This is a genomic window from Brevibacillus gelatini (assembly GCF_003710935.1).
GTDB classification, from domain to species: domain Bacteria; phylum Bacillota; class Bacilli; order Brevibacillales; family Brevibacillaceae; genus Brevibacillus; species Brevibacillus gelatini.
The window spans coordinates 57,672-115,342 of sequence record NZ_RHHS01000032.1 but is presented as its reverse complement, the minus strand read 5'-3'; the positions used below and the strand labels follow the sequence as shown (position 1 = coordinate 115,342).

At 54.3% G+C, this 57,671-nt stretch carries 54 protein-coding genes, 3 pseudogenes and 1 riboswitch (2 of these 58 cut by a window edge); of the genes and pseudogenes, 20 read left to right on the top strand and 37 right to left on the bottom strand.

From position 1 onward, the window contains the following. The 3 genes in view from EDM57_RS14055 to EDM57_RS14045 are tightly spaced (at most 41 nt apart) and all read left to right on the top strand, a layout consistent with a single transcriptional unit that may run on beyond the window. Positions 1–387, top strand: the 3' portion of a protein-coding gene (locus EDM57_RS14055) for an N-acetyltransferase (RefSeq protein ID WP_122905359.1). Its footprint begins 246 nt before the window's first position; 387 of the gene's 633 nt are visible here — the last part of the coding sequence; its start codon lies beyond the left edge, outside the window; the stop codon is at positions 385–387. A gap of 41 nt (positions 388–428) precedes the next feature. Next, complete coding sequence (locus EDM57_RS14050; protein WP_122905358.1) at positions 429–1,073, top strand: CBS and ACT domain-containing protein; 645 nt, start codon at positions 429–431, stop codon at positions 1,071–1,073. Beyond that, entirely contained in the window at positions 1,070–2,227 is a 1,158-nt protein-coding gene (locus EDM57_RS14045) for an acetoin utilization protein AcuC (RefSeq protein ID WP_122905357.1), read from the top strand. Before EDM57_RS14050 ends, EDM57_RS14045 begins: the two co-directional genes overlap by 4 nt. 110 nt (positions 2,228–2,337) lie before the next feature. Here the strand turns inward: EDM57_RS14045 and EDM57_RS14040 are convergent, their stop codons facing one another. The 4 genes from EDM57_RS14040 to EDM57_RS14025 form a co-directional block, all read right to left on the bottom strand. Further along, entirely contained in the window at positions 2,338–3,273 is a 936-nt protein-coding gene (locus tag EDM57_RS14040; protein WP_122905356.1) for a 5'-methylthioadenosine/adenosylhomocysteine nucleosidase, read from the bottom strand. 36 nt (positions 3,274–3,309) lie between these two features. Continuing rightward, on the bottom strand, positions 3,310–4,320 hold the full coding sequence (ccpA, locus tag EDM57_RS14035; RefSeq protein WP_122905355.1) for a catabolite control protein A: 1,011 nt from the start codon (positions 4,318–4,320) through the stop codon (positions 3,310–3,312). Between the two features lie 115 nt (positions 4,321–4,435). Then, a complete protein-coding gene (locus tag EDM57_RS14030) occupies positions 4,436–4,744 on the bottom strand; it encodes a metal-sensitive transcriptional regulator (protein WP_122905354.1) in 309 nt (102 codons plus the stop codon). 129 nt (positions 4,745–4,873) lie between these two features. Beyond that, the gene (locus EDM57_RS14025; RefSeq protein WP_122905353.1) at positions 4,874–5,971 is read right to left on the bottom strand and encodes a bifunctional 3-deoxy-7-phosphoheptulonate synthase/chorismate mutase; all 1,098 of its coding nucleotides are present in this window, start codon (positions 5,969–5,971) and stop codon (positions 4,874–4,876) included. Between the two features lie 286 nt (positions 5,972–6,257). Between EDM57_RS14025 and EDM57_RS14020 the strand changes: the two genes are divergently transcribed. Then, positions 6,258–8,435 (top strand): cell division protein FtsA, encoded by a 2,178-nt coding sequence (locus EDM57_RS14020; protein ID WP_122905352.1) that lies wholly within the window; start codon positions 6,258–6,260, stop codon positions 8,433–8,435. Positions 8,436–8,534: 99 nt separating this feature from the next. On the opposite strand, the pseudogene EDM57_RS14015 reads toward EDM57_RS14020, so the two are convergent. From EDM57_RS14015 to EDM57_RS13990, 6 genes and pseudogenes are all read right to left on the bottom strand, one after another. After that, positions 8,535–8,808 (bottom strand): annotated as a pseudogene (locus EDM57_RS14015) (integrase core domain-containing protein); the annotation flags it as partial. A gap of 10 nt (positions 8,809–8,818) precedes the next feature. Continuing rightward, the gene (locus EDM57_RS23915) at positions 8,819–8,944 is read right to left on the bottom strand and encodes an NAD(P)H-dependent oxidoreductase (RefSeq protein ID WP_281274238.1); all 126 of its coding nucleotides are present in this window, start codon (positions 8,942–8,944) and stop codon (positions 8,819–8,821) included. 946 nt (positions 8,945–9,890) lie between these two features. Continuing rightward, a pseudogene (locus EDM57_RS14005) lies at positions 9,891–10,067 on the bottom strand (helix-turn-helix domain-containing protein); the annotation flags it as partial. A gap of 112 nt (positions 10,068–10,179) precedes the next feature. Next, positions 10,180–10,506 carry a bacillithiol system redox-active protein YtxJ gene (gene ytxJ, locus EDM57_RS14000; RefSeq protein ID WP_170163450.1) on the bottom strand — a complete coding sequence of 109 codons (327 nt, stop codon included), beginning with the start codon at positions 10,504–10,506 and terminating at the stop codon, positions 10,180–10,182. Between the two features lie 97 nt (positions 10,507–10,603). Then, complete coding sequence (locus tag EDM57_RS13995) at positions 10,604–11,002, bottom strand: hypothetical protein (protein WP_246005809.1); 399 nt, start codon at positions 11,000–11,002, stop codon at positions 10,604–10,606. 172 nt (positions 11,003–11,174) lie between these two features. Then, positions 11,175–11,408, bottom strand: coding sequence for a hypothetical protein (locus tag EDM57_RS13990; RefSeq protein ID WP_122905401.1), 234 nt, complete (start codon positions 11,406–11,408; stop codon positions 11,175–11,177). A 212-nt stretch (positions 11,409–11,620) separates the two neighbouring features. Between EDM57_RS13990 and EDM57_RS23355 the strand changes: the two genes are divergently transcribed. After that, the gene (locus EDM57_RS23355) at positions 11,621–11,713 is read left to right on the top strand and encodes a YjcZ family sporulation protein (protein ID WP_007783189.1); all 93 of its coding nucleotides are present in this window, start codon (positions 11,621–11,623) and stop codon (positions 11,711–11,713) included. A gap of 157 nt (positions 11,714–11,870) precedes the next feature. Then, complete coding sequence (locus tag EDM57_RS13980; protein ID WP_122905348.1) at positions 11,871–12,983, top strand: aminopeptidase; 1,113 nt, start codon at positions 11,871–11,873, stop codon at positions 12,981–12,983. Positions 12,984–13,112: 129 nt separating this feature from the next. On the opposite strand, the gene EDM57_RS13975 is transcribed toward EDM57_RS13980, so the two are convergent. Continuing rightward, on the bottom strand, positions 13,113–13,655 hold the full coding sequence (locus EDM57_RS13975) for a PadR family transcriptional regulator (protein ID WP_122905347.1): 543 nt from the start codon (positions 13,653–13,655) through the stop codon (positions 13,113–13,115). Positions 13,656–13,985: 330 nt separating this feature from the next. Between EDM57_RS13975 and EDM57_RS13970 the strand changes: the two are divergent. Further along, positions 13,986–14,363, top strand: a pseudogene (locus EDM57_RS13970) (trypsin-like peptidase domain-containing protein); the annotation flags it as partial. 79 nt (positions 14,364–14,442) lie between these two features. Here the strand turns inward: EDM57_RS13970 and EDM57_RS13965 are convergent. Beyond that, the gene (locus EDM57_RS13965) at positions 14,443–15,558 is read right to left on the bottom strand and encodes a YheC/YheD family endospore coat-associated protein (RefSeq protein WP_122905346.1); all 1,116 of its coding nucleotides are present in this window, start codon (positions 15,556–15,558) and stop codon (positions 14,443–14,445) included. A 264-nt stretch (positions 15,559–15,822) separates the two neighbouring features. On the opposite strand from EDM57_RS13965, the gene EDM57_RS13960 reads away from it, so the two are divergent. The 3 genes from EDM57_RS13960 (at position 15,823) to EDM57_RS13950 (ending at position 18,010) form a co-directional block, all read left to right on the top strand. Next, on the top strand, positions 15,823–16,143 hold the full coding sequence (locus EDM57_RS13960; protein ID WP_122905345.1) for a winged helix-turn-helix transcriptional regulator: 321 nt from the start codon (positions 15,823–15,825) through the stop codon (positions 16,141–16,143). Between the two features lie 140 nt (positions 16,144–16,283). Then, positions 16,284–17,714 (top strand): recombinase family protein, encoded by a 1,431-nt coding sequence (locus EDM57_RS13955; protein WP_122905344.1) that lies wholly within the window; start codon positions 16,284–16,286, stop codon positions 17,712–17,714. Between the two features lie 17 nt (positions 17,715–17,731). Further along, the gene (locus EDM57_RS13950) at positions 17,732–18,010 is read left to right on the top strand and encodes a S1C family serine protease (protein WP_025843917.1); all 279 of its coding nucleotides are present in this window, start codon (positions 17,732–17,734) and stop codon (positions 18,008–18,010) included. Positions 18,011–18,033: 23 nt separating this feature from the next. On the opposite strand, the gene EDM57_RS23350 is transcribed toward EDM57_RS13950, so the two are convergent. Together EDM57_RS23350 and EDM57_RS13945 are read right to left on the bottom strand one after the other, a co-directional pair. After that, complete coding sequence (locus EDM57_RS23350; protein WP_170163447.1) at positions 18,034–18,180, bottom strand: hypothetical protein; 147 nt, start codon at positions 18,178–18,180, stop codon at positions 18,034–18,036. A 62-nt stretch (positions 18,181–18,242) separates the two neighbouring features. After that, on the bottom strand, positions 18,243–18,524 hold the full coding sequence (locus EDM57_RS13945; protein WP_122905343.1) for a DUF2325 domain-containing protein: 282 nt from the start codon (positions 18,522–18,524) through the stop codon (positions 18,243–18,245). Positions 18,525–18,829: 305 nt separating this feature from the next. On the opposite strand from EDM57_RS13945, the gene EDM57_RS13940 reads away from it, so the two are divergent. Together EDM57_RS13940 and EDM57_RS13935 are read left to right on the top strand one after the other, a co-directional pair. After that, the gene (locus tag EDM57_RS13940; RefSeq protein WP_122905342.1) at positions 18,830–19,435 is read left to right on the top strand and encodes an IMEF encapsulin system ferritin-like cargo protein; all 606 of its coding nucleotides are present in this window, start codon (positions 18,830–18,832) and stop codon (positions 19,433–19,435) included. A gap of 36 nt (positions 19,436–19,471) precedes the next feature. After that, positions 19,472–20,320, top strand: coding sequence for a family 1 encapsulin nanocompartment shell protein (locus EDM57_RS13935; RefSeq protein ID WP_122905341.1), 849 nt, complete (start codon positions 19,472–19,474; stop codon positions 20,318–20,320). 231 nt (positions 20,321–20,551) lie between these two features. Here the strand turns inward: EDM57_RS13935 and EDM57_RS13930 are convergent, their stop codons facing one another. The 5 genes from EDM57_RS13930 to moaC form a co-directional block, all read right to left on the bottom strand. After that, a complete protein-coding gene (locus tag EDM57_RS13930) occupies positions 20,552–21,757 on the bottom strand; it encodes an aminotransferase-like domain-containing protein (protein ID WP_122905340.1) in 1,206 nt (401 codons plus the stop codon). 171 nt (positions 21,758–21,928) lie between these two features. Beyond that, positions 21,929–22,399, bottom strand: a complete 471-nt coding sequence (locus EDM57_RS13925; protein WP_122905339.1) for a hypothetical protein — start codon at positions 22,397–22,399, stop codon at positions 21,929–21,931. Between the two features lie 177 nt (positions 22,400–22,576). Beyond that, the gene (locus EDM57_RS13920; protein ID WP_122905338.1) at positions 22,577–23,758 is read right to left on the bottom strand and encodes a pyridoxal phosphate-dependent aminotransferase; all 1,182 of its coding nucleotides are present in this window, start codon (positions 23,756–23,758) and stop codon (positions 22,577–22,579) included. Between the two features lie 88 nt (positions 23,759–23,846). Next, a riboswitch (SAM riboswitch) is annotated at positions 23,847–23,961 on the bottom strand. 96 nt (positions 23,962–24,057) lie between these two features. Next, entirely contained in the window at positions 24,058–25,353 is a 1,296-nt protein-coding gene (locus EDM57_RS13915; RefSeq protein WP_122905337.1) for an MFS transporter, read from the bottom strand. Positions 25,354–25,356: 3 nt separating this feature from the next. Next, a complete protein-coding gene (moaC, locus tag EDM57_RS13910; RefSeq protein WP_122905336.1) occupies positions 25,357–25,839 on the bottom strand; it encodes a cyclic pyranopterin monophosphate synthase MoaC in 483 nt (160 codons plus the stop codon). 257 nt (positions 25,840–26,096) lie between these two features. On the opposite strand from moaC, the gene EDM57_RS13905 reads away from it, so the two are divergent. The 4 genes from EDM57_RS13905 to EDM57_RS13890 all read left to right on the top strand — a co-directional run bounded on the left by EDM57_RS13905 (position 26,097) and on the right by EDM57_RS13890 (position 29,333). Then, positions 26,097–26,684 carry a methylated-DNA--[protein]-cysteine S-methyltransferase gene (locus tag EDM57_RS13905; RefSeq protein WP_122905335.1) on the top strand — a complete coding sequence of 196 codons (588 nt, stop codon included), beginning with the start codon at positions 26,097–26,099 and terminating at the stop codon, positions 26,682–26,684. Next, positions 26,681–27,499: an SPL family radical SAM protein gene (locus EDM57_RS13900; RefSeq protein WP_122905334.1), complete on the top strand. Its 819-nt coding sequence runs from the start codon at positions 26,681–26,683 to the stop codon at positions 27,497–27,499. The genes EDM57_RS13905 and EDM57_RS13900 overlap by 4 nt, the downstream gene beginning before the upstream one ends. Before the next feature lie 95 nt (positions 27,500–27,594). Then, entirely contained in the window at positions 27,595–28,302 is a 708-nt protein-coding gene (locus EDM57_RS13895) for a molybdenum cofactor biosynthesis protein (RefSeq protein ID WP_122905333.1), read from the top strand. A gap of 5 nt (positions 28,303–28,307) precedes the next feature. Next, positions 28,308–29,333, top strand: coding sequence for a ThiF family adenylyltransferase (locus EDM57_RS13890; RefSeq protein ID WP_122905332.1), 1,026 nt, complete (start codon positions 28,308–28,310; stop codon positions 29,331–29,333). Between the two features lie 38 nt (positions 29,334–29,371). Here the strand turns inward: EDM57_RS13890 and EDM57_RS13885 are convergent, their stop codons facing one another. From EDM57_RS13885 to EDM57_RS13875, 3 genes are read right to left on the bottom strand one after another with little or no spacing between them, the layout of a single operon-like run. After that, entirely contained in the window at positions 29,372–30,487 is a 1,116-nt protein-coding gene (locus EDM57_RS13885; RefSeq protein ID WP_122905331.1) for a sensor histidine kinase, read from the bottom strand. Continuing rightward, a complete protein-coding gene (locus EDM57_RS13880; RefSeq protein ID WP_122905330.1) occupies positions 30,484–31,158 on the bottom strand; it encodes a response regulator transcription factor in 675 nt (224 codons plus the stop codon). The genes EDM57_RS13885 and EDM57_RS13880 overlap by 4 nt, the downstream gene beginning before the upstream one ends. Beyond that, complete coding sequence (locus EDM57_RS13875; protein WP_122905329.1) at positions 31,155–32,927, bottom strand: ABC transporter ATP-binding protein; 1,773 nt, start codon at positions 32,925–32,927, stop codon at positions 31,155–31,157. The genes EDM57_RS13880 and EDM57_RS13875 overlap by 4 nt, the downstream gene beginning before the upstream one ends. Positions 32,928–33,402: 475 nt before the next feature. On the opposite strand from EDM57_RS13875, the gene acnA reads away from it, so the two are divergent. Both acnA and EDM57_RS13865 read left to right on the top strand, forming a co-directional pair. After that, a complete protein-coding gene (gene acnA, locus EDM57_RS13870) occupies positions 33,403–36,132 on the top strand; it encodes an aconitate hydratase AcnA (protein WP_122905328.1) in 2,730 nt (909 codons plus the stop codon). Positions 36,133–36,286: 154 nt separating this feature from the next. Further along, positions 36,287–37,855, top strand: coding sequence for an alkaline phosphatase family protein (locus EDM57_RS13865; protein ID WP_122905327.1), 1,569 nt, complete (start codon positions 36,287–36,289; stop codon positions 37,853–37,855). 6 nt (positions 37,856–37,861) lie between these two features. On the opposite strand, the gene EDM57_RS13860 is transcribed toward EDM57_RS13865, so the two are convergent. Continuing rightward, entirely contained in the window at positions 37,862–38,332 is a 471-nt protein-coding gene (locus EDM57_RS13860; protein WP_122905326.1) for a DUF4188 domain-containing protein, read from the bottom strand. Positions 38,333–38,341: 9 nt separating this feature from the next. Then, the gene (locus EDM57_RS13855) at positions 38,342–38,974 is read right to left on the bottom strand and encodes a TetR/AcrR family transcriptional regulator (protein WP_122905325.1); all 633 of its coding nucleotides are present in this window, start codon (positions 38,972–38,974) and stop codon (positions 38,342–38,344) included. Positions 38,975–39,157: 183 nt separating this feature from the next. On the opposite strand from EDM57_RS13855, the gene EDM57_RS13850 reads away from it, so the two are divergent. Next, positions 39,158–40,291 carry a glycosyltransferase family protein gene (locus EDM57_RS13850; protein WP_122905324.1) on the top strand — a complete coding sequence of 378 codons (1,134 nt, stop codon included), beginning with the start codon at positions 39,158–39,160 and terminating at the stop codon, positions 40,289–40,291. Positions 40,292–40,377: 86 nt separating this feature from the next. Here the strand turns inward: EDM57_RS13850 and EDM57_RS13845 are convergent, their stop codons facing one another. Then, positions 40,378–41,121, bottom strand: coding sequence for an IclR family transcriptional regulator (locus EDM57_RS13845; RefSeq protein WP_122905323.1), 744 nt, complete (start codon positions 41,119–41,121; stop codon positions 40,378–40,380). 233 nt (positions 41,122–41,354) lie between these two features. Between EDM57_RS13845 and EDM57_RS13840 the strand changes: the two genes are divergently transcribed. Continuing rightward, entirely contained in the window at positions 41,355–42,092 is a 738-nt protein-coding gene (locus EDM57_RS13840; RefSeq protein WP_122905322.1) for a YheC/YheD family protein, read from the top strand. Positions 42,093–42,243: 151 nt separating this feature from the next. On the opposite strand, the gene EDM57_RS13835 is transcribed toward EDM57_RS13840, so the two are convergent. The 12 genes from EDM57_RS13835 to lepB all read right to left on the bottom strand — a co-directional run. Further along, a complete protein-coding gene (locus EDM57_RS13835; RefSeq protein WP_122905321.1) occupies positions 42,244–43,068 on the bottom strand; it encodes an aldo/keto reductase in 825 nt (274 codons plus the stop codon). A 135-nt stretch (positions 43,069–43,203) separates the two neighbouring features. Continuing rightward, positions 43,204–43,842, bottom strand: a complete 639-nt coding sequence (locus tag EDM57_RS13830; protein WP_122905320.1) for a pyridoxamine 5'-phosphate oxidase family protein — start codon at positions 43,840–43,842, stop codon at positions 43,204–43,206. A gap of 88 nt (positions 43,843–43,930) precedes the next feature. Then, complete coding sequence (locus tag EDM57_RS13825; RefSeq protein ID WP_122905319.1) at positions 43,931–44,869, bottom strand: GntR family transcriptional regulator; 939 nt, start codon at positions 44,867–44,869, stop codon at positions 43,931–43,933. Positions 44,870–44,981: 112 nt separating this feature from the next. Next, positions 44,982–45,512, bottom strand: coding sequence for a phage tail protein (locus tag EDM57_RS13820; RefSeq protein WP_122905318.1), 531 nt, complete (start codon positions 45,510–45,512; stop codon positions 44,982–44,984). Between the two features lie 21 nt (positions 45,513–45,533). Next, the gene (locus tag EDM57_RS13815; RefSeq protein WP_122905400.1) at positions 45,534–46,031 is read right to left on the bottom strand and encodes a phage tail protein; all 498 of its coding nucleotides are present in this window, start codon (positions 46,029–46,031) and stop codon (positions 45,534–45,536) included. A gap of 35 nt (positions 46,032–46,066) precedes the next feature. Then, on the bottom strand, positions 46,067–46,579 hold the full coding sequence (locus EDM57_RS13810) for a phage tail protein (protein ID WP_122905317.1): 513 nt from the start codon (positions 46,577–46,579) through the stop codon (positions 46,067–46,069). Positions 46,580–46,720: 141 nt separating this feature from the next. Beyond that, a complete protein-coding gene (locus EDM57_RS13805) occupies positions 46,721–51,208 on the bottom strand; it encodes an Ig-like domain-containing protein (RefSeq protein ID WP_122905316.1) in 4,488 nt (1,495 codons plus the stop codon). Between the two features lie 272 nt (positions 51,209–51,480). Continuing rightward, a complete protein-coding gene (locus tag EDM57_RS13800) occupies positions 51,481–52,482 on the bottom strand; it encodes an agmatinase family protein (protein ID WP_122905315.1) in 1,002 nt (333 codons plus the stop codon). Further along, a complete protein-coding gene (hutI, locus tag EDM57_RS13795) occupies positions 52,479–53,753 on the bottom strand; it encodes an imidazolonepropionase (RefSeq protein WP_122905314.1) in 1,275 nt (424 codons plus the stop codon). Before hutI ends, EDM57_RS13800 begins: the two co-directional genes overlap by 4 nt. A 6-nt stretch (positions 53,754–53,759) precedes the next feature. After that, positions 53,760–55,430, bottom strand: coding sequence for a urocanate hydratase (hutU, locus tag EDM57_RS13790; protein ID WP_122905313.1), 1,671 nt, complete (start codon positions 55,428–55,430; stop codon positions 53,760–53,762). Between the two features lie 165 nt (positions 55,431–55,595). Further along, positions 55,596–57,092 carry a helix-turn-helix domain-containing protein gene (locus EDM57_RS13785; RefSeq protein WP_122905399.1) on the bottom strand — a complete coding sequence of 499 codons (1,497 nt, stop codon included), beginning with the start codon at positions 57,090–57,092 and terminating at the stop codon, positions 55,596–55,598. Positions 57,093–57,155: 63 nt separating this feature from the next. After that, a protein-coding gene (lepB, locus tag EDM57_RS13780) for a signal peptidase I (RefSeq protein WP_122905312.1) crosses the window boundary here: on the bottom strand, positions 57,156–57,671 show its 3' portion. It continues 48 nt past the right edge of the window; 516 of the gene's 564 nt are visible here — the last part of the coding sequence; its start codon lies off the right edge, out of view; its stop codon occupies positions 57,156–57,158.

Sequence of the window (57,671 nt, the reverse complement as noted above, 5' to 3'; positions counted from 1 at the left end):
CCGCTGGAACGCTGGTCCATGGCAAAGCTGCCCGATCTGCTGGAGCTTGGCGCCATCGAAATCAGCCATAAAGTACGGGCTGGCGGCGTGGCCAAGAAGCTGCTTGAGGTCGCTTTTATGGATGATGCCATGGAAGACTACGTCATTATTACGACCGAGTATTACTGGCATTGGGACTTGAAAGGAACCGGACTCGATGTGTGGGAGTACAGAAAGGTCATGGAAAAAGTAATGGGCAGTGTCGGGCTGATCTGGATGGCGACAGACGATCCGGAAATATGCTCGCACCCCGCCAACTGTCTGATGGCCAAAATCGGAAAACGGGTTCCTGCCGAGACCATCGTCGCTTTTGATGCCATGCGCTTTCAGAATCGCTTTCTTTATTAGTCTGGACACCTTTTCCAAAGGATGCAAGGAGGCCCTCCATCATGCGTGTAGAAGATATCATGCGAAAAAAAGTCGTTACCATTCAGCCTGCGACTACCATCGGAGAATCCTTACTGCTGCTTAGAGCCAATCGCATCAGGCATTTGCCCGTCATTGAAAATGGCCAGCTTGTCGGCATCGTCTCAGACCGCGATCTGCGTGATGCCCTCCCCTCCCGTTTGCTGACCCATGATGACGACGAGACCGTCCTGCACAAGCCTGTGGCTGACATCATGCAAAGACAGGTCATTACCGCCCACCCGCTTGATTTTATCGAAGACGCCGCTCTCCAGATTTATGAGCATAAAATCGGCTCCCTGCCAGTCGTGGAAGAAAACCGCCTCGTTGGCATGATTACAGAATCCGATCTGTTTTCCAGCCTGATTGAGCTGTTCGGCGTCAACAAGCCCAGCTCCCACATCGAAGTAGAAGTAGACGATCGCGTCGGCATGCTGGCAGAGGTCAGCCAGGTGTTTCGCGAAGCCCAGGTCAATGTGACCAGCGTCATTGTGTTTCCGGGGAAAAACCTTGGGAAAAAAAATCTGGTTTTCCGCGTCCAGACGATTGATCCGCGTGTCGTGACCCAGTTGCTGCTCCAGCGAGGCTTCGTCGTCGTCGGACCGACAGATGGGGGGATACTCCTGTGAGCCGGAATGCTCGTCTGATCTACTCCCCCGACTACACGAAGTATTACTTTCACGATGACCACCCGTTTAACCAGCGCCGTCTGCTGCTCATGCACGATCTGATGAGCAGCTATGGCCTGCTCAATGAGTCAGACCTGCTGGCTCCGCGCATGGCTACGGACGATGAGCTCGCCCTCGTCCACGACAGGCGCTACATCGAGTTCGTCCGCGAGCAGGGACACAGCGAAGCAGAGCTTCCGCAGGCGATGAGCTACGGTCTTGGCACCGAGGACGTCCCCTGTTTTCGCAATATGCATGAATCGGCTGCCCTCATTGTCGGAGGGACGCTGAATGCCGTCGATGCCGTCATGCATGGACAAGCCGAGCACGCCTTCAATCCTGCCGGCGGCCTGCATCACGCGTTTCGCGGGAGGGCATCGGGCTTTTGCATCTACAATGACTGCTCCGTTGCCATCGCCTATTTGCGCAAGCATTGGAATGTCCGGGTCATGTACATCGACACCGATGCTCATCATGGCGACGGTGTACAATGGGCGTTTTACGATGATCCCAACGTCCTCACCGTTTCCATCCATGAGACGGGCAAATACCTGTTTCCAGGAACAGGAAATCTTTCGGAACGCGGGGATGGAAGCGGTTACGGTTATTCCGTCAATGTGCCGCTCGATGCCTTCACGGAAGACGACTCGTTTCTTGCCGTGTACGAAGAGCTGGTCTCCAAGCTGGCGAACGGCTTCAAGCCGGACGTAATCTTGACCCAAAACGGCTGCGATGCCCATACGTTTGATCCGCTGACGCACCTCTCTTGCTCGATGAAAATTTACCAGGCGATTCCCCGGCTTGCCCACCAGCTCGCCCATACGTATTGCGACGGACGCTGGATCGCGGTAGGAGGTGGCGGCTACGACATTTGGCGGGTCGTGCCGCGAGCGTGGACACTGTTATGGAGCGAAATGAGCGATCAGCCGCTGGAGGACGGCGACCTGCCAACGAGCTGGCTTCAGCGCTGGCAGCCGCAGACTGATTTGCCGCTGCCGCTGCGCCTGTTCGACGAACCGTTTCCGGCCATTCCCCGCCGCGCAGAAATTACCGAAAAAAACCGGATTACCCTGGAACGGGCGATGCAGTACGCGCCGACTGGAGCAGGCAAATGAGTTTGCTTGCTCTTTTTTTTTCGCTCTTGCGGGAAAAGGGAGAAACAAAAAAAAGCGGGCAGACCACGCATCTCCTTGTGATGCCGATCTTCCCGCTTCTTCGTCTTTTGCTATTTTTGTACCAGTGCTTCCAACTCGGCCGGTGCGAAGCCTTTGACCGCTTTGTCGCCCACGACTGTCACCGGAACGCCCATAAAGCCAAAGCGCTCGACTTCCTCCTGGTAAACGCGGCTGGTCATAACGTCGCGCACTTCGAAGGAGATGCCTTTTGCCGTCAGCCATTGCTTGACCATATCACAGTCGACGCAGTTTTTCGTCGAGTAGACGATCACGCCCGGCTGTGATGCACCTGCATCGGCTGTCAGCATGTTGCGGACAATCGCATAGGAGCGCTGCGAAGCGAGCTTGGTAAACTCGACGAAGTTGACGTGCGCCGAGCCGTCTGCCTTGTCGGACATGGAGCGCACGACGACAAACGGTACGCCGTTCATCGCACATACTTGTCCGACGGCGGCGCCTTCCATTTCCGTGCAGTGAGCGCCGAACTGCTCATACAGCCATTGCACTTTTTCCCGACTGGCTACGAACTGGTCGCCGGACAAAATGCGGCCGCTCACGACCTGGACGCCTGCTTCCAGCTCCTTGCCAGCTTCAATTGCCTGCTGCATCAGCTCTTTGTCGGCTTCCCAGATCCACTGCTCGGTAAAAGGAATTTGCCCTGGGGCAAAACCGAGCGGCGTCACGTCAATGTCATGCTGGAGGCAATCTGTTGAGACGACAATATCGCCAATGTTCAGTTCCGGGTGAACCGCTCCGGCCACCCCTGTAAAAATGACTCGTTCCACCTGGAACTGGTCGATCAGGATTTGCGTCGTGACGGCGGCATTGACCTTGCCAACGCCTGATTTGCACAGCACGACTTCTTTTCCTTCCATCTTGCCTGTATAGTAGGTCACTCCGGCTTTGACGGTTGCAACCGTCTGTTCCATCACTTCCAGGTACAGCGCAATTTCTTCATCCATGGCACCGATAATACCGTACCGCATCATTCCATCCTCCTCATGCTGTCAACAGCACGGCGCTTACGCCTGCTGTGGCTTCGTGCTCTCCCGGAACTCGATCCGGTGCGGCAGCAGCACCACGTGCTCTTCCACGTTTTCGTTGTTCATGTACTTCGTCAAAAGGCGCATCGCGACGGCCCCAATATCGTACATCGGCTGCACCACGGAAGTCAGGCGCGGACGCACCATTTCCACGAGGCGGATATTGTCGTGACCGATCACTTCAATATCGTCCGGCACATTCAGACCGGAATCCTGGATGGCGTGGATCGCGCCAATCGCCATTTCGTCGTTGGCCGCGAAAATCGCTGTAGGCGGCTCGGCAAGCGCAAGGAATGCCTTGGTTGTCGCCAAACCTGACTCGTAGAAGTAGTTGCCTGTCGCAACCAGTTTCTCGTCCAGCTCAATGCCGCCGTCGTTCAACGCTTTTTTGTACCCCTCGTAGCGCATCAGGCCACTGAGCGGGTCGTTGGGCGGACCTGAAATCATCGCGATCCGCTTGTGGCCGCGAGAAACCAGCGCTTCTGTCGCGTCATAGGCAGCCTGGAAGTGGTCGATGCTCACCGACGGAAGCACGTTGTCCGCATCGCGGGTCGCAGCCAGAACAGTCGGCACCGAGGTGCTGGTCAAGGCCTGCAAATGCTCCTCTTTGACTTCGGCTCCCAGGAACAGCAGCCCGTCCACCTGCTTTTCGAGCAGCGTATTGATGAGCTGCAGCTCCTTTTCCATCCGCTGGTCCGAGTTGCAAAGGATGATGTTGTACTTGTACATGGTTGCAATGTCTTCAATCCCACGCGCCAATTCAGAAAAAAACAGGCTGGAGATATCCGGTATGATGACACCGACGGTTGTGGTTTTTTTGCTGGCGAGACCGCGGGCAACGGCATTTGGTCGATACCCCAGACGTTCAATCGCTGCCAGTACCTTTTTTCGGGTCAAAGGCTTTACGTTCGGGTTCCCGTTGACAACACGGGAGACAGTCGCCATCGAAACCCCCGCTTCTCTTGCCACGTCGTAGATTGTTACCGGCATCACACGCCCTCACTTTCCCTATATATTGGTTTTCATAGTTATTTTCATAAATGTATGCACCTATGATACGACAAGCCTTATATCGATGCAATCGTTTTTACGGCCTATTCTGCCGTTATTTCATCAGTTTGTTCATCGTTTTCAAAAGCTCGTCAATCACTTCGCTATCCCCTTGCTGGATGCGCTCGATGACACAGCTTTTCATGTGTCCCTCCAAGAGCATTTTGCCCACGGCATTCAAGGCGGACTGCACAGCCGCAATCTGGTTGAGAATATCGTCGCAGTAGACGTCTTTTTCCACCATCCCGCGTATTCCGCGAATTTGCCCCTCTACCCGATTGAGCCGGGAAACGAGATTCGCTTTGATTTTATCAGGACGCACGGTGGCGCGATCAGACGAGCAGCAGTGGTCACGATCATTCATCTGGCATAGCCTCCTTTGCCGATAATCAGCACTTAAATCCTAGCTTACTTGGTCGGCCAAGGTTCGTCAAATGAGAAAGGCCCTCCCTGCGCTCAGGAAGGACCCGTATACTCACTTCAAACGGTTTCGTTATCCTCTTGCCGCTACAACTTCGCCTTTGTACAGGCCGGAAGCGAGCAATTCATCGAGGAACTCGTTGAATTGAGGAATGTTGAGCTGTTGCTTCGCATCAGACAGCGCTACGTCCGGATCCGGGTGAACCTCGACCATGACCCCGTCGGAACCGATGGCAAATCCGGCTTTGGCGCAAGGCAGCAACAGGTCGCGGCGGCCGGTGGAGTGTGTCACATCGACGAATACAGGCAAGTGTGTCTCTTGCTTGAGCAGCGGCACGGCAGAGATGTCGAGCGTGTTGCGCGTCGCTTTTTCGTAGGTGCGAATCCCGCGTTCACACAGCATCACTTGCGTATTGCCTTTGGAGACGATGTACTCGGCTGCGTAGATGAATTCCTCGATCGTAGCCGCCAGACCGCGCTTCAGCAGGATAGGCTTGTTCACACGGCCTGCTGCCTTCAGCAATTCGAAGTTTTGCATGTTGCGCGCGCCGATTTGGATGACGTCAATGTACTGTGCTGCCAGTTCCAGATCGGCAGGTGTCACGATTTCGCTGATCGTGACGAGGTTGAACTCGTCCCCGATCCGCTTCAGGATTTTCAGACCTTCTACGCCAAGACCCTGGAAGTCGTATGGAGACGTGCGAGGCTTGTATGCACCGCCGCGCAATGTTCTCAGACCGCGCTTCGCATGGTTCTCCGCTACGGCTCTCACCTGCTCGTAGCTTTCAACGGAGCAAGGACCGGCGATCAGGATTGGACTGCCTCCGCCGAACTCGACACCTTTTACCGTAATCACGGTGTCTTCCGCTTTTTTCTTGCGGCTGACCAGCAGCACTTTTTTCTTGTCTTCGTTTTGCAGGTCCAGGGATACCTGGAAAATTTGCTTGAACAGATGGCGGACAGTATTGTCGTTGAACGGTCCTTTGTTGTTCTCCACGATCAGGTTGAGCATTTGGCGCTCACGCTCGGGATCGAAGCGGTTGCTGCCCAGCTTTTCTTTTTCTTTTCCAAGCTCTTGCACCAATGTCGCCCGCTTGTTGATTAAGTCCAGGATTTGCAGATTGATTTCGTCAATCTGCTTGCGCATGATTTCAATTTGATCGTGTGCCATTTGTCTCTCCACTCTCCTCTTTTTATATAGGTTTTCTAGGTGGTTGGCGATAAATTACGGTTATTATAATCGATTCGTACTCCCTTGTCAGCAGTTTAGCGCCAAAAAGCGCGAAAGTAAATTGTTTATGTTTTTTTATCTTTGCAAATTCTTCGCCAAATACGGGAAGATTCCTTGATTCGACAGGATTCTCTAAGGTTTTGGTCGAATCAAATGGATATATGTTCTATCTGCTTTTATGACCTGTCTTTGTGGATTTACATGAAAACGAGGGAGTGACTTGCCTTTGTCAGCCTATACAGAACCAGGCTCCCCTGAGCTGATTTTTTCCCTGGATATTGGAACGCGCAGCGTCGTCGGACTGATCGTGGAGGCGAACAATGACCAGTTTCGCGTGCTGGATTACGCCATCCGCGAACATGACGAGCGCTCCATGCTGGACGGACAGATTCACGACATCGTCGCTGTCGCGAAGGTTATCAAGGAAATAAAAGAAGAACTGGAAGAAAAACACGGACCGCTGCGCCAGGTAGCCGTGGCGGCAGCCGGCCGCTCGCTGCGCACCCGGCGCGTGCGTGTGGACATGCCGTTGTCCAGACACGCTTTTATCACACGCGAGAATGTCGTGGCCCTGGAGTTTGCCGCCGTGCAGGAAGCACAGGCTGAACTGGCGAAAGAACTGCGCGAGCTGGACGCCACGCGCTATTACTGTGTCGGTTACAGTGTCGTCAACTACTATCTGGACGATGAACTGATCGGCAGCCTGATCGACCAGCGGGGAGATACGGCCAGCGCCGACGTGATCGCGACATTCCTCCCGCGAGTAGTCGTTGACTCGCTGATCGCCGCCCTGAAACGGTGCGATCTGGAGATGCAGGCGCTCACATTGGAGCCGATTGCGGCCATCAACGTGCTCATCCCTGTGACCATGCGCCGACTCAACATTGCGCTCGTCGACATCGGCGCGGGCACCTCTGACGTCGCTTTGACCGAGGAAGGGACCATTACGGCCTACGGCATGGTACCCGTAGCCGGAGACGAGATCACCGATGCGCTGATGAATGCCTTTTTGCTCGATTTTCCGATGGCGGAAGAGGTCAAGCGCCAGCTCACCACCCATGAGTCTGTTACCTTTACGGACATTCTCGGCATGGAGCACACAATGAGCGCAGCTGAAGTAACCAGCGCGATTGACGCTGAAATCTCACAGTTGGCAGAAAAAATTGCAACGAAAATCAGCGAATTGAACGGCAAAGCGCCGCAGGCCGTCATGCTGATTGGCGGTGGCAGCCTTACCCCTGGCCTCCCGGGAAAAGTCGCCCAGTTTTTGAACATGCCAGCGGCGCGTGTCGCCGTCAGAGGCGGCGACGCCATCAAGCAGTTCGTGGGAGACATACCGGCTCTCAGCGGCCCTGAGTTTGTGACGCCCGTAGGAATCGCGGTAGCAGCCCGCCGTCATCCTCTCCGCTACGTCACTGTCACCGTCAACGACACACCGCTGCGCATTTTTGACTTGCGGAAAATGTCTTTGGGCGATACCTTGATTGCCGCTGGCCTTGACATTCGCCGTCTGTACGGAAGACCGGGGCTGGCGATGAGCGTCACCGTCAACGGCAGGATGAAAATGATTCCCGGCAAACACGGCACGCCTCCGGTCATCATGAAAAACGGCGAGGCAGCGAGTCTCGACGCGCCGATTGCGGATGGGGACAGCATCACGGTTGTCGCCGGAACAAACGGCGAGGACGCCAGCGTGTTGGTGCGCGACCTGCTCGACCACCTGGACACTTTGGACATCACCTGCAATGACCGCCCGCTCTCGCTCGGTCCGATGATCCGGGTAAACGGCGCACCTGCCCAGCTTGACGACCAACTGGACGATCGGGCGGAGGTAGAAATTTTCCTGCCACGCACTGTATCCCAGGTGCTGGAGTCAGCCGGGCTGCTCGCGTCAGGGGAACAGTCTGCGCAAACCAGACTGCATTTCAGTGTCAATGGTCAGTCTTATACCCTTCCTTCCCACAATCCGATCCTCCTGGTGAACGGCAAGCCCGCCGCGTTCGGAGACACCATCCGGCAAGGCGATGTGCTGCACTATCATTTGGAGGAAGTCGCGCCGCCAGCCATCCGCGATGTGATTCCGCTGGAAGAGTGGGTGCAGGAGACGATGACCGTTTTCTTTAACGGCGAGCGCGTCGTTCTGCCTGTGGCGCAAGTGTCGATCACCGTAGACGGCAGAGCGGCAACGGCAGACGAACTGGTGTCGGACGGCGCAGTGATTACCGTAAAATCCACGCCAGCCGCTCCGCCTGTATTCAGCGACGTTTTCCGTTTTGTCAACTTCTCCCTGGAGAAGCCTGACAGCGAAAGCATCTCCGGCTTCGTCATGCTGGTGAACGGCGAGCAAGCCAGCTTCCAGACGGAGCTGAAAAGCGGGGACAAGCTGGAGCTGTTTTGGGAGTAACATGCAAAAAGAGCTGCGGGAATGAAGGGACTGACCCCCGTCCGTGGGACAGGGATCAAAACACCTTTGCCATGCCATTTAAGCAGCCAGTTGCCGAAATTAAATTGGAGACTTGTTGTTTAGTTTCGTTTGAATGCAAACTGAGTTATAGTAATGAATGTAGTCTTGAACAATCTGTACAACGATGGCAGTCGTCGTACAAATACAATTATCGAGATAGAACGTTTCAGACTTTAGTGTGGAATGAAACGACTCGATAGGGCATTATCAGCGGGCGCACCCTTACGGGACATGCTCATGGTAATGCCTTTTCTCTTAACGGCTGCTTGATAGGATGAGACGTATACACGCTGCCCTGATCGCCATGTAGCATAAACAAAGCCCTAGGCAAACACTCGATTAAACCAGCCTTTCAGAATATAAGAAACAAAGTACCACCATAAAGGGAATTGAAAGATCACAAAATCAACCCAAAGTAGTCTTTCTTGCTCTTCTCTAATATCCTTCACTAATTCGAATAATTGAAAGTTGACAAAAGACTAAACCCAAATCACCTAGAATAGGTCTACTACTTTGTCAATACAGTTTGGTGAAGGGGGGAAATGCGGCGAAATTCGCATATTCATTCCCGTGATCGAGTCCTCATATTACGACTGAAAAGTCTCTTCAACTGGAATGTCAGTAAAAAGTGACTTTTCTCTCTTTCTTCCCCCTCTCTATTTAGGGAGTATGTAAGATACAGCTTGCTCTCCGATCTTGCCATCCCAACATACAAAGTTCTGCGCTCTTCATCAATTCTGTTTTCTTAAGAAAAAATGGCGACTTTTCCCAGTGAAGTATAGGGAAATGGTCGCCGCAGATATACTTTAGGTTAGATTGCTTTTTCCTTTTGACGTTCTCCAATATTCCGTAATTGCGGATATGGTTGTTGGTCCACAAGCACTACTTCTGTAACTAGAAGCGACATCCTTACTCCATTGATTAAATAAAGGTACGGACAGATTTTTTTCAGTAAGCGCTTTAGGAGAAATGGAAGCATCCAAATAATTCTCCCAAGCTTTTGCCGCTCCCGGGTTCTTGTTTACTTTAAGTTGATTCTTAGTGTATTTTTCTGTGTCTTTTTTGCCTTTATTCCGTTTTTTTTAACAAATATGTCTTATTTTTTACCCTTGGTTTGGGTGTTGTATGGGGAAGGCTGGCAAAAAAAGACGCTTAGTATTAAGTATTTGCGCGTCCTATAAAAATAACGAGCTTGATTATGATGGGGATGCTTTCCGTATTATTGAGCTAGAGAACGGGAATCGCCTCGTTTGTCCTCCCCTAGGGTTGGGATCAATTTTGTAGACGCGAAGAATAACGATATGTATGCATTGAACGGATGATTAGCAATAGGCACATGATGGAAGAGGTAGCTCTCCCTACGTTGCGCCGTACGAAGGTGACGACGCTAGTTCAAACAGGCTGCTGAAGACGATGAACATCTCCACTTCGATACCAGCGCATCCACTGTTTAATTTGGGTCTTATTTTTAATATTTAGTTCCTGCATGATCTGCTTTTTGGTAACGCCAGAAAGACGCATTTCAATTGCTTTCCTTTTAGTTTCTACGGGATAACTCACTCTAGTTGCCAACGTAAAAACACCTCCAAGGTTGACCCTATATCTTACGATATAGGTAGGTTCTCTTGAAGGTGTTTTGATTTGTCTCACATCACGGGGTCAGTCCTAAAATTTCCTAAAAAACTTATGCCCCAACCGCCTGACGAATGGCGTCCTTGGTGATTTTCCAGTGCGACGTGTGCCATTTTACTTCGTCGTTTTCCAGCAGGAAAATTTGCGGTGACTCGTGCTTGATCGCAAAACGATCTGCTACGGCGTTGGACACCGGACGATCCTCCCGCACCAGGATCACGGCCGACTCAATCGCATGCTCCTGCAAATACGCCTGGAATTCCTCATAGGCGGACGTGCTGATCGGGCAGATTGTACTATGCTTGAACAAAAGCTTTTTGCCTTTTTGCGCAACGAACTGCTCCAGTTCTTCAATGGAATGAAGCTGTTTTTGGGCCACCATGGATCTCTCCTTTTGACTTTGCTCTATGGTTTTTTAGTATACCGAAATCCCTATGGCAAAGTCTACGCCTGGCTACACTGCCGCCCTCTTTTGCTTACACCATGATTTTGGTCAACCGTTCACGCAATTCCTTCATCCATTTTTGATCGCCCAGGGACTGCGCCAACAAAAACAGATCCAGAAGTTCGTTGACCCTCTCGCCCAGCACTTCTCGCACCGAAGAGTTTGCCTTTTCATTAGCAATAAGTACCAATAAGTTGGATAACTCTGACAACTCTTCAAACTCAATCGCCTGTCGCTGCGGATGTTGGCCCAGTTCCTCCATGAGTGATTTCAGATCATCCTTAATCACATCTACCACCTGGGAATGGGCGCAACACTCGTCCACGCAAACGTGCACGGGTACGTTCATGATTTTAACCCGCTTTTTATACACGACATTGCGCAGTACGATCTCCATGTCGTTCCCGCAGCGGCTGCATTTCTTTTGCACAAAGTTCACCCCTAACTCTCTACATATGTATACCTCTCATACTATTCGTGGCTGGCTCCTTCAATCCTGCTAAACGCCAGGTGGTACTTGGTGGATGCAGTGGCAGATATAACACAAAAAAACGATGCCCTGCAACTGAGAGCATCGTTTTTTGCTGCCTGGTTCGCCGTGTTTACGCGTAAATCGCGTTTACCTTTTCACAGTGCGGGCAAACAGCAACCTTGCCGGTATGCCCTGCCTCGTCCTCCACCCGGTATCCTGTAATCCGCTCCGAAAAGCAAAACAAGCATTCGGTATTGAAATCCATATCGTACTGGGCTTTCCACATGATTGATTTGAAATCCTCCCCTACAGTGATGGTAATTTGGGGCAGATCGTGTGCCAGACTCGAAGATGATCTTTGCATCGCCATAACATCCTTTCGTTTTTTGCAAAGTCTTTTCGTATCCTCTAGCTTTTCCTGCTTTTCAGAATAATAAACATGCAAAGTGATGGCGGACAAATGGAAAGAATCTTCCCATAAATGGGCGAATGCCCGTATCGGGACTGTGCAAAAACCCATATGTTATGGATGTAAGCACAAGAGGCTTAACACACAACAAGGAGGATGTTCATCCTATGAGCAGCATTTTCAATGGAGACCTCGATGATTTCACCTTAGTGCTGATTCTTTTTATCCTGCTGGTCATCATCGGCTGCGGCTGCGATTGACAGCGTCATATAAGGGCAGGACACTGCATATACATGAAGAACCGAATCCTGTAAACGCGTTTCCTCCGCACGCTACCCTGCCTGGGTAGCTTTTTTCTATCTGTTTTGTGTACAATACGTACTGACTATGATATGGAAAGCGAGGGATACCCTTCCTATGAAAGATCCGCGTATTGAACGTTTGGCAGATGTATTGGTCAACTACTCCACCCGCGTGCAAAAAGGGGAAAACGTTTTAATCTACTCCATCGGCGATGTCGCTGACTTGACGAAGGCCGTCATTGCCAAAGTGTACGAAGCAGGCGGCAACCCTTACGTCCAGCTGATTGACCAGAGCATTCAGCGCGAGCTGTTGCTCGGCGTCAATGAAACCCAGCTTGGCATCATGCGCGAGGCAGACGTCTCCTTCATGAAGCAGATGGACTGCTACATCGGAATCCGCGGCGGCGACAACATCAGCGAGCTGTCCGACGTGCCTGGCGACAAAATGCAGCTGTACTCGAAGCTGCTGATGCGCCCGGTGCTGGATGTGCGCGTACCGGAGACAAAATGGGTCGTGCTCCGCTACCCGAACGCTTCCATGGCCCAGCTCGCCAACATGAGCACCGCTGCCTTCGAAGATTTTTACTTCAAGGTGTGTACGCTCGACTACGGCAAAATGGACAAAGCGATGGACAACCTCGTCGAGCTGATGGAAAAAACCGACAAGGTGCGCATCACAGGGCCCGGCACAGACCTGACCTTCTCGATCAAAGGCATTCCTGCGATCAAATGCGCCGGGGAATCCAACATCCCGGACGGAGAAGTCTTTACCGCTCCTGTGCGTGATTCCGTAAACGGTACGATCGCGTACAACACGCCATCTCCGTACCAGGGCTTTACATACGACAATATCAAGCTGACGTTCAAGGACGGCAAAATCATGGAAGCAACCGCCAACGACACGAAAAAAATCAACGAAGTGTTCGACACCGATGAAGGCGCGCGCTACATCGGCGAATTTGCCATCGGGGTCAACCCTTACATCCAAAACCCGATGAAAGACATCCTGTTCGATGAAAAAATCGACGGCAGCTTCCACTTTACGCCAGGGCAAGCCTACGACGAAGCTTTCAACGGCAACAAGTCCTCGATCCACTGGGATTTGGTGATGATCCAACGTCCGGAATGGGGCGGCGGAGAAATCTGGTTTGACGACCGCCTGATTCGCAAAGACGGTCGCTTCGTCGTGCCTGAGCTGGAATGCCTCAACCCGGAAAACTTGAAGTAGCCTTGGCAGAGCTGGCTGCACCGTGCTTTGCTGTCGGCCCTGTGCCTGGTGCGCCGAAAAAGAAAGGCTTCGCCCGTTGCTTGCAGGCGAAGCCTTTTTTGCTATATGTTTGCTCGGTTGGGACGGGAGCTACCCCACGGAAGCGGACAAGGCAGGCTGCTTCAACAGGGATGGCATTTTTTGCTCCAGAAAGGAAATCGTCGTCTCCAAATGGTGAATCGTGTATTCCCAGCAAAAGCGCTGATATTCGTCAAAGTGGGCCTCCAGCTTTTTAAAAGACGCCCGGCTTTGCTGAAGCATCTTCCGCTGCAGATTCAGACAGTTATCCAGCATGTCTTTTTGCTCCGCTGGCGTGCGGCTCTTGCCGAAGAAAATTTTCACCAGCATATCGGAGCGCAGTACCGGAGGCAGGATCGGTGCCTGAATTTCCTGGTGGAACACTTCTCTCCCTTGTGCGGTAATCTGGTACAAAATTTTGTTGGGCTTTCCAGTCTGAATGACCTCTTGTTTGGTGACGAGTCCTTCTTCCTCCAGCTTGCGCAGCGCAGGGTAAATGGCTCCAAAGCTGGCGTCGTAGAAAAATCCGATGCTATTGGAAAAGGCTTGCTTGATATCGTATCCACTCATCTCTCCGTAGCTTAAAAAACCAAGTATGATCGTTTTCACATCCATCTCTTCGCATCCTCCCTATCTTTCTTTTTCTCTCTACAGACAAAGCAGATTATTCCCTTTTTTCAGACAATTGCAGGTGTTCCTCTGCCAAGCCTTTATGTTCAAAATATTCTTTACCTACATGTATTATAATTTGATTCTAATAATTATACCAATGCTATTTCTTTATTATATCAATCGAAAATAATGATATAACACACGTGCATAAGCAAATTGGGCGTCCCTTCCCTTCTGCCTTTCCATAAGATGATATATACCTAACTACTGCTGTAGGGGGAGAGGTTGTTGAAAAGTAAACGATGGTCCCAGTATACGCGTGTAAAGTACCCTGTGAGCAGCAGCAGTCTGCATCCGTTCAACTTTTTTGTTCCGATTGTAGAGCGAGTTCAGGAGGGAGTCGTCTCCATCGTTACCGAAGACGCCCCCCTTGCCAAAGATGTCGATTCCCTCATCCGCAGCCTCATCGATCACGAAGATAAATCGACGACGCCTCTTGAGCGCAGCTTCGGTTCGGGATTTATCTTCCATCCCAGAGGTTATATCTTGACCAGCGAGCATGTCATCGGCAAATCGAAAAAAATTTTTGTCAAGCTGTTCAACGGCAAGATTTTCGAAGCCAAACGCATCATCGCTGATCGAGTCAGAGATTATGCTGTCATTAAAATTGACGCGGACTGCAAGCTTTACCCTTTGTCGCTCGGCAACTCTTCCCACACCAAGGTTGGTGAATGGGTCATCAGTGTCGGTTCCCCGTTTGTCGTCATAGCGCCAAAAAACAGGCTGTTGCTCAATCGCCAGCGCGTCGCGCCCTCTGCGAAACTTGGCGGCTTTGCCTGCTGCGGGCAAGATGGAGCGCAAACTGCACCGGACGCTCGATCGCTTTGGCATACGTGTCCTTCTCTCCTATCTGGCGAAAAACTTCGCGTCCCGGCTTGGGATTAACCTCGATCAGCCACACCCGCCCGTTCACATCCACACCGATGTCCAGGCCAAACTCCATCATCCGACCGAAGTAGTCCTCCAGTGTACTCGCCACCTCATGGGCAAGCAGGTGGCATTCCCGGATAATGTGCGGTGCCTTGCTACCGAAACATCTTTCGATCAGCGGCGCAAACGGAAACGCCTGTCCTCCGCCATGCAGATTGGAGGTGGAACTGCCAGACTTGCCGATGCGAACCCCGCTGCCTGTTACCCTCCACTCACCTCCCTCGTCCTTTTGGATTAACACCCGTACATCTGCCACATGACCCGGGATCAGGCCGAGATCGACTCCTTGCTGGACCAAAAAGTTGCCGTCTGCAATTCGTTGCTGGGCAACCCAGCGGCTGATCCAGTTCTCGACTGCCATCCTGCTGTCCAGCCTGGCCATATGCACCTGATACTGCTTGTCACGTCCGGAAAGGAGATACTTTTGGCCCACATGTTCCACCCGCAAGATGCTTTTCCCGCCTGAACCGTTCCCCGGTTTGACATACACCAGCGGATGTCGGGCCAGCATGCTTGCCATTGTCTTTTTTGCGTACAGATGAGTCTCCGGAATCCAGTGACGGACCCGTTCGTCTTTGGCCAGCAGCTGTGTCACGCGCCACTTTTTGGAAAAAGGGCTGTTCGCAAAGAAAAACAGGCTGCTGTTTCGCAGCCGGATGTACTCCGGTACGCGCCGCCGATAGCGGTCAATGACGACCTCTGGCCATGGAAACCATCTGCTGGCCCATCCGCCCCCCGCTTTCGGCACAAAGCCTCTGATCTTTTTTGCTTTCCGATACACGTCCTGATGCGAAAACAGGTAGATTTCCGCCCCCAGCTTTTGCCCTGCCCGCACCAGCTTGCGCAAATAGTCCGGTTCGCCAAAGCGCTGTCCCTTTCGCCAGGTCAAAATCCCGATCACCCGTTTGGGATGCATCGTAACACCCTCTTCTTCTCAAATCGTTCGCCACAGTCTATGTTCGTGAACCTGCCCACGAAACGATCCAGCAGCGAAACGGGCTTGAACACCCCCAGGTCCGGACGGCAGGCAGACGGTCGGCAAAAGGAATGCGCATACATGCGTGTGCTTTCGGCAACAACATAAAGGAGCGATTCCCCAACACTTCGTTACTTACTTTTTTCAAGCATATCTGATACAATAAGCTGTAATACAACCATGCAATACAGAGGTGACACCGACATGAGTCAAGAGTTTGCCAGCGAACACATGTGTCCCAAGTACGAATGTGCCATTAAGATCCTGGGCAAACGGTGGACGGGTCTAATCATTCACGTTTTGCTGCGCGGCACCGTTCGCTTCAAGGATATTCGCGAGATGGTTCCGCAAATGAGCGACAAAATGCTCTCGGAACGGTTGAAAGAGTTGGAGGAACTGGGGATTTTGGAGCGCAAGGTGTATCCGGAAATTCCCGTTCGCATCGAATACGAATTGACAGAAAAAGGTAAAGACCTGCGTCCAGTCATTGAATCCATTCACGAATGGGGACAAAAATGGATGTAGTGCCGCCCCACTTGTCCAACAAAGGATAAGCGGGGCTTTTTTGTGCGCTTGAAGCCCACCTTTTTTCTTGCGCTGGCCAGGCATACAATCCGGCATTTTGCTGTAGACTCTAGCAACCTCAGCAGATGGGAGGGAAGCGGATGCGAACGGCTGTCTACATGCGCGTCAGCACCGAAGACCAGGCACGGGAAGGGTTTTCGATCCCGGCCCAGCGGGAAAAGCTGTTGGCGTACATTCACTCTCAAGGGTGGGAAGTTGCCGCCATCTACGCCGACGAAGGGGTCAGCGCCAAGGATACAAACCGCCCGGCGCTTCAGCAGCTTTTGCACGATATTCGGGAGGGAAACATCGATGTCGTCCTCGTCTATCGGCTCGATCGGCTCACCCGCTCCGTGCTGGATCTGTATCGGCTGCTGCAACAATTTGAAAAGTACGACGTGCGCTTCAAGAGCTGCACGGAGGTTTACGATACGACGACAGCGATCGGCCGACTGTTTATTACGCTGGTGGCGGCACTCGCGCAGTGGGAGAGGGAAAATTTGGCAGAGCGGGTCAAACTCGGCATGGAGCAAATGGCGAGAGAACGCAAAAGGCCAGGCGGCCCGGCTCCTTTTGGCTACGAGCTTTTGGAAGGAAGATTGACTGTGTTGCCCGTCGAGGCGGCTTGTGTACGCGAGATGTTTGCCCGCTACGAAAAAGGCGAATCTCCCCGGCAGATCGCCGAGTGGGCCAACCGCCAAGGGCTGCGCGGAAAAAATGGTGCCCGCTGGAGTGCAAGCGCCGTCCTTCGCCTGCTGAAAAATCCGGTGTATCACGGGGCTTTGCGCTGGAACTACACCGATTCGCACCAGCGCCAAAACGCGCCTGACGAGTGGATTATCGAAGAAGCGGCGCATCCTGCCATCATCGACAAAGCCTGCTTTGACCGTGTGCAAAAAAAGATCGCAGCACGCGGCTCGCTTCATCCACGCGTCCTTGGCTCGTCGTTTTCTTTTTCCGGCCTGCTCTACTGCTCGCGCTGCCGCGCACCCATGCGGGGGAAAACAGCGAAGAGCAAAAGCGGCGGAAGGCTGTATGTGCATCGCTACTATTTATGCAAAAACAGGCAGGCAGGCCGCTGCGATGCCCCTGCCATCCGCGAAGACCGACTGGAGCAGGCTGTGCTCTCCGAGCTGATGCTCTACGCGGAAGAAGCGCTCGCTGCCCTTTGGGAAGCACAGGAGTCGCTGCGCGCTTCCGATGGCCCGACCGCTGCGGAACTGGAGCAAAAGCGGGAGCGCAAACGGCGGCGCTGGGAGGCAGCTTACGAGGAAGGGCTGATCTCTCTGGAAGCGTTTCGCGAAAAAATGGCGGCATTGCAGCCGGAACCGCAGGCCCAGCTTCCCCCGCCAACCGCTTCCCTCGCTCCCGGCCTGCTGACCGAATGGCCGCTCATCTGGTCCCATGCCAGTGAGGAAGAACGTCGCCTGCTCATCACGATGCTCATCCGGCGTCTGGAAGCAACCGTCTCCTTCGAAGCAGGGCGGCGTCACGAGCGCGCCGTCCGCCTTCAACGCCTTGTCTTTCATTAAAGAAAGATTCTGCCTCTTTGCACACAGGCGGTTCTCCACTCGGATTGGAAAACTCCGTCACTGCCGGAATCATCAGCGCCAAAAACCGTCGCCTGCAAGTTGCCAAGCGAATGTACGAGGAAATTTTCCAGACCGATGCCGCCATCAACCCCGGCAACAGTGGTGGGCCACTCATCAACCTGAACGGCGAGGTTGTCGGACTCAATGCCTTTATCATTCAATCCAGCCAGTGCCTGGGCTTTGCCATCGGCATTGACGCGCTGAAAGCGCAACTGGAGCAGTACGTCTTCAAATGACAAAGAGAAGCAAAACACCCCGTCTAGGATGACGGGGGTTGCTTTTCAAACGCGATCAAGTACACGTTTTGACCTTCGGAATTGATTTGTTCCTCTGCCTGCTTCAACTGCTGCAGCTGCACGGCCGTCAGCTTGGCAATAGGCAGTTCGTTCAAACGGTTTTGCTCCATACGCCATTCCTCCGTTGGGATCAGACTCACGCGTTAGTCTATCCACCAGAGAGGGTATGTATTTACGCGGTCAGTTCGAAAGCTTTGGCAATAGCGGAACACGAACGTTTGCAGAACACAATCGGCAGTTCGCGGTCTTTCGCCTGGTTTTTCACCGTTTTCGCCAGGTTGTGGTTCACGAAATCAGTCAGTACCAGAATCATATGGATACCTGCCGGGATTTTCACGCCTGTTTGCGAGCTTTTGCGACCTGTGACATGGTGAATGTCCTTGAAGCCTTGCCCGCGCAACAAATCGACGATATTTCCAAGGCGATCTCCGCCAATAACTAAAATGGATGACATAACTGTTTTCCTCCTTCAAGTGAGTGTAAAATGTATGTTTTGTTTCTCTGCTTTCTAATTGATAATGAATATCACTCTTATTGATAAATATTATCATTCCCATTTGCCTTTGACAATACTCTCCATGATAACTTTTTTGTAAAAATAGAAAACTAACGGTAACGACTTCTTTGCTCCGGCATCCATTGTGCATAGAAACCGCCATTTATGACAAAAAAAGCCGAATATCTACATATGTATTGCCCGGTTCATTTTTCCAACTGTATAATGAACAAATAAGATCGTGAATGAGGAGGTGGCGGAGGGTGCAAGAAATTACACAACTGCACGCCATTTTTGATCGAACCAGAGGATACATCAATCATTTTATGGGAATCATCCAGCCGATTATCGACGCTGCCCAGGACGAGCATACACGCTTGTACTACCATCACATTTTGGAAGAAGAAGAACAGCGCTTGGGACGACTCCAGGAACTGATTCCTTACCTGGAAAAAGTGTCCGAAAAAGAAACGCTTGCCGAGCTGAGCGACCGCGAGCTTTCGCAAATGCTGTCGGATGTGAACCTGGAGCGCTTTGGCCTGCACAATTTCCGCGAACACCTGGAGCTTTCCCTGTACGAGTTTCAAGATGAAGAAACTCGCCAGACTCTGGACGGCATGCGCGAAAAAACCCACGCCGACTACTTGCAAGTGAAAGAAATCATGGCCTCATTGAGCGAGCGGTTCTCTGACGGGTCCCGCCCGGATCTGACCGACCACGACGAAGGACACGACATTCATCAGGTGGATCACTTGAAAGCTTCTGCTTCCGCTGCGAACGGTGTTGCTTCCGTCATCAAGCATTCTGCTCCGGCCAAGGCTGTTTCCGGCAAAAAGGGGCTTACAGTAGGAAGTCTGAAAGGACTGTAAGGAAACAACGATCTTATATGACCTGGAGGTTACGCTATGGACAAGCTTCGCAAATACCCTGACTCTCCCTTGACAAAAGATGAATGGAGCCAGCTCGACGACACTGTAATCGACATGGCGCGCCGTCAACTTGTGGGACGCCGTTTCATTGACATTTACGGCCCGCTCGGCGAGGGTATCCAGACGATTACGAACGACGTGTACGATGAATCCCGCTTCGGCGGTCTTTCCCTGCGCGGCGAATCGCTGGAAATGACACAGCCCAGCCGCCGTGTGAGCATGACGATCCCGATTCTGTACAAAGACTTCATGCTCTACTGGCGCGACGTGGCGCAAGCGCGCACACTCGGCATGCCGCTTGACATGAGCGCCGCTGCAAACGCCGCTGCCAGCTGCGCCCTGATGGAAGACGACCTGATTTTCAACGGATCGGCTGAATTCGACCTGCCTGGTCTGATGAATGTAAAAGGCCGTCTCACGCACTTGAAAAGCGACTGGATGGAGTCCGGCAACGCGTTCGCAGACATTGTGGAAGCGCGCAACAAGCTGTTGAAAATGGGCCACAGCGGCCCGTACGCCCTGGTTGTGTCGCCTGAGCTGTACGCTCTCCTGCACCGCGTGCACAAAGGCACGAATGTTCTTGAGATCGACCATGTACGCAACCTCGTCACGGACGGCGTGTACCAGTCGCCAACGATCAAGGGCCGCTCCGGTGTGCTGGTCGCAACCGGCCGTCACAACCTGGACCTGGCGATTGCGGAAGACTTCGACACCGCTTTCCTTGGAGACGAGCAAATGAACAGCCTGTTCCGCGTCTACGAGTGCGCGGTGTTGCGCATCAAGCGTCCTAGCTCGATTTGCACGCTGGAGGAAACCGAAGAATAAAAAAATGGTCTGGGCTGGCTTGCTTCGGCTTGTGCTTCAATCAGACAGCCGCCTGTGAAGCTCAGCGCTTCAGTGCCAGTTTATCTGAAAAAAACGTGTCCATTTGACTTTACCGTCGATGGGCACGTTTTTTTTTGAAACAAAAAAGACAACCAGCCGGTTTCTGTTGGCATGATTGTCTTTTGGTGCGGTTTTTTCGTTCGCCAAACGATTTCGCAGGCGCAGACGTTGCTACTGCGTTACCAGACTTTGACTGTATGCTGCATATGCTTTGCCAAGTCTGGCAATCGCCAGCTCGGTGTCTTCACGGTTGAGCAACGTGTAGTTCAAGCGTATCGTATTTGCCTGCGGCTCCGCTGCGTAAAACGGCTTGCCCGGAACGAATGCCACGCCTTCTTGCACAGAGCGGGCCAGCAGTTTTTCCGAATCCACATGCTCGGGCAAATTCACCCAGAAGAACATGCCTCCTCTTGGCTTCTCCCACTGAACGCCGTCCCAGTTTTGGGCGAGCAGAAGCTCGTTCATCCACTCCATCCGCTGTTTGTAGGAAGCGCGAATTTTTTCAATGTGGCTATCCAGATCGAAGCGGGAGAGCAGTTCATGGAGCGCAATCTGGTCAATCGTGCTGGATTGCAGGTCGACGGCTTGCTTCGCCTTGACCATCATCTGGATGACGCGCTTGTCACCGATAGCCCAGCCGGTACGCACACCGGGAGCGACGATTTTCGAAAACGTGCTCGTGTACACGACACAGGAATCTGTCGGATGCTCATCAAGTGAGAAAATGGAACGGTACGGAGCTTCTCCGTCAAACTGGATTTCGCCGTACGGATCGTCTTCCAGAATGAGGATATTGTTCGCTTTGCACTGGGCGAGCAAGCCTTGGCGGCGTTCCAGACTCCATACTTTTCCTGTCGGATTCGCAAAAGTCGGAATCACATAAACCATTTTCGGGCGATACTGGGCGATTTTTTTCGCGAGATCGTCCAGATCCATCCCCTCTGCGTCTCCTTGTACCGGAATGATGCGAATTCCGCGGAATTGGAACAATTGGACCGCAGCCAGATACGTCGGATTTTCTACCAGCACGACGTCGCCTTCGTCCAGATAGACCCGACACAGCAAGTCGACGGCCTGCTGGGAGCCCGTGGTCAACAGCATATTGTCCACGCCAACGTTCATATGTTTTTGCTTCATCCGTGAGGCAACCCACTCGCGAAGCGGAATGTATCCGTCAGTCAAACCGTATTGCAAACATTTGGCACCCAGATCAAATGCCCGATTGAACGCTTCGCGCATCGCTGCGATCGGAAAAGAATCCTCAGCCGGCAGCCCGCCTGCGAGCGAGAGCACTTGATTGCCTTGGGTCAGCTTCAAGATTTCCCGGACAGCCGAGGAGGATAATGCGTCTACTGATTTTGAAAAAGAATACTCCATGTCCCGTTCCCCCTTGATTTTGCTTATTCTTGTTTTATCACTGACCTCAGGCAAAGTCCAATCCTCGCTAGCTATGGCGCAAATAGGTTTTGACTATGTCGAGCGTACGCAAAAAGCCCCTCTCCACCGAAAAAGGGAAAGGGGCGAATATGTAACGTGGTTGAAAATACTCTACGCGATGCGGACAACCCGTGATTTTTCTGCATGCGGCAGGAAGGACAAATCCACATGGGAGCGCGCTTCCTCCAGGCCAATGTCTTCTGCCAAAAGCAACGCCTCTTCCTGGAAGGTAGGCGTACAGCTTCCTTCGTTCAGCTCACAGAGGCGCTTCAAACGCTTCAGGCGCTCGGCGCACTTTTCTTTTCGCATGCATTCATTGGCAAGCTCACATACATTGACGTGGCGCGCGTCCGCGATCATGCTGATGTCGTCCACATGCACAATCAGCCGCTTGCCTTCCTCTGTCACGAAGCCGATCGAGCAAAAATGCGCACCGGACATTTCCAGACGAGTGAGAACTGCATTGGTGAAAACCTCACCTGTGCGCAGGCGAACCTGAGCTGCTTCAATGGCTCCACCGATTTTCCGCTCGTTGGCGATCACCGTGTACATGTCCGTGTAACCGTTAATCTGATAGCGCATAGTACCCTCCCGCTTCTGCTGAGATTAATTATCATTAACAACATCGTATAATGAAAATCATTATCTGTCAACGTTGAGAATGATTTTTATTCCTGTATGTCTCGTCGTGCGGAAGTGGCCGCAGGAGTACAAAACCACACTCCCCAACCCCAGGAAGTGTGGTCCCCTGCTGCATTCCTATTTTGCTTTTACAAAAAGCCCCAGTTGCTCGATCCGCCGTACTGCTTCTGCCAGGCGCTGTTCGTCCGACAACAGGGCGGCGCGCACGTAGCCTTCTCCGCTCGGGCCGAAGCCTACACCTGGTGCGACGACCACGTGCGCTTTTTCCAGCAGCAAATCAGAGAACTCGACCGAAGTAAAGCCTGCCGGGACGGGCAGCCAGGCGAAAAACGAGCCTTGCGATGGCGTAGCCTGCCAGCCGATGCGGTGCAGGTTGGAAAACAGCGCGTTGCGGCGGCCTTCGTAGACGGCGACCAGATCGCGGACGCACTGCTGCGAGTCGGTCATCGCTTTGGCTGCCGCCATCTGAACAGCGCCAAACAGGCTGACGAAGTAGTGGTCCTGAATCAGATTGATGAGCCTTACCAGCTCGCGGTTGCCGACCATCGCGCCTACGCGCCAGCCGGCCATATTGTACGTTTTGGACAACGTGTAAAACTCCACGCCCACCTCTTTTGCCCCCGGCACTTGCATGAAGCTGACAGGCTTTTTGCCGTCGTAGCTGATCGCGCCGTACGCGAAATCGTGGCAGACGACGATCTCGTGCTTGCGGGCAAACCGGATCGTTTCTTCGTAAAATTCAAACGGAGCGTTCACTGCTGTCGGGTTATTCGGATAGTTCAAAAACATCAGCTTGGCACGGTCCAGATCGGCTTGCGGGATTTTGCTGTAGTCGGGCAAAAACTGATTTTCTGCCGTGAGCGGCATCATCGACATCCGCCCGTTTACGACCGCTACGCCGGACCAGTAATCCGGATAGCCTGGGTCCGGTACGAGTGCCACATCGCCTGCGTTCATCAGCACCTGGCAGATTTCCACGAGGCCGGTTTTGCTTCCAAACAGGATGGCTACCTCTTCCTCCGGGTCGAGGTCCACATCAAATTGTTGCTTGTACCAGTGTGCGACTGCCTGCTTCAGCTCCAGACGGCCGGAAAATGGCGGGTACTTGTGATGCAGCGGATTTTCTGCCTGCGCCTTCAGCTCTTCTACAATGTGCGGCGGCGTAGGCAGGTCAGGGTTGCCTTGGCCCAGATTAATGACGTCATGCCCACTCGCGATGACTTTGTTTACTTTTGCCACCAATGTCGCAAAAAACTGGGTGGGGAGCCGATCAATCATATCGGAAGGTTGGATGCGCATCTTTCTTCATTTCCTTTCTTTTTAGGCCAATGTACAACAAAAACCCCCTCTTTCCGTACAGAAAAAGGGGGAGATCAACTTGGTCACGTCCTTATCTGTCAGGAATTCTCCTGCTGGATTTGGCACAGCATCTGCATCGCACGAGCGCGCAGATCCGCTGCCGGGCTTCATAGGGCCAGTCCCTCCGCCTCTCTTCATAAGTAAAGCACACGGAATATACTGTTTTTAATCTCCTTCATACTACATTGCGCGTTCCAAACGTGTCAAGATGCTTCGCGCGGCGAGCGGATTTTTCCTTCCTACAACTTTTCTGCGGTCGTCTTCGGCACTTTTCCCGTACGGCCTTGCAAAGAGCTGTGCAGGGCAAAAAACGCCACAGCCAGCAAAGCAAGGCCCGCCATGATATACAACAGCCCCTGCGCCTGGAAGTGCTGGAAAATGATCGCCCCGAGCAGCGGTCCGAGCATGCGTCCCGCCGATCCTGTGCCCGAGATCAGGCCCTGAATGAAGCCTTCGCGCCCTGGTGGCGTAAACTCTGCCGCTACGGCAGGCACGGCCGGCCAGACGAGCATTTCTCCGAGCGTCATGATGAACATGCCGGCGACAAAGCCAGCGTAGGAGGTCGTCTGCGACAAAATCAGCATCGACAGCACGAACACGTAGGAGCCGAGCAGCATTTGCGCGCGCAGTGTGCGGGCGAAGCGGCGAATGACCCAGGCAATCAGCGGCTGTCCGAACAAGATCAGGCCGCCGTTGATCGTCCACAGCAAGCTGTACTGACGCAAGGAAATCCCCAGCGACTGCATGTAGGTCGACAACACCGTTGTCCATTGGACGTAGACAATCCAACAGATGAGCAGCCCGCTGCACAAGAGCAGCAGTGCGCCCCACGCCACTTTTTTCGGCGGCAGCTGCTGCAGCGGCGCAAGCGCATCACCCGGATTCAGATGGGCAGCGCTTTGCCCGGCAGCCGCAGGAGTGCCCGCCGTATTGGCTTGCTCACCCTGACTGGACCCGTCCGCCGCTGCCTTGAGCTGACGGGGCAGGGTGAGTACGAACATGATGAGCACAATGACTTGCAGGATGGCGTTGCCGAAGAACGTCCAGGCAAACGAGATGCTCGCCAGCAAACCGCCAAGGGCAGAGCCCGCCGCCACCCCGGCGTTGAGCGCGACGTAGATCGTGTTGATTCCTGTTCGCCCGCCTTCCGGCCACAGCACAACAGCGAGCGCATTCAAGACCGGAGACAGCATGCCGTAAAACAGTCCGTTCAGCAACAGCAAGACCGTATACATGGTGAAGTCATGCGTGACGCCAAGCCCGACAGAGATCAGAATAATGCCGACAGAGGAAAAAATGATCGTGCGCATTTTCCCCCAGCGGTCGAACAGCATGCCGCCTGCGATGCTGCCGATCAGAAAAGCCCCCTGGTTCAATAACAGCAAAAAGCCCGCTACGGTCAGCGGCTTCCCCAAATAATCATGGATATAGATGGTGACAAGCGGCCAAATACAAGCCATTCCTGTAGAAAAAATGATCGCAGCAATCGCCAGAAGACGAATGCTGCTCGGATAGGATTGCCATTTCTGTTTCATGGTCTAGTTCTCTCCCCGGCGAAAATCGCCGCTTTTCCCGCCCGTTTTGCTCACCAGGCAAGTCGGGCCGATTATCATTGCTTTGTCCATCGCCTTGCACATATCGTACACGGTGAGAGCAGCGGCGCTTACAGCCGTCAACGCTTCCATCTCTACGCCCGTTCTTCCGGTCGTCCGCACACATGCTTCCAGAGAAAGCGTCGTCTCGTTTTCAAAAGTGAAGCGAATGTCAATCCCGGTCAAAGGCAGCGGATGGCACATCGGGATGATCTCCCACGTCTTTTTCGCTGCCATGACACCCGCTACCTGTGCGACTGCCAGCACATCCCCTTTTTCTACCCGTCCTTCGCGGATGCGGGCGAGCGTTTCCGGCTTCATGACGATTTTGCTCTCTGCCACAGCCTCCCGTTTGGTCATGTCTTTTTCCGAGACATCTACCATCCGCGCGCGGTTTTGTTCATTAAAATGCGTCAACTGATCTTTCATGCAACAATCCGTCCTCCATGTACGCGACACTCGCAAACAGCCAAAAAGCCTGACTGCCATCTGGCATCTGTTTATTCCTACCATACTCCCGCAGCCTGTGAAAAGCAATGGGAACATCGCTGTCAACTGCTTCTGCGGCTTTCACTATCTTGCTATCCTACTCGCAAAACCGTACAAAAGCAACGCGGCGAAGGTATACTGTGCGTACAACAACCAGCAAGCAACGGAAAACGGGATCGTCTGGAGGCGTTGAACAAATGACGGAGAAACAATATGTGTATTGGTCAAAAGTAACCGTGAATCATTGGAACCTGTATCTTGCCGCGTCAGCCAAGGGGCTGTGCTTCGTCGGTTCCCAAAACAGCCCGCTGGAAGAGCTGACCGCGTGGCTCACCCGGCGCATGCCCCGCCATGCTTTGGTCCAGGATCACGAACAGCTCGCCCCTTATGTGACGGAAATCAGCGAGTATTTGCAAGGAACGCGGCAGCAATTCTCGCTCCCGCTCGATCTGCAGGGCACACCGTTCCAGCTCTCGGTCTGGGAGGCTCTGTGTAAAATTCCATACGGGCAGACTGCTTCCTATACAGAGATTGCAGCTCGCATCCAAAAGCCTGCCGCCGTCAGGGCTGTTGGAGCTGCGATTGGCGCAAATCCGCTGCTTTTGACCGTCCCTTGCCATCGGGTCGTCGGTAAAAACGGCAGCCTCACCGGCTATCGCGGCGGCCTCCCCATGAAAACGGAGCTGATCGCACTGGAAAAAGGTAGTTTCACCAGAGGAATGCACGCACCGCCGTCCGGGGATCATTTTTACGACGCAAAAAAATTAAGAAGGGACAAAAAGTGAACAGCACTTTCTTTTACAAACAGCCAAAAACGTTGCTCAATAAAGGAACCGGATTTTTGACCGACTACACCCATTCGCTCAATCCGTACACGGGCTGCTCGTTTGCCTGCTCGTACTGCTACGTGCGGCAAATGCCTGTCTCGCTGTTTCGCGGACAAGAGTGGGGGACGTGGGTTGACATCAAGACGGGAGCCGCCGCGCTGCTCGCCAAGGAACTCCAGCGGGCAAAAGCGAAGGGGCCTGTCTCGATTTTCATGTCGTCGAGCACGGACCCTTACCAGCCCGTCGAATATCGGGAGCAGGTGACGCGCTCGCTGCTCGAAGTAATGGTCGAGCATCCGCCCGACTTTTTGCTCGTCCAGACGCGCAGCCCGCTCGTCACGCGCGATCTGGACCTGCTGCTTTGCCTGGGCGAGCGGGTACGCGTCAGTATGACGGTGGAAACGGATCTGGAGGAAATCCGCAAACAGTTCTCCCCGCAAGCGCCTCCGATTGCCGCTCGACTCCGCGCTCTCAAGGAGCTTGCTGTCGCTGGCGTCCCGACACAGGCGACGATTGCGCCTGTCCTGCCGAGCAGCGAAGCTTTTCCCGCCCTGTTGCGCCCACTGGTCGGGCGGGTGTGCATTGACGATTTTTACATGGGTGACGGCAGCGGCGGCAAACGCACGAAGAAAAACGGGATTCCCGCGCTTTTTGCCGAGCTGGGACTGGAAGCATGGGCGGAGCCGGATGCCTACCTGCTCGTCTACGAGCGGCTGCGGCGCGTGTTTGCGGAAGACGAGCTGTACGTAAGCCAAAAAGGCTTCGCGCCGTAAGTCCTTGAGCCCCTTCGCGCATTGGCATCTGTGCCGGATTGTGTTATCGTCAAGCCATAGATAACTGTCATCCCAATCGGAAGTGAGGAATTGCTTTGACGATTACCATCTTGCTATTTGCCGGACTGGCTGAACGAGCCAATGTTCGCAAGATTGAACTGACTTTGCCAGAACAGGCAACCGTGCGCGACCTGCTGCAAGCAGTCGGTGAGCAGTATCCGGCTCTTGCGCCGCTACTCGGTAGCTGTTTTGTTTCCATTAATCACGAGTACGCTGCTTCTGATCGCGTCATCAGCCCGGATGACGAAATCGCGCTCCTGCCCCCTGTCAGCGGCGGCGAGGAAGTACCGCGCTTTGCCATTACCCGGGAGCCGCTGTCTGCAGACAAGCTTGTGCAACTGGTGAGCAACCCGCATGCGGGTGCCGTCCTGACGTTTGTTGGAACGGTTCGTGAATTTACGTACGGACAGCGCACCGTCTACCTTTCCTATGAAGCGTATGAGCCGATGGCTGTGGAAAAAATGAAGCAAATTGCCGCCGAGATCGAGGAGCGCTGGCCAGGGGCACAAGTCGCCATGCATCACCGCGTCGGCGATTTGGCCGTGGAGGAAATCGCCGTCGTCGTCGCAGTGGCAACCCCGCATCGCAACGAGTCTTTTGAAGCCGGGCGCTACGCCATCGAGAGATTAAAGCAAATCGTTCCCATCTGGAAAAAGGAAATATGGGAGGACGGCAGCGAATGGAAGGGGCACCAGCAAGGCCCGTGGAATCCGCTGGCGATGTCGGAAGGAAAGGAGGCGTAACCGCTTTGGATACACGTTATTCCCGCCAGCTTCTGTTTCACCCGATCGGGCGCAGCGGCCAGGAAAAACTGCTGCAAAGCCGCGTCGCCATCGTCGGGATGGGGGCGCTCGGAACGGTGCTGTCCAATCATATGGTTCGCGCCGGAGTCGGCTTTGTACGCCTAATTGACCGCGATTTCGTCGAGCCGAGCAACCTGCAGCGGCAAATGCTCTACGACGAGGCTGACGCCGCCCAGCATTTGCCAAAAGCGATTGCCGCCCATGCCAAGCTGTCGAAAATCAACTCGGAAGTGACGATTGAGCCGATTGTCGCCGACCTGTCTTTTTACAACGCCGAAGAGCTTTTGCGTGACGTCGATCTCGTACTTGATGCCACAGACAATTTTCAGGTGCGCTATTTGGTCAACGACGTTTGCGTGAAGCACGGGATTCCCTGGGTGTACGGCGGTGCGGTGAGCGCGACGGGCACGTTTACAGCCATTCGCCCCGGCATGACGCCGTGTTTGCGCTGTCTGTTCCCGGAAGCGCCAAATCCGGGGGAAATGCCGACATGCGATACCGCCGGCGTCATCGGTCCGATTATCCACATCGTCGCCTCCTACCAGGCGACCGAAGCGTTCAAGCTGCTGGTCGGGGCAACAGATGCGCTCAATCCGAACCTGGAGCATTTTGAAATCTGGCAAAATCGCCACACGCAAATCAAGGTGGCAAATGCCCGCCGCAGCGACTGTCCGACGTGCGGCAAGCACGAGTTTACGTTTTTGCAGCCAGAAACACAGGATGGACAAGCCGTGTCGCTCTGCGGTCGGGACACGGTGCAAATCTCGCCGGGCGCTTCTGCCAAGCTCGATCTGGATGCCCTCGCCGAGCGGCTTGCTCCCCTTGGAAAAATAGAACAAAACAAGTTTTTGCTCCGCTTCCATGTCGATTCGTACACGCTCGTCGCCTTCCCGGACGGACGCGTGCTCGTCCAGGGGACGGATGAGATCAGCGTGGCCCGTTCCCTGCATGCGAAGTATATTGGGGCGTAGCCGGAAACAGCAGCAAGACCTTGAGTGGCTTGTCGTCCTCAAGGTCTTGCTGCATTTACAGGAACCTCCCCCGTCCACGTTACCGTAAACCGTGTCCCTCGCCCCTGCTGGCTTTGCACAGAGATCGTCGCCTGATGCAGATCGAGAATTTTTTTCACGATGGACAGCCCGAGACCGCTGCCGCCTTTGGCGCGGTTGCGCGACTTGTCTTCCTTGAAAAAGCGTTCAAAAATCCGCTCCAGATTTTCCTGGGCGATCCCGATGCCCGTATCGGAAATTTGCACCTGTGCGCCTCCGGGTAGCGATTGCAGCCGGACGCTGATTTTGCCGCCAGGCTCGGTGAACTTGATGCTGTTGCTGAGCAGGTTGTTCCACACCTGACTCATCATGTCTTCGTCCGCGACGATTTCCGCCTTTTCCAGCTCAATCTCCAGCTCGATCTCCTTTTCCAGCCAGAGCGGCTCACAGGCCAAAATGATGCTGCGCAACTGCTGGTCCAGCCGGTAGCGCTTGCGCTCGACCGGATGGTGCTTGCCCTCCAGTGCCGTGAGCTTCAACAGGTTGTCGCTGATTTTGGACAAACGCTTGCTCTCCGTTTCGATGATCTCCAGGTAATGCCGACGCTCCGCAAGGCTCAGATCCTCGTTTTGCAGCGCGCGGGCAAAGCCGCTGATCGAGGTCAGCGGCGACTGGATTTCATGGGAAACATTGGAAATAAACTCCTGACGCAACTGCTCCATCGCCTGCAGCTGCTCGGCCATATGGTTGATGCCCTCCACCAGTTGCCCCCATTGACGCTCCATTTTCACATCCAGATTGACGCTGAAATCTCCTTTGGCAATTCGCCTCAAGGCGTCGAGCAGCAGTTGAAACAGCTCGACATGCCGGGGGCGGATAAAATGGGAGATTGCAAACCCTGTGAAGATAAAAATGCAAAAGCTGACGACAGATTGGACCACCGCTTGCGCAAACTCGCTCGGAGCAAGCCCTGTATAGCGGTAAAAGACGCCCGTGCCCCAGTAAGCCACAGCCCCGCAGAGCATCAGCAAGGCAAAGATCCCGACAGTCGCAAGCAGTCTCAGTCCAATGCGCTTGTGCAGCGGCTTCGTTCGCCCGAATTTGTGCCTTGGCTTTTCCCTGGGCTCTCTTGTCATTTGTCTACCTCCAGCCGATAGCCGAGTCCACGCACGGTGCGAATCCGAAAGCCGTACTCCCCTTCCGGAAAACGCTCCCGCAGGCGGTTGATATGCACATCCAACGTCCGCTCATTTCCTTCAAAGTCGAAGCCCCAGATTTGCTCGATCAGCTGCTCGCGCGGGAGCGTTTGCCCCGGATAGCTCGCAAGCTTGAACAGCAGCTCGAACTCTTTTAGCGGAATCGTCCACGAGCGGGTATCCTGTACGATCTCAAATGTTTTGCGGTCAAGCTGCAACAGCCCGGCCTGTACTTTGTGCGACGCGGCGATCTTGTAGCGTTTGAGCAGCGCTTTTACCCGCACCACCAATTCTGCAGGCTCGAACGGCTTGACGAGGTAGTCGTCCGTTCCCAGCTCGAAGCCTTTGATTTTTTGTGCCGTCTCGCCTTTTGCCGTCAGCATGAGCAGCGGAATATCGTAGTGCTCGCGCAGTTGTCGGCACAGCTCCCAGCCGTCCATCTGCGGCATCATGATGTCGAGCACGACCAGGTCGGCGCCGGGCGACTCCATTTTTTCCAGTGCCTCGACGCCGTTTTCCGCCTCCACGACCTCGAACCCGTCGTTACGCAAAAAAATGTGTACCAGTTCGCGAATGTGCGGGTCGTCGTCCACTACCATGATTCTGGTCATGTCAGCTGCACCCTTTCCTTCACCAGCAACTGCTGGCTGGCCAGCTCCCGGTACATGTCGTGCGATTCAAACAGCTGCTCGTGCGTGCCCATGCCGGTGATTTTTCCGTTTTCCAAAAAGATGATCTGGTCCGCGTCCACCACAGTCGACAGTCGATGCGCAATCACGAGCGTCGTGCGTCCCTTCATCAAATTTTGCAGTGCTTTTTGCACGATAATTTCCGATTTGCTGTCGAGGCTGGACGTCGCCTCGTCGAGCATCAAAATTTGCGGATCGCGCAGCAGGGCGCGGGCGATGCCGATGCGCTGGCGCTGTCCGCCGGAGAGCTTGACGCCCCGCTCGCCTACTTGCGTCTCGTAGCCGTCCGGCAGCTCGTCGATGAACTGGTCCGCGTAGGCCATGGCTGCCGCCTGCTTCAGCTCTTCCTCTGTCACCTCGCGGGAGATGCCGTAGCAGATGTTTTCCCGAATCGTGCCTGCGATCAGCGGGCTTTCTTGCGAGACGTAGCCGATTTTGCTGCGCCAGGACGCCAGGGAAAACGCCTCAATCGGATCGCTGCCCAGCCTGATGACGCCGCTATCCGGCTTGTAAAAGCGCTCGACCAGGGAAAACAACGTCGTCTTGCCGCTGCCGCTCGGCCCGACAATCGCACTCACCTTTCCGGCCGGAATCGTGAAGCTGACATCATCGAGAATGGTTTCCCCGTTTTCATAGGAAAAGCTCACGTTCTCCACGACAATCGGCAGGGCGGCATTTTCCACCGTCCGTCCGCTCTCGTGATCCTCTTCCGGCTCTTCCAGGGTAGCAATGATGCGCTCTGTCGCGCCCATCGCCTTTTGCAGTTGGGTGAAAAATTGCGTGAACTGCCCCATCGGCATGATGATTTGCACCAGGTACAAAATAAACGCGACCAGCTCGCCGGCCGAAAGCGCCCCCGAAGCGACGCGCATTCCGCCGTAACCCATGATGACGACGAGCAGCACCATCAGCACAAACGACATCAGCGGCGCGATCATCGCCTGCACCTGGCCTTCCTTCAAGCCGAAGCGAAACAGGTTGGCAATGCCTTTTTTCCCTGCTTCGTACTCATGCGGCTCGGCATTTGACGCCTTGACGAGCCGCACCTCTGACAACACTTGATTCATGATCGTCGTAAAGCTCGCCGTCTCGTCCTGCAGCCCTTTGGAAATTTTGTACATCTGTCTGCCCAGCGGGACGAGGATCGCCACAGACAGCGGAACGGCGATGAGCATGGTCAGCGTCATTTGCCAGTCCAGGTACAAAAGCGTTGCCACCGAGCCGATAATGGCGATGATTCCGGTGAAAAAGCTGGCGAGATGCTCGCTGATGAGTCCTTTGACGACGCCTGTGTCGTTGGTCATCCGGCTAATCGTCTCCCCTGTCCGATGGTTGTCGTAATAGGAGACAGGCAGGGCGAGCAGCTTTTTCCACAGACGGTCCCGCAGAGCCGCGACGATGCTCTGGCCGACGTGGTTGAGCAAATAGATGGACAGCCCGCTGGCGATGGCCTGGGCGATGAAGGCGATCATCAACAGCACGATCTGGCCTTGGCTGATGGACGAGAGCGTGAAGCTGTCCACCAGGTCTTTGGTAAACAGCGGAATGACCAGGCTAACCAGTGTCGTCGCCACACTCATGAACAGCGCGACAGCGATTTTCAGCTTGGACGGCTTCGTCTGCATGATTAATTGAAAAAACGGGCGCCAGTTTCCCAACCGGGCACGATTGTCGTTGCTTTGTTCTCTCATTTGCTTGACTCCTTTCCCACTTTTATGTATGGCATGTTTTATGGTTTACGTCTGACGCTTCCTTTCGTTGCACTTTCGCTGCTTGGGCAAAGCGCCTCTCCCGTAGATCATTCCAAGCTGCTCCTTACAGAGCGGCCGGGAGGAAAAAGGTGTTACAGGCAGCCTCTCCTTTCTGCAAACAGCGGCAGAGGTTGACGGCAGTGTCCCCTGCGCTCATTTTGCTGACAAGAAAAACCATACCGGATGAATGTAAACGAAATATAAACGGGATAATACATGAAGTCTGGATATTTTTCCTTCATTAAATATGACGCGAAACAGGCACGTCTGTTTTTCTCCCACGATTTTTGTATATAAATGATGAATTTGGGGTAGAAGCCGAGAAACAAATCGAGTATAATAAGTTCGTAATGAGAGAAACGAAACGACGTTTCACCAGACGAAACCCCAAGTTACAATAGGGAGGTTGTATACATTGGCTAAACAAGATGCTTACAAAGTGAAATCTTCCCTGCAAGTCGGCGACAAAACTTTCGCGTACTATCGCCTGCAAGGCTTGGAAGAACAAGGACTCGGCGACGTTTCCAAGCTGCCGTTCTCCATTAAAGTTCTGCTTGAAGCTGCTGTACGTCAGTTCGATGGCCGCGCGATCACCAAAGAACACGTACAACAACTGGCGACCTGGACAAAAGGCCGCGACGAAAACAAAGAAGTGCCGCTCATGCCAGCTCGTATCGTGCTGCAAGACTTCACTGGTGTACCGGCTGTCGTTGACCTGGCAGCAATGCGTATCGCCATGAAGCGCGCTGGTGGAGATCCAAAGCGAATCAACCCGCTCGTACCGGTTGACCTCGTAATCGACCACTCCGTAATGGTTGACGACTTCGGCAACCCTGCTGCTCTGGAAAACAACATGAAGCTCGAATTCGAACGCAACCAAGAGCGCTACCGCTTCCTGCGTTGGGCGCAAACTGCGTTTGACAACTTCCGTGCGGTTCCTCCGGCAACTGGTATCGTTCACCAAGTAAACCTGGAGTACCTGGCAACTGTGATCGCTACCCGCGAAGTAGACGGCGAACTGGTTGCTTTCCCTGACTCTCTCGTAGGTACTGACTCCCACACCACCATGATTAACGGTCTTGGCGTTCTCGGTTGGGGTGTTGGCGGTATCGAGGCAGAAGCAGGAATGCTCGGCCAACCTCTGTATTTCGTAACACCAGAAGTTGTTGGTTTCAAACTGACTGGTACCCTGAGTGCCGGTGCGACTGCAACCGACCTCGCTCTGACTGTTACCCAAATGCTGCGCAAAAAAGGCGTAGTAGGGAAATTCGTGGAGTTCTACGGCCCTGGCCTGTCCAACATCTCGCTGGCTGACCGCGCTACTGTAGCGAACATGGCTCCTGAGTACGGTGCTACAATGGGCTTCTTCCCGGTAGACGCTGAAACACTCAACTACCTGCGCCAAACTGGCCGCAGCGAAGACTTGATCGCTCTGGTAGAAGCTTACACCAAAGCACAAGGTCTGTTCCGTACCGACGACACTCCAGACCCAATCTTCTCCGAAACATTGGAACTGGATCTGTCCACAGTCGTACCGAGCCTGGCTGGTCCAAAACGTCCGCAAGACCGCGTAGAACTGACTGCCATGAAGGAATCCTTCAACAACAGCCTGCGCACACCGATCGACAAAGGCGGCTTTGGCCTGTCCGAAGAGAAAATCGCAGCAAGCGCACCTGTTACTTATGCAAACGGGGAAACCGCTACGCTGAAAACAGGCTCTGTCGTCATCGCAGCGATTACTTCCTGTACCAATACATCAAATCCTAGCGTAATGCTGGGTGCAGGTATCCTGGCGAAAAAAGCAGTGGAAAAAGGTTTGAAAAAGCCTCCATTCGTGAAAAGCTCCCTGGCTCCAGGTTCCCGCGTCGTTACGCAATACCTGACTGACGCTGGTCTGATTGATTCCCTGAATGCGATCGGATTCAACGTAGTCGGCTACGGTTGCACCACTTGCATCGGTAACTCCGGTCCATTGCCAGAGGAAACCAGCAAGGCAATCGCAGATGAAGACCTGACTGTAGCAGCCGTACTGTCCGGTAACCGCAACTTCGAAGGCCGTATCCATGCACAGGTAAAAGCGAACTACCTCGCTTCTCCTCCATTGGTTATCGCCTACGCACTGGCTGGTACTGTCGATATTGACCTGACTACCGAGCCAATCGGTACTGGCAAAGACGGAGAGCCTGTCTACCTGAAAGACATCTGGCCAACTCCGCAAGAAATCTCGGAAGCAATGAACAAAGCCATGAACCCAGACCTGTTCCGCGCCGAGTACGGTCAAGTGTTCACGCAAAACGAAGCCTGGAACAAAATCGACGTTCCAACTGGCGACCTGTACGAGTGGGATGAAAAATCCACCTACATCCAAGAACCGCCATTCTTTAAAGACCTTGCTGGTGAAATCGCAGAGATCGCTGACATCAAAGCGGCAAAAGCAATCGCGCTGTTCGGTGACTCCGTCACAACCGACCATATCTCCCCAGCGGGTAACATCTCGCCTACAAGCCCTGCAGGTCTGTATCTGCAAGCAAACGGCGTAGAGCGCAAAGACTTCAACTCTTACGGTGCTCGCCGTGGTAGCCATGACGTTATGATGCGCGGTACATTTGCCAACATCCGCATCCGCAACCAAGTGGCTCCTGGCACAGAGGGCGGCGTAACCAAATACTTGCCAACCGGCGAAATCATGTCCATCTACGATGCTTCCATGAAGTATCAAGCAGACGGCACTCCACTCGTTGTCCTGGCTGGTAAAGAGTACGGTACTGGTTCTTCCCGCGACTGGGCAGCAAAAGGTACTTTCCTGCTCGGCATCAAAGCGGTTATCGCAGAAAGCTTCGAGCGTATCCACCGTGCCAACCTCGTTGGTATGGGCGTTCTGCCTCTGCAATTCGCTGACGGCCAAAGCTGGAAGTCCCTGGGCATCGACGGTACTGAGTCCTTCAACATTGTGGGTCTCTCCAATGATGTTCAACCAGGCCAACGCGTAAAAGTAGAAGCAACTCGCCAAGACGGCAGCAAGTTCGAGTTCGACGTTATCGTTCGTCTCGACTCCATGGTAGACGTAGACTACTACCGCAACGGTGGTATTCTGCAAACCGTTCTTCGCCAACTGCTGGACGAAGGCCAACCAGTAAACGCGTAAACTAGCGAAAAACAAATAAGTTCGTAACAGCACCCACCCAAAAGGGCAGACTCCGAGCATCTCGGCAGTCTGCCCTTTTTTTGCATCGTGCCTGGAATAATTTAGCGGCAGCGACGAAAAATAAAAAACGAAACTCGCGGAAAGGAATGGAAGCATGAAGTCGAGATGGACGTCCATCATCCTTTCGTTTCTGCTAATCAGCATGTCACTCATTGGCTGCAAGGCTGACGAAAGATTGCAAATCCAGGAGACAACACAAGCACAAAAGCCTGTCGTGCTCATCCTCATCGATTCACTGATGGACAAGCCGCTGCAGGAGGCGATTCGCCAGGGCCGCGCTCCTGCCTTGGCCTTTTTGCGGGAAAAAGGGCACTACTTCCCCCATGTCGTCAGTTCGTTTCCCACCATGTCCGTGACGATTGACAGCACCTTGCTGACCGGAACCTACGCCGACCAGCATCACGTGCCGGGTCTGTCCTGGTACAGTGAAAAAGAAAAGCGGATGGTTTATTACGGCTACGGGCCAAAGGAAGCGATGAAGATCGACCAGCCGCAGGTGCTGCTGGATGCGATTTGGCAATTGAACCAGAGCCAGCTGAATCCGCAGACAAAAACGATCCACGAGGCGCTCGCGGACCAGGGAAAGGACTCTGCTTCCATTAATGCGATTGTGTGGCGAGGCAAGACGGAGCATGTCTTGAAAATCCCGCACCTGATCGAAATGGCTGCCCAGTTGCCGAAAGAACTGAACGTAACCGGACCGAAGCTGTTGTCTTATGCTGCTTTTGCCCAGCTCGATCCGAACCAGAAACGCCATACCCGCATCTGGCGCAAGTACGGCATGAACGACGAGTTTTCCGCCCAGGAGATTGCTTTTCTCATCGCACATGACAGGCTGCCGCCGCTCACGATCGCGTATTTCCCGGAAAATGACATGGAGGTGCACCGCAAAGGCCCGATGACGATAGACGGAATTGAAAATGCCGACAAGGCGCTGCAAACCGTACTCGATGCCTTTGGCTCGTGGGACAAGGCCATTGAAGAAGTGCGCTGGATCGTCATGGGAGACAGCGCCCAAAGCGCGGTGCAGGATGATCGGCAAGCAGCGACGATTGATTTGCGCAGCTTGCTCGCTCCTTATCAGATCTCCCCGATCAGCCGACCACAGCAGGCGAGTGACCAGATTGTGATCGCCGCCAACGAGCGGATGGCGTACGTCTATGCACTCGATCCGCAGCTTCCCCTCTCAACCATTGCAGGGCAGCTGCAGCGCGAACCGCGGCTGGATGTCATCGCGCGAAAAGAAGGGCAGTCGATCATCGTCACGGCTGGCGGCAGCAGCAGACAACTGACGTACAAGCCGGGCGGTCCGCTCAAGGACGAGTACGGACAGACGTGGACGATCTCAGGAGACCCGAACGTACTGAACCTGACAGTGCGCAAAAAGCAGCTCACGTACGGCAAGTATCCGGATGCTTTGGCCCGGCTGTACGGAGCCATGCACTCCCACCCCGGAAGATACGTCATCGTCACCGTGCAACCCGGCCACGAGCTGATTACGGAAAGCTCCCCGACGCATATCGGCGGCGGCGCCCATGGCTCGCTGCATGCAGTCGATTCGCTCGTCCCGCTGCTCGTCACCGGAACCGATTCGCGTCCGAAATCGTTGCGCATTGTCGACCTCAGGGAGTGGGTGCTGCGCCTGGTCAACGCAACCGAATAGGCGGCTCTATCCTTTGGCGAGCCGCTGTCTGGCCGATCCCCATTTGCCTGCGGCGGGAATCAGCTCGCCCACTTCTCCCAGGCCGAAAACCGGCATGTTGACGTATACACATTCGTAGTGGCCCGCTTCTACCAGATACGACTCATGGTAGAGACCTACCGAGCCGTCCGAGCCCACTGCCTGATTGAACGCTTTCCACGCCTTCAGGTGCAGTGGGGCACGCGCGTAATTTTCCAAATGCTCAAACGAACGCCAATATTGAATCTGGGTGATCGTACGCAAGCCGACACTGGTGCGGCTGCCCAAAAAACCAAGTTCGGGATGCTGGTACAGTTCTCCCATCATTTTGCCCATCGCCCGCACAACCGGAACCCATTTGTGGACAGCCAAAAGCCGGTTGATCCGCATGCCGATGATGAACACCACATAAGACCCTTCCACTTTTGCCGTATACCTTCCTGGCATTACTTTTGCCATCGCACTCCCCTACCTTGTCAAAGATTTGAGATGAAGTTCATAGCAAGCCATAAAATCGTCCGACCGGAACAAATGGGCCGTCAAATACGCCCCGTAAAACATGGAGAACACCAGCATGACAGCCTCCTGCTCGCTGACATCGTTCGTGAGTTCTCCGTCCTCGCGCGCTTCCCGCACACAGCGCACAAAAATCTGGTACAGGTCTGCATTGCCGATGGATGCCCTGTCCTCTGCCTCCGGAAACAGCAGGGCCAGCTCGGCCTCTGACAGCGTCGGAACACACGGATGCATTTTTTGCTCGGCGAGAAAGCTAATCAGGCTGAGCATGATCCCCGGATATTTCCTGCTCTCCTCCGCCACCATGGAAAAAATGTGGCGCACCGCAGCAAAGCCTCTCTTCCCGTTCGCAGACAGTTCGCAGAAGCAGCGTGCCTGCCAGACGCTCATGAAATAGACAAGCAGTTCTTCTTTTTGCGGAAAAAACTTGAAAAACGTCACCTTGGATACTTCCGCCCGCTCGCATATATCATCGACGAGCACACTGCGAAACGTTCCTTCGTCGATGAGGGCAAGCGCTGCTTCCAGCAAGGCGAGCTTCGTTTTTGCCTTTTTCTTTTCCCGCAGTGAAATGGTATCCGCCATAATTCCCTCTCTTTCCCTTTCCAGTTGTATCTACGGATCATCATATCATTTTGGTTAACTTTAGTAAAGTTTTTTATTCGAGTAAACTTAAATAGCAATCCAGAAGCGCCCCCTCATCCTCCAGTAGCCACCGGCTCCAAACTCCATACCATAGGTAAAGAGCCCTGCAAAGGAGAGAATCCTGTGAGAATTTGCTTTTCCTGTAATCTCATTGATTTCAAGCCAAAGGGAAACGTCTTGCAATTTTTCATTTTGCTGCGCTCCGTCGACCGCATCGTGGCGAAGCTTGGCGCGAGCGAACGCAAGCGGTACGTGCTCGATTGCGTCCTGCCTTTTCAGTTCCGCAACGGAACGGGCGGCTTTACGTTTGAACACGTCCGGTTTCACAAGTCTGACCAACTCGTCGACGACATCATTGCCCGCGACGAAAAGCACAAATACGACTTTTTGTTTATCCGCGGCCGCAACGAGGCTTTTCACCTGGTGGAAAAAAAGCCGGCACTCGGCAAAAAGCTGCTCTATTTGGCCGTCCAGTACAATTTGCAAGACCCGTACATCATGGGCAGACTGGACCGCATCTTCCAGCATTCCCGCGTCGTTTTTTTCCAGACGGAGCCGAATGCCGAACGCTATCGCCGCTACCAGCTTGGCAAGGCGAAATACTCGAATCAGGAGCTGCAACGCAAAATCCAGGTGCTGCCCCAGTTCGTCGAGCCTCACGCTGGTGAACCGTTCACCCGTCCGTCTGGCGAGCCTTTGCATCTGATCTGGGCAGGCGTCATCCGGCCGCGCTACGGACTTGCTGTCGCCACCAAAGCCGTTACCCTGATTCGCAAAAAGTTTCCGAAGACGAAGCTCAACGTCCTCTACCCTTCCATCGTCGGCAGCTATCAGAAGACGGCACGGCGATTGCTGCGCACCCCCGGCGTCGTCGACCACGGACAAAAGTCGATGTGGACGACCAAAAAGATGATCGTCCAAAGCGGCATCGGCATCGCGCTGCTCTACGACAATACCTTGGACCAAAATCCGTCTCACTCGTACTTGTCGCGGATCATCGAATGCATGGCGCTCGGCGTCCCTGTCCTGACGACGAGAACAATCGGCAATCTCGCCTTGTTGGGCGAAAAATATCCTTTGTTTGTGGAGGATGCCCACGACATTGCCTTTCATTACGAAAAGCTGTGCGATCCTGCCTACCATCAGGAAATGAGCCAGTACGTCCGGTCGCGCGGCGAGCGCTTTCTTGCCGACAACGCCGTCCAGGCGTTTTGGCACGTCCTGCAAAACGAGTACCGGCATCGCAAACGAAAATAGGCACCAGCCCGCTTCCTCCACGTTCTGAAAGACAAAAGGGGCAGCTCAAGGTCGAAAAATCGACGTTTGAGACTGCCCCTTTTTGCTTATTTCATCATTTTTCCCATGCGATACGCTGCTTCCATGATGTAGGGAGCGTACTCGCTCATTTTTTCCGGCGTGAGACGGTTGGATGGACCGGATGCGGCAATTGATGCCACCAGTTGTCCGTTGCGGTTGAAAATTGGCACGGCTACGGCCGCTGTCCCCAGTTCCCGTTCCTCCACGCTGGTTGCAAAGCCCAGTTTTCTGATCTGATCGAGCTGTTCAACATACGTCTCCCGATTGATGTATTCCGGCCAGTTCGGATCGTTCAGAACTTGTTCCCGTACATACGGCTCGGCATAGGCGACCAAAACCTTGCTGGACGCCCCGACTGCCAGCGGCATGCGCGCCCCGATTGGCGCGACCCTGCGAATCGGTTGTCTGCTTTGGACAGCCTGAATGCGGATTCGCTCGTTTCCATCGCGCACGTACAGGCTGATCGTTTCCTCTACCAAATCCCGCAGCCTTTCCATCTCGGGCAAAAGCAGTGTGGCAGGATCGTCGTTATGCGTCAGGTTGGCGGAAAGCTCCCAGATGCGAAAGCCTAGCCGATATTTTTCCGTCTGGACATCACGGATGAGAAAGCCCTTGTTTTCCAACGTCGCCAGCAAACGATGCACCGTGCTTTTATGCAAGGAAAGCCGACTCGATATTTCACTAAGCCCAAGGTCTGTGGCTTCCGTAAAACAGAGCAGGATATCCAAAGCACGCTCGACGGAGCGAACGTTTGCTTTTTGTTCATCCATTTGTTCTTACACCTGCTTCCTACTTGGTTCCGTTCGTTTCATCTGATGAAACAAATATGCTACTTTTCAGTATACAAAAATTAATCGCGTAGTAAAGAGCGAATCTTCATCAGACGAGCCGCATCCTACCTATTTTTTTGCGGCAAGGACATTCCCACAAGCGCTGAAACAAGCCGGACATACATTGGAAAAGAATCATGCGTTTTTAGATCACGATTGGGGGAATGACCACTTTGGGCAAAAAAAGCGAGTCAAAGCTGACCAAGTACCGCGTGCTGCGGGCAAGCCCGGCACTGTCCGGCACGCTGCCAAAGACGCGCAAGTTTTCCAGGCGCGCGCTGTACGACTTTCTCGACCGCTACCGCAAAGTGATCGCCAAGCCAGCGTCCGGCAGCGGCGGCGCGGGCGTCATCCTCGTGACCGGACTTGGCGGCGGACGCTACCGGGTCCAGAACGGGACCAGGCGCAAGACGAAGCACGGCAAACATGCAACGTACAAACATGTGCGCAGCAAAATCAAAACACGCTACCTCGTGCAGCAGGGCATATCGCTCGCGCGCGTCAACGGCTCGCTGTTTGACGTCAGAGTCATGGTGCAGCGAAAAAGCGGACGGCCTTGGGTGGTGACGGGCATGCTCGCCAAAGTGGCGGGCAGGGGCTACATCATCACCAACATCAAGCGCAGCGGCGGCAGGGTGCTGCCGCTTTCCACCGCGATTCAGCGCTCGAACATTCGCGGGACCTCGACTTCGGCAATCGTCTCCCGACTGCGGCGAGTCGCCCTGCTCGCAGCAAGACGTCTGGCCCGCTATTACACCCGTCAGCGCGTCTTCGGCTTCGATATGGGCATCGACGCAAACGGGCGCGTCTGGATCATCGAAGCAAACTTGCGGCCAGACATCTCCCTGTTCCTCAAGCTGGCCGACAAAAGCATGTACCGCACGATCCTGGCCTATCGCCAGCACGGATGAACAAGCGGGTGTCCCCTGGGTAAACAAGGCTGCCTCCCGGGGAGACCCTCTTTCTTTTTCGGGCTAGTCCGCCTGCAAAACAGAAAAGGGGCATATCCCGTTGTCTGCATCAGACCTGCGGGACAGCCCCCTGCTTCTTTGTCCTTGTTGCTTAAAAATCGAAGTTGTCCGGATCGGGTCCGAAGCGCTTGTTTTCGTTCAGCGCACTGATTCTTTCCATGTCCTCTGCACTGAGCGAGAAGTCAAAGACTTGCGCGTTTTGCACGATGCGCTCCGGCGTAATGGATTTCGGGATGGTGACAACCTCGTTTTGCAAATCCCAGCGAATGACGATTTGCGCGGGCGACTTGCCGTATTTTTGTCCCAGTTCCACCAGCAGCGGATGATCGAGGTTCCCTTGCATCAGCGGGCTCCACGCCTCCAGTTGAATACTGTGCTCCTTGCAATACGCATGCAGCTCTTTTTGCGTGAGCAGCGGGTGGTACTCAACCTGGTTGACGACTGGCGTAACCTCGCTGTGCTTTTTCAGTTCCTCCAGATGGTGGATCTGAAAATTGCTCACGCCGATTGCGCGCACGTAGCCATCGCGGTACAGCTTTTCCAGCGCCTTCCACGTTTCTACAAACTTGTCTTTTACCGGCCAGTGGATCAGGTACAGGTCGAGCGTGTCGATCCCAAGCTTTTTCATGCTCACGTCAAAAGCCTTGAGTGTCGACTCGTAGCCTTGGTCGGAGTTCCACACCTTCGTCGTGATAAACAGCTGGTCGCGGTCGATTCCCGCCTGACGGATTCCTTCGGCTACGCCTTCTTCGTTGCCATAGATCGCAGCGGTATCTACACTGCGGTAGCCCGCCTCAATAGCGGAGCGGACTGCCACTGTTTCGTTGCCATCTTTTGCTTTCCAGACACCCAGACCAAGCCAGGGCATTTCCACTCCGTTGTTCAAAACGGAACGATCTGTGATTTGTGTTGCCATCCGATCTCCTCCCGATTGACACTGTATATGTACTTACATTAAGAAAGTATATCATAAGTGGAACAGTCGGAAAACTTGAATTGTCCCTTTTTTTGGGAAAAGCTCCCTTCCAACAAGCAAAGGGAGCTTCTCTCGTTAGTACAGGCGATTGGTGTAACTGTCCCGCAAGCCCGCTGCCACCTCTTTTGCAGAGATGCCGGGCAGATTCACATGGTCCGCCACCATTTTCGCAATATCCGGAGTCGTCCCGGCTTCCGGCCACGTGTCCGGCTTCCAAAGCCCGGAGCGCAAAAACGCCTTGGCACAATGCACGTAGCACTCTTCTACCTGCACGCCGATTCCTAGCGCGGGTACCTTGCCTTTCACGGCCATTTTTTGCAAAATGTCCTGGTCCTGGATCACACACGCCTTTCCGTTGATCCGCAGCGTTTCTTCCAGCGTCGGAATCAAAAAAATCAGGCCGACGTGCGGATTTTTCAGGATGTTGGTGATGGAATCCATCCGCCTGTTCCCCGGCCGCTCCGGGATGACCAGATGGTGGTCGTCGATGATGTGCACGAAGCCCGGTGCATCTCCGCGCGGCGACGCATCACAGTTTCCTTTTTCATCTGCGGTAGAAATAATCAAAAATGGCGATTGTGCGATATAATTGCGGCAATGCTTATCGAGCTGGGAAATCGCCTTGTTTTGCACCAGACGGCTCGGTTCTCCGAACGTTTCCCGCAGTTGTTCCTCAGACGTGACGACTTCACGAAATATTCCGAATCCTGACATGGCTGCACCTCTTTTTCCTTTTCTGGAAAAGCACTACCCTCATCATACCATAACCGTTTGCGGCTCACGGCACCGTTTTGCTTGCCGATCATCGAAAGCCTTCGACACACTGCTGAATGTACTGCACGGACTGGGCATTCAGAAAACGGTTCTCGATGAGCAGCGGCAAAAAGCGCGACTGCCTTCGCAAATAGGCGCCGACGATGCTGGTGCACAAAATCAGCCTGGGCTTGGCCGAAAGCAACTCGTCCAAAGATGACGGGTACTCCATCGAGCCGATTTTCAGCTCCAGGTCGGTCATCCCCGCCTTGATGATCGACTGGCGAAAATTATGGGCGCCTTCCCATGTCGTACCGCCGATTCCTACGAGACTGCCAGGAGAAAGCTGCTGGAGCTCTCTGATCGATTGGAGATTGGATTCCAGCAAGCAGCCGATGACTTTCGGCATGTTGCCCTCACCAAGGCTGTCCAGCCATTTTTGCACCTCTTCTATGTGTAAAAACGTCGTGACGACGAGATCGTAGTAGCCGTTGAGGATGCTGCTTGCAAGCTGCTCCAGGTCTTTAATCAGGCATGGCTTGACGGTGTAGCCAGTCGCCTTTTCCAGTTCAACCGCGTATTCCTGCACCTGCACGACATCGCACTCGGCAAACAGGATGGCTGGTCTCCTACGGCCCTGCGCCCTTTCGAAGGCAGACTGCCTCGACTTCTCCGGCACGCGGGACAAAAACGTCTCTTCTCGCTGCTCTGCCACGATCCCCGGTTCCACCTGAACACTCTTATTTGGAAGCTTGGCAGCAACAAGCACCGAGCCCGTATCGTCCAGCGTCACATAACCTTCCGCTTCCAGCTCGGCATACGCGGCCTTGACCGTCTGTGGATTCATCCGCAAAAAACCGGACAGTTCGCGAACCGTCGGCAATTTGTCATGTGGTGGATAAATTCGTTGCATCATCAAGTTTTTCAACTGTTCCTTCAATTGAATATAGACGGGAATGAAGGATGGACCATTGACAGACTTCTGCATCAAATCACCCCGTAAAACAGGTATAGCAGTAATATTCTGTCATATTACACCAGGACGATTGGACAAAGCAAGTGCCAGATGCACGAGTTCTTGCACATCTGGCACTTCTTTTTCAGTCCGGTCTCTGCGGGAATTCGCCTTGTAAACAAATGATATAGTTTACGCCTAAATAGGGCTGTCTGTTGTTATGCGGCATCCCTACGCCTGCAGGACCAATAGCCATCGGGCTTAACTTGACCTGTTCAGGCGAAGTGGCTGGCCCGTAAGCCAAAACCTGTCCCCTGCCCTCCGTGCTTGACCAGACTTTTCCGACCGGGTTGTTTGTCGTCGGCTTCACCGCAGCGTTTGGCACATGCGTATGTGCTGGCATCTCTGCGGAGGTCAGCGTGACCGTGCTGCTTCCCCCCTGTTCTGCGAAGTCTCTTGCCGTCAAGCCAGGACCTGCTCCGAAGTGCATGGGAGCCCTGTCTTTCAAATTGGGCAAGGCAAACGTCGATTTGCCATCTCCGCCAAATCTTGCACCCAAAATCGCATACAGGGCTGTATTCTGAGAGACTGGCACCAGGCTTCCGTCGCAAAAGGCCCAGCCTCTCGGCGGAAAGTTGCCTGCAAAAACCCGAATTTCCCCGACATAGCCGATCATTTTTCATTCCTCCTGAATGGGTTAGTTTTGCGTTGGGAATAAACCTACAAGAGCAATGCAGTAGTTGAGTACCTGGTAAGGCTGCATGTTATTGTGCGGCTGGCTCCCTCCGGCTGTGCTCAAGGCATCCTGACGCATCGTCGCATTCGGGATGTCAGTAAATGCCTGTACATTCGTTATCGCCCATAAGTTTCCTTGAGCATTTCCAACTGTTCCCACACTCGAAAGAGCACTGGCCAAATGCGTGTGCGGTGGCATTTCCCCAACGGTCAGCACATGCGTCTCTTCGCCGCCAGCCACTGCGAGCCTTACTTCATTTCCGACATGGACAGGCACTCGCCCCCGCAAGTCAGGCAACGCAAAGGTCTTGACACCGTCTCCTCCATACCTGTTTCCGAGGATGGCATACAGAGCCTGGTATTGGTTAATGGGCAAAATGCTTCCATCACACAGCGCCCAGCCCTGCGGCGGAAACGGAAAGGCAAAGGGTCGAATTTCTCCGACATATACTTCATCTATCATAGCAATCTACCTCCAATGGATACATGTTTGTCCTATGATTGTGTTGGGTAATAGCCCATGGTACAAATGATGAAGCTGATAACCGTATAGGGCATCATATTATTGTGCGGCTGGTTGTAGCCCTCGACCGTCAGAGCGGTGGGGCTCATCTGAATCGTCGGAGAATTTTCTGAATATTGCTCAATCCGCGTCGCCCATACATTCCCGGCTGGCTCAATCTGATCCCCTTCGCCCGACGATACATTGACTGTATGCGTGTGTGCAGGCAATTGGTTGGACACGAGCGTAACCGTCTCGGTTCCTCCCTTCGACCCCAACGGATAGTTGGTCTGAGTGGCAGGGTTGGTGCCCATGTGTACAGGCACCCGACCGCGCAGATCGGGCAGGGCAAACGTAGTCATTCCGTCTCCACCGTAGGTCGTTCCAATCAAACTGAACAATATTTCATTTCCCGATATGGAAAGCAATCGCCCATCGCAAAACTCCCAGCCAACCGGCGCATAAGTTCCGGCAAACATCCTGATTTCTCCTATATATGCATCCATTGTAGCTGCCTCCTTGTTTGCTTAGCGCATTTGTCTGCAATCACAAGTCTTGTTACTGCTTGTCACTCTTGTCCTTTGCAAGAAAGAAAATGCCAGCCGTATAGCTGGCACCTTCTTCTCCTCTTTCCAAGAAGCACGGTGCTACTCCCTGACCTCTACCCGCACACTTGTTGTCTTGTTTTTATACCTTGCCGTGATTGTCGTTTTTCCGGCCTTGCGGGCGACGATTTTGCCGTCGATCACCTCGGCGATTTCCGGGTCTTCTACTGTCCACTCGGCCTCCTCGCCAATCAGGTCCTCGTAGCCTTTTTCAAACGTTCCCATGAGATCGATCGCTTTTTCCTGTCCTTCCTTCAAGCGGAAGTATGCAGGCGTGATCTCGATGTATCGCGGATTTTTTTCCTCGACGACCAGCAGGCGAACCCTGAATTTCCGATTGCCTAAGCTTCCGGAAATGGTGGCTTTGCCCGTTGCCTTGGCAACCATCCTGCCATCCTCGTCAATTTCCACGACATCCGGATTGGAGGAAGTCCACTCGATCTGATCGGTCACATCTTCTCGCGTATCGTCGTACAGCTCCACCAACTCCAACTGCCTTTCCTCATCTACCTCCAGCACGCCTTCGGTACGGGTGAAGAAGCGGATTTTAGTGCCTGTGCTGTTTGTGACCGTGACGCGAATTTGCAACTCGTGTCCCTCATAGGAAACGGTGATGATGTCCTCGCCTTCCTCGCTGCCAGCCGTAATCCGGCCCGCCTTCACGGAGACGAGACCATGCTCCGTGCGGTACTCTACCTTTTCATCTGTGGTGATGTCTGTCCGCTCGTCGCCATCTACCACGTAAATCTGGATTTCCAGCCTCTCTTCTGGCTTCAGACGAATCGTTTTTTTCGAAGCTTGCAGGGAGGTGGTATCGTTGACTGTGACCTCTACCGTGTCGGTATGGCCGCCATCGACAGACGTGACCGTAATGCGCGCAGTCCCTGGTGCCCGTGCTGTGATTTTGCCCTGACTGTCTACCTCAGCCACGTCGGGATTGCTGCTTCTCCAGTTGACACGCTTGTCGCTTGCATTTTCCGGGGAAATCACAGCTGTCAATGTATGCGCATCGCCTACTTGCAGCTGCAGTGCGCTCACATCGAGATGTACGCCTGTCACCTTGACCGCTGTTGGCGGCGAAGGCGGCGAGTACACGGACAGCCTGATTTGCGCTTCCAGTTCAATCGTGTTGTGTGCCTCGTCGCGCAGTTGCATCAGCACTTTTTTCATCCCGTTGCCGGAAGGAAGTCGCCACGAAACCGTGGAAGCCGCGGCTTGCCAATCGCTCCAGGCCTCGTTTTCATTGGCGAAGCGCATTTCTACGTCTCCGAGCAAATCGGTAGCGGTAACGTTCAGGGTCACATTGACACTGCTTGCGGTCGCCGCACCGTTATTGATCGTAAAAGTGCCTAGCGGAGGCGTTTTGTCGATCGTAAAGACGATCTTCGTTTCATTACCTGCTGCATCTGTGACGATAAGCTCATGTTCCCCCTCATCGCTTACCGTACTGCCGCTTGTAAATGGCAGACCGTCGAGTGTGGCCGTGCCCTCATTAAACGTTATCAGCACGTCATGGTTGTAGCTTCTGCCGTTATCCACGCCAGTAACAACCGGTGCGCCCATGTCCAGCTCGATGTCGTCCGAATCGTTACTAATGTTTCCGGCCTGATCGCGCATTTGCATGTGAACGGTTTTTATCCCATCATTTGCGGAAAGCTCCCAGGTCTTTGATGGCACGATGTCGCTCCACGCACTCCAGACCATGTCCTCATTGGCGAAGCGAACCTGTACGGGGCCATTGCTATCCGTTGCAATCACGTTCAAATCAACTGTCCGCGTCGATGTCAAGGGGGTGTCCCCATTGATGACAATGCTTCCAGTCGGCGCGATTGTATCCAGAACAATCGTATCGCTTGGCTCCGCTGTGTAACCCGCTTGGTCCGCGAGACGCATATACACCGTTTTGGTGCCATCGCCTCCCGCCAACGTCCATGCTTTTGTCAGGGCGAACGGCTCTGGAGAGCTCCACGTGATTCCATCGTTTGAGAAGGACATGCTCGTGTCTGCCGAAGGTTTGTTTGTCCCAAGATGCAGCGTCACATTTTCCGAGGTCGTGTATGTCGCATCCTCATTAATCGCGATTGTCCCTGTCAACGGTGTCTTGTCGATCGAAAAGGAGATCGTTGTCGTGTTCCCGGCTTGGTCTGTTACGATGAGCGTATAGGAACCTGGGTCGGAAACGGTTTCTCCGCTAACAAAAGGAGCACCGTTCAATGTCGCCGTCCCGTCGGAGAAGGTGATGAGTCTGTCGGTGCTGTACACACCCGCATCAGACACTCCCGTGACAACAGGCGGAGTCGTATCGAGCGTGATTTGCTGCTGCAGAGGGCGTACGTTGCCCGCGCGATCACGCAGCTCTACAAACACCGTCTTCAACTCGTCTCCTGCGGACAACTCCCACGACTTCTCCGTTTGCGCAGGCTCCCAGGCCGACCAGCCATCTACGCCCGTATTGGAGAAGCGCATTTGCAGTTGATCGTCGGCATCCGCATAGTTCAGCTTCAGCGCAACCTGCCGATCGTTCGTCACGCTCTGGCCGTCATTGATCGTGAAGCTTCCGGTCGGCGCGGTTTGGTCCAGCGTAATGTACGCCTCCCAAGTAGCCTCGTTCCCGGCCTCATCTCTCAGCTTGACCGCGACACGTTTTTGCCCCTCGCCGGAGCTGAGTGTCCACGACTTTGTAGCCGCAAACGGTTCGAACGGCTGCCAGTCTTCCGCGTCATTGGCGAAGGCGGCCGTCATCGGGGACGTATCTGTCACATTCAGATGCAAGACGACTTGCGGATCATTCGTCCGCTCCTCGCCATCGTTGATCGTGAACGTTCCCGCAGGCTTCGTCCGGTCTATCGTGAATGAAACGGTCGTGGCATTGCCTGCCACGTCCGTGACAACCAGCGTATACGTGCCGTCGTCGCTGATTTGCCCGTCATTTGCAAACGGCTGACCGTTTAGTAAAGCTGTCCCTTCCGAAAAATGAACAGTAACTTCCTGGTTGTAATACTTGCCGTTCTCAACGCCTGTCACTTCCGGTGGAACCGTATCCAGCAAAATGCTGGCAGAGCGCGTGATCTCATGTCCGGCCGCGTCACGGAATTTGGCGTAGACCGTCTTGGTTCCGTCGCCGCCGCTCAAATTCCACGGCAGTTCGGACTGGACAGGCTGCCATCCGCCTGAAAACACACCTTCCGTATTGGAGAGCGTCACCTCTACAGGCCCTTGCGCATCTGACGCTTCGATCAGCAACTGCACAGCCGCAGACGAAGTCGCCGTATTCGCAGCGTCCGTTCCCTTGATCGACAGGGTGGCTTCCGGCGGGGTCGTATCCAGCGTGATTTTGGCGCTGGCAGAGATGGTATGGCTGGCTTCATCGCGCGCCTGCATATAGACCGTCTTTTCTCCGTCTCCTGCGGTCAATTCCCAAGGATAAGAAAGCGACGGATTGTAGGCTTGCCAATCATCCGCCCATTGATCGGCGTCATTCGAAAACCGCACCTGCAATGGCTTGCCGATGTCGGGATCGTCGACCGTCGTTTTCAGATTGACATTTCGGGAGGCAGTGAAAAGCGCTCCTTCGTTGATTTTCAGTTCCGCAGAGGTCGGCGGCTCCTGCACATCCGTGACCTGGATGACAAATGTTTTGGTGATGCTGTTTCCCGCCGTGTCGCTCACCTTGACCTCGACGGAATAGCTGCTCTTGGTCTCATAGTCAAGCGATTTGGCAGTTTGAAGCACGTTGCCGACAATCTGGAATGCATTATCCTCGTTTCCGGTCAGTTCAAACGTCAGATTGTCCTGATCTTCAGCGTCCGAGTCTTCCGCGCTGAGCGTTCCGACTGGCGTATTCGGCGGAAGATTTTCCAAAACCGTGTCGTTGTCCAGCGAAAGATTTGTCGGCGGAGAGTTAGGAGAATAGGTGATCTCCAGAGTCGGGATTTTATCTGCTTGGTTAGATGCCTTTTCATAAAAAGCAACCTGTACCTGTGCAGGTCCGCTGGCTATATGCTGTTGCCCTTTCAGCACAAAGCTGGCCACTCTGTCACTCGACTGTTCCAAGAGATAATCCTTCACGTCAAAAGATACCCAATATCCTACCCTAGCCTTCAGTGCAGAGTACTCAATCCTCTCAAGAAGCTCTCCGCTTGCCGGGAAATTCTGACCCGTTTCTGACCAGGAATCACCCGCGGCGTAAAGCTCCAGAAAAGGAAGACCTCCAAGTTCGTCAAGCCGCGTCAAATAAAGCGATAAATAAGCTGACTGGATTGTCCGGTTGAAATCCACCTTATCGGCCGGCAACTGAAATTTGAGAGCGGCATTGGAAGCCCCGAAAGCCGAATCGTACCCGACAAATATGGTGTTCGAGTGCCCCAAGCCATCGCTAACCCCATCCGGGTAGAAATCTGTGTCCATGAAAAAATCTTCAGACACAGGGATCTTGATCGATTCATCAGCAGCTCTGGCAGATGGAATCTGTGGCTGCACCAGCGAAAAAACCAGCAGCAATGACAACAGCCGTGCAAGCAGTCGTTTCATATCGTCCTGTTCATTCCTCCCTTCGCAGTTGATGCGCTTTTTCTCGTTTCTGTTCAGCCTGCTCACCTGAATGGCACAGTTTCCGTGCAGACGTCACAGAAATGGCAAGAAAATTTTAACAAAAGTTGCTCCAGAAAAAACCTTACTAAAGTTAGTTCTTTTTTCACTTTTTGTCGAAACCTTCGCTGCTCCAGCGTCAATCAGCCATGAAAAAACCGCTGTTTCGCCTGGCAGGCCTGAGCCTTCAGCAACAGCGGTTTCCCTTTCCTTTTTTATTGTTCGCGCTGGCAAAATCCGCTCAAAAACGACAGCATGACATGAACAGCCGTCTTGACGGTGGCCTCTGCGCGGTCCTTGTACGGGTCCAGACATACGATGTCCATCGCCTTGACCTTCGGATGCACCCCTGCCGCGTAGACGGCTTCAAACAGCTCGTCACTGTGCATGCCTCCGGGCGTGGAAGCCGGGACCCCGGGGCCACAGCTGCAATCGAGCACATCCATGTCCACGGTTAAATAGATCATGTCCACTTGGGCCGAGAGCTGCTCCAGCGCTTCCTGCACTGTCCAGGCCACCCCTTTTTGCCGCGCCTGACGCAAGGTCGTATAGCGCACGCCAGTCTCGTCAGCGTACGCCTTGAGCGAACGGGCGTTGAAAAAGCCGTGCAGCCCGATGTTGTGCACATCCCGCCCATTGATGGTGCCGCTCTCGATGAGGTTGCGAATCGGCGTGCCGTTTGTGGGGCCGTTATCGGTCAGGTCGCGCAGGTCAAAATGAGTGTCCAATTGCAGGATGCCTACACGCTCGTCAGGATGGACGTCCTTGTAGCCTTTGACAAGCATCGCCGTGATCGAATGATCGCCGCCCATCATCACAGGCAAAAGTTGCGGATGATGCGTGCGCATTTGCACCATCGCTTCCCGGATGTTGCGGTGGCACTGGGCGATGTCTGTCACATGCTGCCTGACATCGCCCAGGTCGACGACACGCAGCGGCTGCAAGTCCACGTCGTGATCGAGATTGTAGGTGGTAAAATACTTCCACGCCCGCCGCATCGCATCCGGGTTCTCACTCGCAGCCGAAGCCGAGATGGACGAACGCGACAGCGGTACGCCAAGCAGCGCCACGTCGTAGTCGCTCCAGTTGGTGCTGTTCGCGGTCGCCGGATCGAGCGTCGCGATCCACTCGCTTACTTTCGGCTCGGCAGGCGCTGCGCTGCGGTCCCAGGAAAAGCTCGGCGGCTTCAGGAGCGGGTACGGGTACCCTGCTGTCATACGAGTCTCCCTCCTGCGACGACCACTGTCCCTTTTTTGATGACCGTATCTACATGATTGACGCCGTAACGATATTGCAAGGTCATGAAGTCCGGCACGTCAAAAATGGTGATGTCCGCTTTTTTCCCGACCTCGATGCTGCCGATCTCGTGTGCGCGGCGAATGGCGTGCGCCGCGTTGATCGTAGCGGCCGTCAACACCTCGGCCGGAGTCATTCCCATTTTCAGACAGCCGAGATTCATTATCAGCGGCAGCGAGACGGTCGGCGAGGAGCCAGGGTTGCAGTCGGTCGAGAGCGCGACCGCCACGCCGCGGTCAATCATTTTGCGCCCGTTCGCGGACTCTGCCATCAGGAAAAAGGCCGTGCCTGGCAACAGCACCGCGATCACGCCTGCCTCGGCCATCAGCTCGATCCCGCGGTCGGAGGCGCGCAGCAGGTGATCGGCAGATACAGCACCGAGTGAAGCCGCAAGCTCCGCTCCCTCATACGGCTCGATTTCATCCGCGTGGATTTTCGGCAGCAGGCCGTGGCGCATCCCGGCTTCGAGAATGCGGCGCGACTGCTCGGGCGTAAAGACGCCGCGCTCGCAAAACACATCGTTGAAAACAGCCAGCTTGCGGCGTGCAACTTCGGGAATCATTTGCTCGATGACCAAATCGACAAACGCATCCGGCGCGTCCTTGTACTCGCGGGGAACCGCATGTGCGCCCATGAACGTGCTGACGAGATCGACCGGATGCTCTTCATCCAGCTTTTTCGCTACTTCCAGCTGCTTGAGTTCGTCCTCCAGCGTAAGGCCGTAGCCGCTCTTGGCCTCGACTGTCGTCACCCCGTGCAGCAAAAACTGGTCGAGCCGCCGCTTGCTCTCCGCATACAGTTGTTCGTGTGTCGCCTGTCTCGTCGCCGCAGTCGTTGCGTGGATGCCGCCGCCGCTGTTCATGATTTCCATGTACGTCGCGCCGTTCAGACGCATGTTGAACTCGTTTTGCCGGGAACCCGCATGCACGAGATGCGTATGCGGGTCGATCAAGCCCGGCGTGACCAGCTTGCCCGCAGCATCGATGATGACCGCTTCGTGCGCCCGCTCGCGGTAGGCGCTTGCCAGTTCGGCGTCGGTGCCGACACGCTCGATCACGCCGTTTTCCAGCCAGACGCTGCCGTCCTCGATAATCGACAGCTCGTTCATCCGGGCTCCTGTCACCGGAGAGGAAGACCCGCCAGCCAGCGTGGCGAGCTGGCTGGCATGGCGAATCCATACTGGTTTATTCATCGCTTTTTACTCCTTCAACATCGGGATCTTGACGCCTTTTTCCTTCGCCGTGCGAATCGCCAGCTCGTAGCCTGCATCTGCATGGCGCACAATGCCCATCCCCGGATCGGTTGTCAGGACGCGCTCCAGGCGGCGGGCAGCTTCCGGCGTTCCGTCTGCCACGATGACCATTCCGGCATGCAACGAGTAGCCCATGCCGACGCCGCCGCCGTGATGCACAGATACCCAGCTCGCGCCGCCCACCGCATTTATCATCGCATTCAGGATCGGCCAGTCAGCCACCGCGTCACTGCCGTCCTTCATCGCTTCCGTCTCGCGGTTTGGCGAGGCGACAGAGCCGGAGTCGAGGTGGTCGCGCCCGATGACGATGGGCGCTTTCAGCTCGCCGCGCGCCACCATGTCGTTGATGATCTGGCCAAACCGCGCGCGCTCGCCGTAGCCCAGCCAGCAGATGCGGGACGGCAGCCCCTGGAACTGAATGCGCTCCTGCGCCATGCGAATCCAGTTGCACAGATGCGTATTGTAGGAAAACTCGCGGAGAATCACTTCGTCGGTCTTGTAAATGTCCTCGGGATCGCCGGACAGCGCCACCCAGCGGAACGGCCCTTTTCCCTCGCAAAATTGCGGACGGATATAGGCGGGCACAAAGCCAGGGAAGCGGAACGCCTCCTCGACACCTTCGTCTTTCGCTACCTGTCTGATGTTGTTGCCGTAGTCAAAGGTGACGGCTCCTTTTTCCTGCATCGCCAGCATGGCGCGAACGTGGTTGGCGATGCTCGCCTTGGAGCGTCGCTCATACTCCTGTGGATCGCGTGTGCGCAGCTCTGCCGCCGCTTCGAGACTCATGCCTTCCGGGATGTAGCCGTTGAGCGGATCGTGCGAAGAAGTCTGGTCGGTCAGCACGTCCGGGATGAAATTACGGGCCAGCATCGCGTTCAGCACTTCCGGGGCATTGCCAAGCAGCCCGATGGAAATGCCTTTTTTCTCCCGCTTGGCCGTCTCCGCCATCCGGATCGCTTCGTCGAGGCTCTCTGTCATCACATCGAGATAGCGCGTGTCCAGTCTGCGCTGGATGCGGGTGCGGTCTACCTCGATGTTGATGCTCACGCCGCCGTTGAGCGATACGGCCAAAGGCTGCGCGCCACCCATGCCGCCGAGTCCGGCCGTGACCGTAATCGTGCCTGCAAGCGTACCTGCAAAGTGCTGGCGGGCAAGCTCCGCAAACGTCTCATACGTCCCTTGCACAATCCCCTGGCTGCCGATGTAAATCCAGCTTCCGGCTGTCATTTGCCCGTACATCATCAAGCCTTTTTTGTCCAGCTCGTGGAAGTGCTCCCAGTTGGCCCAGGCGGGCACCAGGTTGGAGTTTGCGAGCAGCACGCGCGGCGCATCGGTATGCGACTTGAACACCGCGACCGGCTTGCCCGACTGGATCAGCAGCGTCTCGTCGTTCTCCAATGTTTGCAATGTTTTGACAATCGCATCGAAACATTCCCAGTTGCGCGCCGCTTTCCCGATTCCCCCGTACACGACCAAGTCTTCTGTGCGCTCTGCCACGTCAGGGTTCAGGTTGTTCAACAGCATGCGCAGCGCCGCTTCCTGCACCCAGCCTTTTGCATGCAGTTTGGTGCCCGAATATGCCTTTATCATCTGTTCAATCGATTGTGTCGTTGCCATCAAATATCCACCTGCTTTCCATAGAATGTGCATCTCCTGTTTTTATTGTAAAAGCGCCGGAAAACACAAAAAAGGCACCTTGCTTTCGATTTGGTGCCTCTTCTTTCGATTGCCTATAGACAAAGCAGCGGGAATTTTCGAAAAAACTCTCTTTTCTTTCGATTTCTATCTTTTCTTTTGATTTCGTAACAAACGTGGAGTTGTCCCCGTCTTTTCCTTAAAAATTTTACGAAAGTAATTGGCATTGACGAACCCGCTGCGCTCCGCCACCTCCTGTACGGACAGGGCGGTTTCCAGAAGCAGCCGCTGGGCCTCCTTCACCCGCATTGCCGTCAGCACCTGCCGGAAGGAGCTGCCCTGCTTTTGCGCAAACAGTGTGCTGAAATACGCCGGACTGCGATCGACATGCCGTGCGACGTCCTCCAGGCGCAGAGCCGGGTCGGTATAGCGCCCTTCCATGTAGCGCAGCGCCCGCTCGATCACATCTGCCCTGATTTCATCGTTTCGGCTGTTGGCGGCATCGAGCAGCTGGTTGATGAACAACAGCAGTTCCGTCACGATGCGGTACAAAATCGGCGCATACAGGATCGTCTCGAATACGCGGTGGTACTCCTTTTCCAAAAAGGCGCTGTCCAGCCCGTGCGACTTCATGTAGCGTCTAACCTGGGCCAAAATGCTCGTCAGCCGGATGCGCAAAAGCCCCGGCTCGGGGTACGGCTCGTCCTTGTAGAAAAAATGCCCGTACAGCCACTGTTTGATCTGCTCGCGATTGCCGCTGTGCAGCATGTCGACCCACGTCCGCTGCTCGGCAGGCGTCAGGAACGGGTCAAGCATCGTCCAGTTCACCCTGCCGTCCACCATGCTCACCTGCCGATAGCCTTTGAAAAAGCGCAGCTGCAGTGCCTCACTTGCCTGCTCGTATTTTTGCTGCAAGCTCTGACCGGCATCTTCCGCCTTGTAGATGACGAGAAAAAGCGGAGCGTCGCTCGTCGCCTCCCAGTCCATCAACAGGCGCTTGGCAAACGAGTGCCACTGCGACCAGGAAAGCGAGCTTTCCGCCGGAAATACGGCGACAACAGCATCACCTGTCGGCAGCAGCACAGGCTCGTCGCGAAACGGATAGTCCGCGAAAAAACGCAGCAGCTCCGGGTGTCTTTTCGCGTCTTCCAGCTGGGCGAGCATGACCTTATGGCCGCCCAAAGGCGATTGCCCCGGCAAAAACAAATCGAGATGCGAAATCTCTTTGCGCCGCCCCTGGATGCTCCCCGTCTGTGCATCCAGCCGCGCTTCACCCGCCCGTTCCCGACAAGAGCGGGTCAAAACGCGCCGGATGTACTCCGGCGTTTGCGGCTTCAGCCACAGATCGCGCGCAGACAGCTCGATTCCTTGCATCGCCCGCTCGAACGTCGCTTCCGAGGTGGTGACGAGCACCGTCGGCCGATACTGGGCAACGAGCAGTTTCAGCCGCTCCCAGTGCGCCTTGTCGATCATGTCCAGCTCGATGCAGACGACCTGCGGAGTATGTGCTTCCATCACCTGAAACAGTTCGGCCATCGTCCCTGCGCTGTACACCTGGTCATACGGGATCGCGCAGCTTGAGACGAGCCAGCTGATCCCTGCCCGCTCTGTCGGGTCTCGGTCCGCAATCAGCAAACTGGGCATCTGCAGCACTCCTTTTTTTGCAAACAAAGGTTGCCCTCTCGCGGACAACCTTTGCTTTTTGCTCTATTCCTCTGATTTGAACGGATTTTCGATCATCGTGCCCATGATGTGGTCGAGCGGGATAAAGCCGATGTCGCGGGAGTCCGTGCTGTGGTTACGGTTGTCTCCCATGACGAAAATGTGGTTTTCCGGCACCTTCCATTTGCCGTCAGCCGCGTATTGCATCGTTTCCTTGATATACGGTTCTTCAAGCGGCTCGCCGTTGCGGTAAACCCGGTTGTTTTTAAACTCCAGCACGTCGCCCGGTCTGCCGATGACGCGTTTGACGTACATCGAATGGTCGTCTGCTGTGCCCGTCAACAGCGCCACCAATGGATGGCTGACCACATCGTCCAGGAAGGACCGTTCACGCTCCACCCGACTGTCGATCACGACGATCTCGCCGTAGTCCGGCAAGTACGAAAACGTCCGCGACAGCTTGGACACGTATATGCGCTGCTGATCCTGCAAGGTAGGGTCCATGGAATGGCCCTCGACCTTGTATGGCTGGAACACGAAGATTCCAAGGAGCAGAGCAAA

Bases quoted from the DNA above. Each gene is read 5' to 3' on its own strand.
- EDM57_RS13885 (WP_122905331.1), bottom strand. From the start codon at position 30,487: ATGACAAGAGAGCCCAGGGAAAAGCCAAGGCACAAATTCGGGCGAACG.
- EDM57_RS13855 (WP_122905325.1), bottom strand. From the start codon at position 38,974: ATGGCGGATACCATTTCACTGCGGGAAAAGAAAAAGGCAAAAACGAAG.
- EDM57_RS13945 (WP_122905343.1), bottom strand. From the start codon at position 18,524: ATGTCATCCATTTTAGTTATTGGCGGAGATCGCCTTGGAAATATCGTC.
- EDM57_RS13920 (WP_122905338.1), bottom strand. From the start codon at position 23,758: ATGCGCATCCAACCTTCCGATATGATTGATCGGCTCCCCACCCAGTTT.
- EDM57_RS13960 (WP_122905345.1), top strand. From the start codon at position 15,823: ATGAGTCAAGAGTTTGCCAGCGAACACATGTGTCCCAAGTACGAATGT.
- EDM57_RS13925 (WP_122905339.1), bottom strand. From the start codon at position 22,399: ATGCGCTATCAGATTAACGGTTACACGGACATGTACACGGTGATCGCC.
- EDM57_RS13810 (WP_122905317.1), bottom strand. From the start codon at position 46,579: ATGGATGCATATATAGGAGAAATCAGGATGTTTGCCGGAACTTATGCG.
- EDM57_RS13915 (WP_122905337.1), bottom strand. From the start codon at position 25,353: ATGAAACAGAAATGGCAATCCTATCCGAGCAGCATTCGTCTTCTGGCG.
- EDM57_RS13965 (WP_122905346.1), bottom strand. From the start codon at position 15,558: ATGCATCCCAAACGGGTGATCGGGATTTTGACCTGGCGAAAGGGACAG.
- EDM57_RS13785 (WP_122905399.1), bottom strand. From the start codon at position 57,092: ATGCCCAGTTTGCTGATTGCGGACCGAGACCCGACAGAGCGGGCAGGG.
- EDM57_RS13905 (WP_122905335.1), top strand. From the start codon at position 26,097: ATGACGGAGAAACAATATGTGTATTGGTCAAAAGTAACCGTGAATCAT.
- EDM57_RS13880 (WP_122905330.1), bottom strand. From the start codon at position 31,158: ATGACCAGAATCATGGTAGTGGACGACGACCCGCACATTCGCGAACTG.
- hutU (WP_122905313.1), bottom strand. From the start codon at position 55,430: ATGGCAACGACACAATCGATTGAACAGATGATAAAGGCATATTCGGGC.
- EDM57_RS13875 (WP_122905329.1), bottom strand. From the start codon at position 32,927: ATGAGAGAACAAAGCAACGACAATCGTGCCCGGTTGGGAAACTGGCGC.
- EDM57_RS14040 (WP_122905356.1), bottom strand. From the start codon at position 3,273: ATGCGGTACGGTATTATCGGTGCCATGGATGAAGAAATTGCGCTGTAC.
- EDM57_RS13825 (WP_122905319.1), bottom strand. From the start codon at position 44,869: ATGCAGAAGTCTGTCAATGGTCCATCCTTCATTCCCGTCTATATTCAA.
- EDM57_RS13830 (WP_122905320.1), bottom strand. From the start codon at position 43,842: ATGTCAGGATTCGGAATATTTCGTGAAGTCGTCACGTCTGAGGAACAA.
- EDM57_RS13955 (WP_122905344.1), top strand. From the start codon at position 16,284: ATGCGAACGGCTGTCTACATGCGCGTCAGCACCGAAGACCAGGCACGG.
- EDM57_RS13930 (WP_122905340.1), bottom strand. From the start codon at position 21,757: ATGGAGTATTCTTTTTCAAAATCAGTAGACGCATTATCCTCCTCGGCT.
- hutI (WP_122905314.1), bottom strand. From the start codon at position 53,753: ATGAATAAACCAGTATGGATTCGCCATGCCAGCCAGCTCGCCACGCTG.
- EDM57_RS14025 (WP_122905353.1), bottom strand. From the start codon at position 5,971: ATGGCACACGATCAAATTGAAATCATGCGCAAGCAGATTGACGAAATC.
- EDM57_RS13845 (WP_122905323.1), bottom strand. From the start codon at position 41,121: ATGGATGAACAAAAAGCAAACGTTCGCTCCGTCGAGCGTGCTTTGGAT.
- EDM57_RS23355 (WP_007783189.1), top strand. From the start codon at position 11,621: ATGAGCAGCATTTTCAATGGAGACCTCGATGATTTCACCTTAGTGCTG.
- EDM57_RS13990 (WP_122905401.1), bottom strand. From the start codon at position 11,408: ATGCAAAGATCATCTTCGAGTCTGGCACACGATCTGCCCCAAATTACC.
- EDM57_RS23350 (WP_170163447.1), bottom strand. From the start codon at position 18,180: ATGGAGCAAAACCGTTTGAACGAACTGCCTATTGCCAAGCTGACGGCC.
- EDM57_RS14030 (WP_122905354.1), bottom strand. From the start codon at position 4,744: ATGAATGATCGTGACCACTGCTGCTCGTCTGATCGCGCCACCGTGCGT.
- EDM57_RS13975 (WP_122905347.1), bottom strand. From the start codon at position 13,655: ATGGATGTGAAAACGATCATACTTGGTTTTTTAAGCTACGGAGAGATG.
- EDM57_RS13935 (WP_122905341.1), top strand. From the start codon at position 19,472: ATGGACAAGCTTCGCAAATACCCTGACTCTCCCTTGACAAAAGATGAA.
- EDM57_RS13800 (WP_122905315.1), bottom strand. From the start codon at position 52,482: ATGACAGCAGGGTACCCGTACCCGCTCCTGAAGCCGCCGAGCTTTTCC.
- moaC (WP_122905336.1), bottom strand. From the start codon at position 25,839: ATGAAAGATCAGTTGACGCATTTTAATGAACAAAACCGCGCGCGGATG.
- EDM57_RS14050 (WP_122905358.1), top strand. From the start codon at position 429: ATGCGTGTAGAAGATATCATGCGAAAAAAAGTCGTTACCATTCAGCCT.
- EDM57_RS13860 (WP_122905326.1), bottom strand. From the start codon at position 38,332: ATGGCAAAAGTAATGCCAGGAAGGTATACGGCAAAAGTGGAAGGGTCT.
- EDM57_RS13820 (WP_122905318.1), bottom strand. From the start codon at position 45,512: ATGATCGGCTATGTCGGGGAAATTCGGGTTTTTGCAGGCAACTTTCCG.
- EDM57_RS13805 (WP_122905316.1), bottom strand. From the start codon at position 51,208: ATGAAACGACTGCTTGCACGGCTGTTGTCATTGCTGCTGGTTTTTTCG.
- ccpA (WP_122905355.1), bottom strand. From the start codon at position 4,320: ATGCCGGTAACAATCTACGACGTGGCAAGAGAAGCGGGGGTTTCGATG.
- EDM57_RS13980 (WP_122905348.1), top strand. From the start codon at position 11,871: ATGAAAGATCCGCGTATTGAACGTTTGGCAGATGTATTGGTCAACTAC.
- EDM57_RS13865 (WP_122905327.1), top strand. From the start codon at position 36,287: ATGAAGTCGAGATGGACGTCCATCATCCTTTCGTTTCTGCTAATCAGC.
- EDM57_RS13835 (WP_122905321.1), bottom strand. From the start codon at position 43,068: ATGGCAACACAAATCACAGATCGTTCCGTTTTGAACAACGGAGTGGAA.